We start from the raw sequence: 56,533 nt of genomic DNA on the forward strand, positions 1-56,533 counted from the left end.
TTCTGTGGCGAACGGCTGGGCCCCTCGCGGGCGGCGTTTTGCGCTGGGTCTGGGGTGGGCCGGGGGCCGCCCGCCGCGTATGAAAAAGAGAAAAAGCGGTAGCGCCGACCCCTGGTCGGCGAGCGCAGCGGGCCGTTGGCGGGAACATTCCGCCGACCATGGGTCGGCGCTACCGAAGGTTCCCTCGCCGCCATGGACCTGTCGAAGGTGGGGCGGGGTGGGTTGGCGCGGGCGATCATCGAACTGACCGCGGGCACCACGCCGGTAGGCGATGCGCTGCACTATCCTGCTCCGCAGTCCTGACACCTCCCTCCACCGCCCACCGGGACTCCATCCATGCCCACGCCAGATACCAGCGAACGCCGCCGACAGTTCCGCGCGCTGCACCAGCACGGTTGCTTCGTACTTCCCAATCCGTGGGATGCCGGCAGCGCGCGCTACCTGCAGAGCGTCGGCTTCAAGGCACTGGCCTCGACCAGTTCCGGCCATGCCTGGAGCCAGGGCAAGGCCGATGGGGCTGAGGACCTGGAGCAGGTGCTGGCGCATCTGCGCGAGATGGTCGATGCCACGTCGCTGCCGTTGAATGCGGACTTCGGCGATGGCTTCGGCGCGACGCCGGCCGATGTCGAACGCGCCGTCCTGCGCGCGGCCGACACCGGCGTGGCAGGCCTGTCCATCGAAGATGCCAGCCCGGATGCCTTCCAGCCGCTGCGGCCCTTGGATGAAGCACTGGCCCGGTTGCGCGCCGCGCGCGTGGCGATCGACCGTTCGGGTGCGGACGTGATGTTGATCGGTCGTGCCGAGAATTTCTTCGTCGGCCAACCCGACATCGACGACACCGTGCTGCGCCTGCGTGCATACGCCGACGCGGGCGCGGACTGCCTGTATGCGCCGGGCATCGTGCAGCGCGCGCACATCGAGGCGGTGGTGGCCGCAGTGGCGCCGAAGCCGGTCAACCTGCTGGTCGGCGGCCCCAGTGCGTTCACCCTGCAGGACATCGCCGCGATGGGCGTGCGGCGGGTCAGCCTGGGCGGCGCTTTGGCACGCGCGGCCTGGGGTGGTTTCATGCAGGCCACCCAGCTGCTGCAGGAACAGGGGAGCTTCGCCGGACTGGAAGGTGCGACGTCCGGGGCTACGTTGAACGCATTGTTCGACCGGCCCACGCAGCGCGATGCCTGATGCAAGCCGCCGGGCATGGTTGGCGCTACCGGGTTTCCGGTCCCTGCAACCGTGACTGCCAGGATTCCACTTCGTTGCGCTGCAGCCGGTTGGACAGCAGCTTCTTCCACGATTCGGTCAGCGGCAGTTGGCTGGCTTCCTCCAGCACGCTGCGCTCCAGGGTACGGTCGAACAGCACATGGCCGAGCCGGCGCAACGACCAGTCCGGGCACACCCGCTCCACCACGGTCATCGTATCGCCCGGCGTCACCCGACCACCTTCCAGCACGCGGTAGTACCAGCCGGTGCGGCCGCTGGACTGCATGCTGCGCGCCATGTCCGGCAGGCCGAAGCGGTCGTTGAGCTTCCAGCAGGGCTGGCGGCCCTGCGACACCTGCAGGGTGGCCGTGCCGACCCGGATCACGTCGGCCAGGTGGATCGTATCTTCGGTCCAGCCCACACTGGAAAAGTTTTCGCCGAAGGCCCCGCTTCCGTCCAGCAAGGCGTGCGGGTGCGAGCTGCGCCAGAACGCGTAGTGGTCGAACGGATAATGATGGATCGCTTTCTCCGGCCCCCCATGCACGCGGCGGTCGCCCTGTTCATCACCTTCGATGCCTTCGGCATGGATGCGCACCGGCCCGGTGACCGGCACCTTGGCGATCGCGCTGCAGCTTCCCGGACGCGTGTACGGCACCGCGCGTCCGGTATGGATCGCGTCCAGCTGCACTTCGGCCGGCCTCGTGCTCATCGCGCTGCGCGCGCCTCGCTGCGCAGGTTGCTGCGGGAATCGGCGATCATCTCCAGCATCGCCTGCCGGGCCTGCTCGGGCTGCTGCGCCGCGATGGCCTCATGCACGCGGGCATGTCGTGGCAGCGAATACTTGAAGTCCGCGTCGGCCTTGCGCGCGGACAGCAGCAGGTAACTGCCCAGTGCGGTTTCGATCACGCTGAACAGCGGACGCAGCAGCGCATTGCCGGTCGCGTCCAGCACCGCATGGTGGAAGCGCAGGTCCGCCGCCGCCCAGGCCTCCATATCCTCTGCCGCCGCCATCGCGCCATACGCCTGGCCGATACGCGCCAACTGTGCATCGGTACGCCGCTGCGCGGCCAAGGCGGCCGCTGGCGGCTCGATCAGTTCGCGCATCTCGGCCAGTTGTTCGACGAATTCCAGCGTGGGCAGCGCCGCGCCGTGCCAGGACAGCACGTCCGGATCCAGCAGGTTCCAGTGTTCGGATTCCCGTACCCGCGTGCCGATCTTCTGGCGGGTTTCGATCAGCCCCTTGGAGCCCAGCACACGCAGTGATTCGCGAAGCGCGGTGCGGCTGACCTGCAGCTGCACCGCCAACCGTTCTTCGCGCGGCAGTATTTCGCCGGGCTTGTACTGGCCGGCCACGATCAGCTTGCCGAGCTCGTGCACGATCTGCCCATGCAGGCTACGACTGGACGTCGCCATCATGTCCGGACCTGGTCGGGAGCGCGTGGTGGTTGCATGGCGCAAGTATAGACCGGCCCCGTGCGCGCCCCCTGCAGGCCCCTGGTCACTGCAGGCTTGCGCCGGCCCAGGCCACCACCGGCGTGCGGGCTCCGTCTGCTGCTGCCGCTTCGGCCACCAGTTCCAGCACCTGCACGCCCTGCACTGCTACCTCGATCCGTGCCGGCGCCTGCCCGCGTCGCACCGGCGCGCTGGTGAACAACGGCTTGCCGTCCCCGTAGACCTTGAACACCACGCTGCCGGACGCAGCCGCCGCACTGTCATCCACACCCGCCAGCGCAGTGAAGCGCTTGAAATCGCGCGATGCCAGCACTTCAAGCCGCGAGTTGGCGTGGATGCCGATACCGCGCGCATAGGGCTTGCCCGCGATGCGCAACGGCCCGCCCTGCGGCGTGCGGTCGACCCGTGGAGTGCCCGACACCTCCGCCGGCCGGGCGCTGTAACCGGGCAGGCCGTCCACCGCCACATGGATGCGGCCGGTGATTTCGCCTAGTGGCGTGGCGTCGTTCGTATCGGGCGTCCCGCTGACCTTCAGCAGCACCGCACCATGGGCTGGCAGGGTGAAGGCCAGGCCGCCTCCGGTGGCTGGGACGTCGCGTTGTTCCCACAGATCACGCGCCCGGATCGGGGCGGCGTCGCTGAGCAGCATCTGCGCGGCGCTCACCCGTGCCTCCACCGTTGCTTCGCCCCGGTTGAACAACAGCACGCCGCGTTCGCCGCGGGTGGACAACGGCTTGACCAGCACCTGCAGCGGCCCCTCGCTTGCGACGATCCGGCCCTGGTTGCCGGCCGGATCCTGGTTCAGTGCGATCACCTCCGGATTGGACAGCAGCGCCACCTGCGCCGGGGTGGCATGGTTAAGGTCGAAGCCCACCAGCAGCGGCGCCGCCAGGATGGCCCACATCGAAAAATGCGTGCGCGCTTCGGTCATGTGGTCGGCACCGAATTCGCCCAGTCCCACCGCCAGCATGTCCGGATCATTCCAGCGCCCCGGGCCGGCATACAGTTCGCGGCGTGATGCGGTATCGAAGTTGTGCAGCATGCTTTCCCAGGTCATTTCGATGTCCGGGCTGGTACGCCACAGGTTGCCGTGGCGGCCGCCCCAGTTGCCCACGCCGGCTTCGCCCCATGGGCAGATCGACAGCACGAAGTCGTTGTCCGGGTTGACCTGTGCCAGCAGCCTGCCGACCCGCGCATACGCGCCTTCGACCTTGTCCGCATCGGTGGCCTGGGCATCGGCACGCACGATCAACGGACGCCCTTCGCGGTAGGTCGCGCTCGCCAACGCCTTGCTGCCCACGCCGAAATCGGCCAGCCCACAGGCGTCGACCTTGATGTAGTCGAACCCCCATTCCCCGAACATCGTGGCCAGGTCGCTGGCCTCGAAGCCTTCCAGGCCGATCTCGCGCTGCGCCGTCGTGCCCACCGGCAGGTTGGGGCTGTGCGCATCATGCGCCTGCGAGCAGGCGTTGCGCCCCACGTCGGTGTACAACCCGGCCTTGAAGCCCATCGCATGCAGGTGGTCGGTCCACGGCCGCAGGCTGGGCGGCCCGCTGCGGCTGGCCGCCATCGGGAACATGCGGGTGCGGATCTGGATGCCGCCGTCGGCGCGACGCTGCAGCCACCAGCCATCGTCGATGTTGATGTAGCGGTAGCCGGCCTGCTGCATGCCGTTGCGCTTGATGGTTTCCGCCACCGACAGGATCTTGTCCTGGGTGACTTCGGTACGGAATGCATTCCACGGGTTCCAGCCCATCGGCGGCGTTGCCGCCGCGCCGTGTCCGTACACGCTGAAGTGTCCGCTGGGTTGCAGGTCTTCGCGGGGCTCGGCGGCGATGCCGGACAACGGAGCCAACGCCAGGGCGACGGCAAGCAGGGTCTTGCGGGTCATGCTCTCTCTCCTCACCAGAACAGGGTGTACAGGGCGACCAGGATCGCGACGACCGCGATCGCCCCCACGTTGAAGGACGGGCGCGTTGCATACACCACGTCGTCGGTGCGCACCACGTCCTTGCCCGGCGCGGCGGGGGTGGCCAGCGAAACACCGACCGCCAGCAGCAGCGCCAGCAGGAACACCAGGCCGACACGATCGATGAACGGCAGCGACGGCCAGGCCAGCTTCAGCACCACCGACAGCACGAACGAACCCACCGCCGCCGCCAGCGCACCGGCTTCGTTGGCGCGCTTCCAGAACAGGCCCAGCAGGAAGATCACCACGATGCCCGGGGTGAAGAACCCGGTGTATTCCTGGATGTACTGGAACGCCTGGTCGAAGCTGCCCAGCAGCGGCTTGGCGGCCAGGATGCCCAGCAGCACCGTCACCGCCGCAGCGATGCGGCCCACCCGCACCAGCGTCGCCTCGGCATGCGGTCCTTTGCGCTGGGCGTAGAAATCCAGGGTGAAGATGGTCGCCACCGAATTGATCTTCGAGGCGAGCGAAGCCACGATCGCCGCCACCAGCGCGGCGAATACCAGGCCGAGGATGCCGGTGGGCAGCAGCCGCATCATGGTCGGGTACGCTTGGTCCGGTGCGTCCAGCCCGGGCGCCAGCATCACCGCGGCGATGCCCGGGACCACCACGATGACCGGCATCAGCAGCTTCAGGAAAGCAGCGAACAGCACGCCCTTCTGCGCCTCGCCGATGTCCTTGGCGGCCAGCGCGCGCTGGATGATGTACTGGTTGAAGCCCCAGTAGCTGATGTTCATGATCCACAGCCCACCCACCAGTACGCTGATGCCCGGCAGATCCTTGTAGAACGGATTGTCCTTGCTCAGGATCATCTCGAAGTGGCCCGGATGGGCTTCCCACAGGCGCTGGAACCCGGCCATGATGCCGGCGCCCTGGCCCAGCTGGCTTAGCGTCAGCCCGGTCACCAGCAGCCCGCCCAGCACCAGCAGCGAGACCTGCACGATGTCGGTCAGCGCCACCGCCTTCAGGCCGCCGTAGAGCTGGTACAGCAGCGCGAACACGCCGATCAGCACCACCGCCAGCATCTGGTCCATACCGGTGACCTGGCTGACCGCGATCGCGCCCAGCCACAGGATGGAGGTGACGTTGACGAACACATACAGGCCCAGCCAGAACACTGCCATCAGCGTGCGGATGCGGGTGCCATAACGCTGCTCAAGGAACTGCGGCATGGTGTAGATGCCATTGCGCAGGAATATCGGCAGGAACCACTTGCCAACGATAAGCAGGGTCAGCGCGGCCATCCACTCGTAGGAGGCGATGGCCAGGCCGATGGCATAGCCCGAACCGGACATGCCGATGATCTGCTCGGCGGAAATGTTCGCAGCGATCAGCGACGCGCCGACCGCCCACCACGGCAACGACTTGCTGGCCAGGAAGTAGTCCTTGGCATCCTTCGCGTGGCCGGCTTTCTCCCGCGAAACCCACTGCGCCAGCACGAATACAGCAGCCAGGTAGACCAGTACGATGGAGGTATCGAGCACCGAAAGTTGCATGTCCTGCTTCCTTGAGGCGAGTGCCGGGATCTGTCACCGGCGTTCGGAGTGGTAAGAAGTAACCGTTGCGCCTGGCTTCCGCTTACACCGGCAGCTCGCGCGCACGCGCGAGCAGGTACAAACCCTGCGCCACGCTGTCTTCGGCGTGCCGCGTTGCCGATCGCCCCAGCAGTGCCAGCGCGGAAATATAGGCATCGGCCAGGCCATCGGCGGCCATCACGTGCAGCGGGCCACCCTCTGCATCGATGTCCTGCACTTCCGTGCCGATCAGCAGGCCGGACAGGTAACTGGCCAGCTGCGCCGGCTGCAGCTGGTCGAACAGCGCGCGGGTGCGCACGCTGAACAGTCGATGCAGCAGGCTGCCTTCGCGCCCGGCCAGTGCGACGCCCTCGGCAAAGGCGGCCGCATCATGCGGCGCATCCACCATCATCCGGCCGAGCAGGCTGTGCTGGCGCAGTACCGCGAACAGCTCTCCGGTCATGAACGTGCTGAACCGCTTGATGCGCCCCTCCACCACGTGTGCGTGCTTGCTATGCGTACCCGGCAACAGCACAGGATGGCTGCCCGGCCCCAGCACCGGCAGCAGCGCGCACAGCTGCGTCTCTTCGCCACGCATGACGTCCGGCACTGCGTGCGCGTCCACGCAGCTGAGGCCGGGCACCAGCCACAGTTCGCGCGTGATGGCAGCGTCGTCCAATCGCCGCATTCCCGCCGCGATTTCAGGCAGCCCTGCCGGGGCCTGCACATAAGGCACCTCCATCCAGCCTTGGCGGCTGCCCACCATCCCCGCCATCACCACCAGCACATCGTCCCAGTCGTGGATCAGGGCCTCCAGCACCTCGGCAAACCGTCCGTTGGCGTTCAGCAGCCCCTGGTCGGAGCGACGGCTGTCCACTATCCGTCCGTCGCCGTCCAAGCGGAACGCGCGCAGGCTGGAGCTGCCCCAGTCGATGGCGATCATGCGTCTGCGAACCGAGGTTCAGGCAGGCCCCGCGCACCCTGCAGCACGGCCTGGAACACACCGCCGCTGCCAGGCTGCGCGTGCAGTGCGGCAGCGTCCAGCCCATCCCGCGCGGAGGTGACATACAACGTGCCCAGGTCGTCGCCGGCAAACGCCACGCAGGTCGGTTGCGATGCAGGCACCGGCACGCGCAGTTCGACCTCACCGGCGGCGGCGTAACGCACCACCTGCCCCGCCCCCCATTGCGCACCCCACACACGTCCATCGGCATCCACGACGGCACCGTCCGGCTCGGCCCCGCCTTCGATGACCGCGAACACGCGTGGCTCGCTGACCGTGGCCGTGGCTGCGTCGTAGCCGACGTGCATGATCCGTCCCTGCAGCGAGTCGCAGTAATACATGCCCCGCCCATCGGGATCGAAACAGATCCCGTTGGCGATGACCACCGGCTCCAGGGCAAGCGGACGCAGACCCTGCCCGAGCGAATACTGGTGAAAGCGCGCCGTCCGCGCATGCGCGGGATCTTCGTTGATGCAGCCGAAAACAAAGTTGCCGCTGCGATCCAGGCGGCCATCGTTGATGCGCATGGCCGCCCCCTCCATCGGCACATCCACCAGGTGGTCGCAGGACACACCGGTACCGGCAGCGTGGCGCGTGGGATCAACGAAATACAGTGCGTCTTCCATCCCCAGCAGCAACCGGCCTGACTCACACAGCGCCAGCGAACCTACCCGACCCGGCGTGCTCCACCATTGGGTGCTTCCCGCGTCAGGGCTGCCGCGCCAGATGCGCCGGCCCTTGATGTCAGTCCACCACAACACCCGTTCGCGCGCGCACCAGACAATGCTTTCGCCCAGCGTGCAGCGGCTGTCGAACGCCAATGCGGCGGTCGGCAGGGTGCGGCCCTCGCCCATGCTTACCATTCGGCCACGCTCCCGTCTTCGTGCCGCCACAATGGATTGCGCCAGTCACCGGCGCGTCGCGCGCGTTCGATCACCACCTCTTCGTCGATCTCCACGCCCAGCCCCGGCAGGGTAAAGGGCAGGATCGAACCCGTGTGCATAGTGAAGGCGTCCTTGTTCCTGACGTAATCCAGCAGCTCGCCATCGGCGTTGTAGTGGATGCCGATGCTCTGTTCCTGCAGTACTGCGTTCCAGCTGGCGAAATCCACGTGCAGGCAGGCCGCCAGTGCCACCGGGCCGAGCGGACAATGCGGGGCCAGCGCCACGTCATGGGCTTCGGCCATCGCGGCGATCTTCATGCATTCGGTGATGCCTCCGGCATGCGAAAGATCCGGTTGCACGATCGACAGACCGCCCCCCGCGAACACGCTCTTGAACTCGGTGCGCGAGAACATCCGCTCGCCGGCCGCCAGCGGAATGGCGGTGTGTTCGGCCAGGCGCGGGTAGTACTCGGCCTGTTCGGCCAGCACCGGTTCTTCGATGAACAACGGGCGGTACGGCTCCAGTTCGCGGATCAGCGTCTTGGCCATCGGCCAGCCCACGCGTCCGTGGAAATCCAGCCCGAACTCGATGCTCTGGCCGAATGCCTCACGTATTCCAGCCACCTTGGCCACGGCCGCGTCGATGGTGCGGCTGGGCGCCAGCAGCGGCATTTCCTCGCAGGCGTTGAGCTTGAAGGTGTCATAACCCAGCGCCACGCGTGCCCGGATCTGTTCGATGATGTCCGCTGGCCGGTCGCCGCCCACCCAGCAATAGGTCTTCATGCGGTCACGCACCAGCCCGCCCAGCAGCTGGTACACCGGCACGCCCAGCGTCTTGCCCTTGATGTCCCACAGTGCCTGGTCGATGCCGGCCAGCGCGCTCATGAACACCGCGCCACCGCGGTAGAACCCCCCGCGGTACATCACCTGCCAATGGTCGTTGATGCGCGCCGGATCCTTGCCGATCAACTGCTCGCCCAGCTCGTGCACGGCCGCTTCCACGGTCCGCGCGCGGCCTTCGATGACCGGCTCGCCCCAGCCGACCACGCCTTCATCGGTGTCGATCTTCAGGAACATCCAGCGCGGCGCCACGCGGTAGGTGCTCAGGCGGGTGATCTTCATGCGTTCGCACTCCGCAGGGCGGCAACGAAGGCGGCCGCATGGCGCGCGGTCGTCGCCGCATCCTGGCCCGGGCGATACAGCTCACCGCCCAGCCCGGCGCCGGCGCAGCCGGCCTGCAGGAACGCGCCCAGGTTGTCCGTCCCGATACCACCCACCGCATACAGCGGCACGTCTGCAGGCAGTACGGCTTTCAGCGCACGCACGTAGGCAGGACCAAACTGTGCCGCAGGAAAAAGCTTCAAACGCTGCGCACCGGCGGCCAACGCAGCGAAGGCCTCGCTGGCGGTGGCAAACCCGGCGGCGATGTCCAGTCCACGCGAACGTGCATGCGCGATCACCACCGGGTCGGTGTTCGGCGTCACCATCAGCCGCGCGCCGCTGTCCGCCAGGCGGTCCACATCGGCGATGTCCAGCACCGTGCCGGCGCCCACCTCGGCGTGGCCGTCGGCTTCCTGCAGGGCCAGCTGCACGCTGCCCAGCCAGTCCGGGGAGTTGGTGGGTATTTCAATCTGGGCGATGCCGGCATCGATCAACACGCGCACGTGCGCGCGCACCTCGGCCGGGGTGATGCCGCGCAGGATGGCGATCAGCGGAAGCGGGGAATGGGTCATGGCGGGCTCAGTAATAGAGTTGGCTGCGGCCGCCATCGATCAGGATGTCGGCGGCATTGATGAAACGGGCTTCGTCACTGGCCAGGAACAACGCGGTCTGCGCGACTTCCGACGCTTCGCCGATGCGTTTGGGTGGCAGCAGTGCTTCCTGGTCCAGGCGTGCCTGGGCGGGATCGGGCTGTGATTCGAACCAGCGTTCGATGCGGTCCACCAGGATCAGTCCGGGGGATATGGAGTTGAACCGGATGCCCTTGTCGGCGTACTCCAACCCGAGCGCCTTGGTCAGGCCGATCAAGGCGTGCTTGGCCACGTTGTACGGGAAGGCGCCCTGGATGATGCGATGGCCGTGCACCGAGGCGATGTTGACCACCGATCCACTGCCCTGCGCCAGCATGCAGGGCAGCACGGCGCGGGCGAAGTTCCAGTGGCCGCCAAGGTTCACATCCAGGTTGCGTTGCCAGGTCTGCGAAGACACCTCCAGTGGCGACGAAAACACATCCATGCCGGCATTGCTGACCAGCACGTCAACCCGGCCGTGGGCTGCCACCACGCGTTCAACGAAGGCCGCCACCGCGTCGCCATCACTGACATCGCCCTGCTGGAAGAGCGCACACACCGCGTCGTTGGCGCTGGGCGCGGCCTGGTCGTAGCCGGCCACGATGGCGCCGTGCGCCTGGAACAGTCCGGCGATGGCACGGCCGATGCCGTTGGCCGCGCCGGTGACGATGGCCACTTTGCCGGCCAGCCGCTGTGCGGGGTCAGTCACTGCACTCATGGGGTGTCCTTGCTGAAGCGATAACGGATGCGGTTACGGTAGACCGCGCCGGGCTGCAACGTGATGTCCGGGAAGCCGGGCTGGTTCATCGCATCGGGATAGGCCTGCGGTTCAATGCAGAGGGCCGCGCGTGCGCGGTACGGCCTGCCCGATGCACCCTGCAGGCTGCCATCGAGGAAGTTTCCCGAATACACCTGCACGCCGGGCTGGTCGCTCAGCACGTCCAGCACGCGCCCGGAATGCGGATCATGCAGGCGCGCCGCCGGGCGCACGCCGGCGTCTGCCGGGGCATCGAGAATCCAGTAATGATCCAGGCCCCCGGCGACCTGCAACTGGGCATCGCCAGTGACCGAGAGCGCTTCGCCGATCGCGCGTGCGTGGCGGAAATCGAATGCGCTGGCGGCCACCTCCGGCCGTTGTCCGGTGGGCGTGAGTGCTTCGCCCAGCGCCACCATGCGCGATGCGTGCAGCGTCAGAAGATGCGCGTCCACCGCGCCCGCCCCTTCGCCGGCCAGGTTCCAGAACGGATGATGGGTCAGGTTGACCACCGTGGGACGATCGCTGGTGGCGGCGTAGTCCACGTGCAAGGTGTTGGTGTCATCCAGCCGATAGTCCACGGTGACCGTCAGCGCGCCCGGGAAGCCCTGGTCGCCATGCGGACTGACCAGCTGCAGCCGCGCCCTGTCAGCGCGCACGCCCAGCCATTCCCAGTCGCGTGAGTCGAATCCTCCGGGCCCGCCGTGGTGGGTGGTCCGGCCATCGACCGAATCGAGCGGATGATGCTGGCCGTCGAGCAGGAAGCCGGCCGTGCTGATGCGTCCAGCTACCCGCCCGATGCTGGCACCAAAGAATGACCGACCCGACGTCCGCTGGCTCTGCTCGGGATGTCCGAGCACCACGTCTGCGAACTGCCCGCCACGGTCCGGCACCCACATGCCCGCCAGGGCGGCGCCGCGCTGCACGATCTCTGCCCGTAGCCCGTGGGCGTTTTCCAGCATCACCATGCAATCCACGCTCCACGCCAGGGAACTCCAAGGGCACCACGATTCCACAGGTCCGGACGTGGTGCGACGCGGCCAACGGCCTGGTTCGCAATAAATCAAATAATACTACAATTGAAAAGTTGCACCGCAACATGGGTTGCGCCGTGCATGCCTGTCTTTCCTGCCCTCCCCAATACCCAGCAGGACACCCGGATCTGCTGTCCCACGGGTCAGGCATTCAAGTACACGAGGATAAGGAAAAACGAGAATCACGCCGGGCTCGGAGGCCGATCCCTCCTGTCACAGGCCGGCGCAGGCCCGGCCGTCGCATCCGCCGCCATTGCTGCGGTGCCCGACCCGCACCACGGTGTCCTCGCCGGCGGTATCTCCCCTGAAAGCCCGAACTTCCTGCAGGGCTACCGCTCCGGCACCCATCCAGCGAGGAGTGCCACCCGTGACCTACCTGCCATCCTGCAGCCTGCTTTCCCTCACCGTGCTTTCCGCCGCGATGCTCTCCGTACCTGCGGCGGCCGCCGAGCGCATTCCCCTGCATCGACTCGACCGCGCCGCAACCGCGGCGTTGACCAACGGCAGCGCCGACGCCTCTGGGCTGCCGTCGATGCTCGGGCTGGATGCCGGTTCCAGCCTGCAGCTGCTGTCCAGCCGCATCGACCGCAACGGCGTGCAGCATCAACGCTTCGAGCAGTTGCACCAGGGCATCCCGGTGTTTGGTGAACATGTGGTGGTCGCCACCACGACCACGGGCCAGGTGCGGAGCCTGTTCGGTACGGCGGTCGCCTCGTTGCAGGCCGAGGTTCCCGATGTGGCACCCCGCATCGACAGCGCGCGTGCTGCGGCCATCGCCAAGGCCAGTGCCCCCGGCATGCGCGCCGACGGCATGCAGATACAGAACCAGAACCAACGGCTGGTGATCCATCTCGATGCACACGCGGTGGCACGGCTGGCATGGGTGGTGGATTTCCTGGCCGAGGGCGAGGGCCAGGCCCCCAGCCGGCCTTTCACCATCGTGGATGCGATGGACGGCAACGTGCTGCAGCAGTGGGAGGGCCTGGCCACGGCGAAGATCGGCACCGGTCCGGGCGGCAACGAAAAGACCGGCCAGATCGCCTACGGCGCGAGCGTGCCCTACCTCGACGTGACGGTTGAAGGGACGAGCTGCACCCTGGAAAACGACAACGTGAAAACCATCAACCTGAACCACGGCGGATCCAGTTCAACAAGTGCAGCACACAGCTTCAGCTGCCCGCAGAACACAGTCAAAGCCATCAATGGTGCCTACTCCCCATTGAACGATGCGCACGCCGCTGGCGGCGCCGTATTCGACATGTACCGCGACTGGCTGGACACCGCACCGCTGCGGTTCCAGCTGGTGCTGCAGGTCCATTACGGAACGGGGGTCGAGAACGCAGTCTGGAATGGCCGCAACATGTGGTTCGGCGATGGGATGTTCAGGTTTCATCCACTGGTTGCACTGGACGTGGTCAGCCATGAGGTCTCCCATGGTTTCACCGAACAGAACTCCGGACTGATATACAACAGCCTGCATTCCGGCGGCATGAACGAGGCCTTCTCGGATATCGCCGGCGAGGCAGCCGAGTACTACCGGAAAGGCAGCACCGATTTCCTGTCTGGCGCGGAGGTCTTCAAAGGGCCAGGCGCGCTTCGCTACTTCGAAGACCCGACCCTCGACGGCAAGTCGATCGGGCACGCGCGCGATTTCCGTCCGGGCATGGACAACCATTACTCGTCCGGCGTCTACAACCGGGCCTTCTACCTGCTTTCGAACCGTGAGGGCTGGGACCCCCGAAAGGCGTTCATTGCGATGGCGACGGCCAACCAGAACTACTGGACTCCAAGCAGCACGTTTGAAAGCGGCGCCTGCGGCGTCATCGCCGCTGCGCTGGACCTGGACTACCCGATAGAAGACGTGGTGGTCGCATTCGATGAAGTCGGCGTGCGCTGCGATGCCTGAGCGCGCCGTGGCGTGATGCCGGCAACCGGATCCGGCAGGCATCGCGCCTGCCGGGCCATCGCCGCGCCATCAGCGCTTCCCTGGCCCGCCCGTCGAGCCGCGCAGCATCAGGCTGAAATCCAGCGTCTGCTGAAGCGGTACATCCCGACCTTCGATGATGGCCAGCAGCAGCTTGACCGCGCAGGCGCCGATCTCCCGCATCGGTTGCCTGACGGTGGTCAACGCCGGCGTCAGGTAACGCGACGAGGCCAGGTCGTCGAAGCCGACGATGGACAGTGCATCCGGCACGCGGATGCCCAGGTCCCGGCAGGCCGCCAGCGCGCCCAGTGCCATCTGGTCGCTGAAGCAGAAGATCGCGGTCGGCGCGGGCACGCGGGCCAACAGCGCCAGCGCCGCCGCGTGGCCGGATTCCACGGAAAAGTCGCCCGGCTCGACGATAAGTTGGCGCAGGCGGCCGCGCGCCCTGCAGGCGGCCCGGACGCCTTCCAGCCGTTGCTGGTGCAGCGGATTGTCGGTCGGCCCGCCGACCACCGCGATCCGCTCGTGGCCCAGCCCGTACAGATGTTCCATCACCGCGCGCGCGGCGGCCACGTTATCGATGTGGACGCTGGGGATGCCCAACGCGGGATCGAACTCGCAGCCATTGACCACCGGCGCCGTGCTGCCCAGCTGCTGCACGATCGCGCACGCGGTCGGTGGCAGGCGATGGCCCAGCACGATCAGCCCGTCGGCCTCGTTGCGCCGGAGCATCTGTGCGTAGCGCTCTTCGCGTTCGGGTTGATGCTGGGTGTCGCCCAGCAGCACGGCGTAGCCGACCGCCTGCGCGGCGTCCTCGGCGCCCTGCAGGATCTGCGCGAAGAACGGATTGGCGATGTCCGGCACGGTGACCAGGATCTTGCCGCTGCGCTGGGTCTTCAGCGTCCGGGCCACCGTGTTGGGGACATAGCCCAGCGCGGCGGCGGCGTGCTCGATGCGGCTGCGCGTGGCCGGCAGGACTTTGTCCGGCCGGGACAGCGCGCGCGACACCGTCCCGGCAGAGACGCCGACGTGTTTTGCGATGTCGTAGATGGTGGCCATGGTTTTCCGGTCTTCGGTTCCGCTGTGCACTGCACAACAGCTGTTGCAGAGGGCCCTGCTAGGATAATGCAATCGATTGCATCAAGGGCGAATCAGCTTGAAGACGCTCAAGGGTCCCGCGCTGTTCCTGGCGCAGTTCATCGGCGACACCCCTCCGTTCGATCAACTGGACACGTTGGCCGGATGGGCTGCAGGGCTGGGCTATTCCGGCCTGCAGGTACCGACCGGCGATCCCCGCCTGTTCGATCTGGCCGAGGCGGCGCGCAGCCAAGCGTACTGCGATGACATCGCCAGCATGCTGGCCGCCCGCGGCGTGCAGATCACCGAACTGTCCACCCACCTGCAAGGCCAGCTGGTCGCCGTCCATCCCGCCTATGACACCCTGTTCGACGGCTTCGCGCCGCCGGACAAACGCGGCGATCCGCCCGCGCGCCAGGCCTGGGCAGTGGAGCAGCTGCTGCTGGCCGCCAAAGCCAGCCAACGGCTGGGTCTGAAGGCGCACGCCACGTTCTCCGGCGCGCTGGCGTGGCCCTACTTCTATCCCTGGCCGCAACGTCCACCCGGGCTGGTGGAAGAAGCCTTCGCCGAACTCGGCCGTCGCTGGCGCCCCGTCCTGGATGCCTTCGATGCCTGCGGGGTGGACCTGTGCTTCGAAATCCACCCGGGCGAGGACCTGCACGATGGCGCGACCTTCGAGCGCTTCCTCGAGGTGGTGGACCACCATCCGCGCGCGAAGATCCTGTACGACCCCAGCCACCTGCTGCTGCAGCAGATCGACTACCTCGGCTTCATCGACCGTTATCACGCGCGCATCGGCATCTTCCACGTCAAGGATGCGGAGTTTCGCCCCAGCGCGCGCAGTGGCGTGTATGGCGGCTACCAGGACTGGATCGATCGCCCGGGGCGGTTCCGTTCGCTGGGTGACGGCCAGATCGACTTCAAGGCGATCTTCTCGAAGTTCGCCCAGTACGATTTCCCGGGCTGGGCGGTGCTGGAGTGGGAGTGCTGCCTGAAGCACCCGGAAGACGGCGCGCGGGAGGGCGCCGCCTTCATCCGCGACCACATCATCCGCGTGACCGAGCGTGCCTTCGACGACTTCGCCGACAGCGGCGCGGATACGCAATCACTGCATCGCATGCTGGGGATCTGAGCCACCACCGCCCTGGGAGGGGTAGCCATGACGTACGCCATGTCGCGCTTGGGCGCGATGATGTTCCTGCAGTTCTTCATCTGGGGCGCATGGTTCGTGACCCTGGGCACGTACCTGGTGCAAGGCCCGCTGCAGGCCAGCGCCAGCCAGGTGGCGACCGCTTTCCTCAGCCAGTCCATCGGTGCCATCGTGGCGCCGTTCCTGGTCGGCCTGGTCGCCGACCGCTATTTCGCCGCTCAGCGCATCCTCGCGGTGCTGCACCTGGCCGGCGCGGTGTTGATGTGGATGGCCTCCACGGCGACCGACTTCGGCACGTTCTCCGCCTGCGTCATGGGCTACATGCTGCTGTTCATGCCGACCCTGGCGCTGGCCAACAGCGTGGCGATGCGGCACATGCACTCGCCTGAAAAGCAGTTTCCGCTCGTGCGCGTCGCCGGCAGCGTCGGCTGGATCGTGGCGGGCGTGCTGATCGGCTGGCTGGGCTGGGAGCAGGCGCATCGTCTCGAACTGACCTTCCAGATGGCGGCCATCGCCTCGCTGGTGCTGGGCCTGTATGCCTTCACCCTGCCGCACACGCCGCCGCTGGCGCGGCAAGGCGACGCCGGGCTGGGGCAGATCCTGGGGCTGGATTCGCTGCGGCTGCTGAAGTCGCGTTCCTACCTGGTGTTCTTCCTGGCCTCCATCGCCATCTGCATCCCGCTGGCGTTCTACTACAACTTCACCAACCCCTACCTCAACGATCTCGGCGTGCGCGGCGCGGCCGGCCTGCAGTCGCTCGGCCAGGTGTCCGAAGTGCTGCTGATGCTGGCCATGCCGTTCCTGTTCGTGCGGCTGGGCGTCAAGACGATGCTGGCGGTGGGCATGGCCGCCTGGGTGGTGCGCTACGCCATGTTCGCCTTTGGCGATGCAGGCGCTGGCTTCTCCCTGCTGGTCATCGGCATCGTGCTGCACGGTATCTGCTACGACTTCTTCTTCGTCACCGGGCAGATCTACACCGACGCACATGCCGGCCCCGCCGCGCGCAGCAGCGCGCAGGGGTTCATCACGCTGGCCACGTACGGCGTGGGCATGTTGATCGGCACCTTCCTGTCCGGCGCGGTGGTGGAGCACTACACCAGCGCGGCCGGTCCGGACTGGCAGAAGATCTGGCTGTTCCCCGCAGGCGTCGCGCTGGTCGTGCTGGTCGCCTTCCTGCTGCTGTTCCGCGACCGGCCGGTGGTCGCGGCCGCCCCTTCCACGCCCTGAGGACCCCACTTGATGAGCACGCTTGGAATCGCCATTGTCGGCGCCGGCATGATCGGCGCGGTGCACCGTCGCGCGGCCCTGCTCGCCGGTGCCACGGTACGCGGCGTGGCCGCCTCATCGCCGCAGCGCGCCCGCGAGGTGGCGCAGTCATGGAATGTCCCGCGCGCCTACCGCGATATCGACGAAGTGCTCGCTGATCCGCAGGTCCAGGTAGTGCACGTCTGCACGCCCAACCACCTGCACCGCGGCATGGCGCAGGCGGCACTGGAAGCCGGCAAGCACGTGATCTGTGAAAAGCCACTGGCTGCCACGCGCGAAGACGCCGAGGCCCTGGCGGCATTGGCCGCTTCGACCGGGCTGGTCGCCACGGTGCCCTTCGTCTACCGCTACCACCCGGTGGTCCGCGAGGCCCGCGCGCGCATCGCGCAGGGCGAACTGGGCCCGCTGCACCTGATCCATGGCAGCTACCTGCAGGACTGGCTGCTCGACCCGGCCAGCAACAACTGGCGCGTGGACCCGGCGCTGGGCGGCACCTCGCGGGTGTTCGCCGATATCGGCTCGCACTGGTGCGACCTGGTGGAATGGGTCGGCGGCGAGCGCTTTGCCGAGGTCAGCGCGGCGTTCGCCACGGTGATCGGCGAGCGCGGCGCCCTGGCCGGGCAGAGCTTCAGCACGCCGGCGGCAGGTGGCGCGATGCAGCCGGTCACGAGCGAAGACGTAGCCGCCGCGATGTTCAGGACCAGTGCGGGCACCCTCGCCTCGCTGACGGTCAGCCAGGTATCGGCGGGCCGCCACAATCGCCTCTGGTTCGAGATCGACGGTGCCAGGGCGAGCGTGGCATTCAACCAGGAAGACGCCGAGCGGCTGTGGATCGGCCGGCCCGACCAGCGCGAGGAAATCTTCGTACGCGGTCCGGGCGCCGGCAGTGCCGAACAACGCCGACTGGCGGTGCTGCCGGCCGGGCATGCGCAGGGCTACGGCGCGTGTTTCGAGGCGTTTGTCGCCGACACCTATCACGCCATCGAAGGCGAGCGGGAGCACGGCCTGCCGACCTTCGAAGACGGCGTGCGCTCGGCACGGATCGTCGACCGCGTCATCGCATCGGCCAGGTCCCGCGCCTGGACCCCCATCGAATGAATCCCGGAGAACCGCTGATGAAACGACCTGCACGCCGGACCACGACGCTCGCCCTGCTGTTGTTGGCTGCCCTGCCCGCCTTCGCAGGCCAGGCGGCCGCCGCACAGAAGCCGATCGCAGTGCAGATGTATACGCTGCGCGACGCCGGCTCGCTGGACCAGCAGTTGAAGATCGTGCATGACGCGGGCGTGCAGGCGGTGGAAACGGTCGGCACGCAGAACGTCAGCGCCGTGGAACTCAAGCGGTTGCTGGACCGCCATTCGATCAAGGCGGTGTCCTCGCACGTGCAGTTGGCAGAGCTGCGCACCGACCTGGACAGCGTGATCGCCTTCAACCGCTCGATCGGCAACACGACGCTGGTGGTTCCGTACCTGGACGAGCAGGACCGCCCGACGGACGCCGTCGGCTGGACCGCGCTCGGCCAGGAACTGGGCCGCATCGCCAAGCGGGCGCGCGCCAACGGCATGCGCATGGCCTACCACAACCACGACTTCGAACTGGTCGAGTTCGACGGCATGACCGGCCTGGAACTGCTGTTCGCAGCGGCCGGCCCCGACCTGCAGACCGAGCTGGACCTGGCCTGGGTCGCGCGTGCAGGCCATGACCCGGCGGTGATGCTCGGGAAATTCCGCGGCCGGGTGTTCGCGGTGCACGCCAAGGACAATGCGCCCAAAGGCCAGGCCGACGACGAAGGCGGTTTCGCGGCGGTCGGCCAGGGCGTGCTGGACTGGAACACGATCCTGCCCGCTGCGGCGGCCGCCGGAGTGCAGTGGTACATCGTCGAACACGACCATCCGCATGATCCGGCCACCGTCATCCAGACCGGCGCGGACTATCTGCGCGACCATTTGCCCGCCACCCTGCCCGCCCGCGCACCGCGCTAGCACGCGAAGGAGCCCCGTTTGAGCAAGATCCTGACAATCGCCGCCCTTCTATCGACGTCGATGCTTGCGTCCGCAGCATGGGCCAAGGACGACCCTGCCGCCGGCGAGAAACTCTACGCAACCCACTGCACGGCCTGCCATGGCGCCGATCGCGCGGGCATGCCCGGCGCGTTCCCTGCGCTCACCGACGTCGGCAAGCGGCTGCAACCGGCGCAGATCAAGGAGAAGATCAGCAAGGGCGGCGGCCTGATGCCGCCCTTCTCGCAGCTTTCCCAACAGGAAATCGACGACATCACCAGCTTCCTGGCGAAGTAGGATCGTGGCGCCGCGATGGCGCCGTGCGCTTACAGTTCGCGCACCCAGATGTTGCGGTAGCTGACCGCGGAATCGTGTTCCTGCAGGGAGATCGGCGCGCAGTCATGCGGCGCATACGAAGGCGCCCCGATGTACTCGGTCTTCCCCGCCAGCACCGTGTCATCCTGCACCAGCACGCCGTTGTGCAGCACGGTGATGCGCGCGGGTGAAACCAGTCCGCCACCCGGCGAGAAGCGCGGCGCCTTCCAGATGATGTCGTAGGCCTGCCACTGGCCCGGCGCACGCGAGGCGTTCACCAGCGGCATCGCCTGCTTGTAGATCGAGCCAGCCTGGCCGTTGGCGTAGGTCGGGTTGTCGTGACTGTCGAGCACCTGCAGTTCGTACAGCTCCTGCAGGAAGATGCCACTGTTGCCGCGGTCCTGGCCGTCGAAACCCGCGGTCGTGGTGGGCGCGCGCCATTCAACGTGCAGCTGGATATCGCAGAAGCGCTGGCGGGTGCGGATGCCCTTGCTGCCCGGCACCACCGTCAGCGCGCCGTCGGCGACGCGCCATGGCACGCGTCCGCCCTGCTCGGACGCCCAGGCGGAAACATCCGTGCCGTCGAACAGCACGATCGCATCGGAGGGTGCGCCGCCGATGGGGGTGGCCACGCGCGCAGGCACCGGTTTCCAGACCTCGGTCCGGGTCGGATCGCGTGCGGGGTCGCCGCTGGCCTGCGCGAAAACAGGCGCGGTGACCAGCAGGCAGGCAGCCGCCAGCAGGGGGCGGATCATCGTGTTCTTCATCAGCTGGTCCCCCACGCGGGCGTGCCGGGAACATAGGCGAGATCGCCCTCGTAACGGCCGGGGACGGCGACGTACTTCAGGACTTCGGTCGCGCCGACCTTCGAGGTGAAAAAGCCGAAGATGGTCAGTTGCTTGAGCATCGTGAAGTAGTGCGGCACCGCGTCGGCGGCTTCTGCGGTGCCCGTGTCGTCCACGTCGACGATGCGTTTCCTGGCTTCCGCATCCAGCGTGCGCAGCAGTTCGGTGCGGTCCTGCGCGGTGAGCGACACGAACGGGCCGCCGGCGCGCTTGTCGATGTCGGCCAGGCCGGCACGGAATGCCGACTGCTGCTCGGCGGTGTAGCAGTCGGTGACGAACGTCGCCATGAAGGCCCCTGCGCCGGTGTCCTTCGCCCCGGGGGTGGCGGTACGCGGCAGGATGGTCTCGGCGATCTCGTCCAGCGTGGCGACATCGGCGGCGGAAAAGGCAGTCTTCGACCCCGCCGCAGGCGCCTGTCCGTTGACCAGCGCAGGCAGGCCGACCATCGCCGCACCGGTGGCGGCAACGATCATCTTCAACAGTTCGCGGCGGTCCATCAGAGCGTCCCCGCTTTCAGTTCACGCACCGCGTGGTCGGCCGCCCGCGCGGTCAGCGCCATGTAGGTCAGCGAAGGATTCACGCAGGCGCTGGAGGTCATGCAGGCGCCGTCGGTCACATAGACATTGGGCGCATCCCAGACCTGGTTGTGCTGGTTCAGCACGGAATTCCTGCGCTCACGGCCCATGCGCGCGGTCCCCATTTCGTGGATGCCCTTGCCCGGGGCGTAGTCGTTGTCGTGCATCTTCACGTCCTTGACCCCGGCGGCCTCCAGCATCTCGGCGGCGTCTGCGGCCATGTCCTTGCGCATTGCCGTTTCATTCGCGCGCAGGGACACGTCCATCGCCAGCACCGGCAGCCCCCACTTGTCTTTCCTGTCGCTGTCCAGGCGGATCGTATTGTCATGGTGCGGCAGCATTTCCCCGAACCCGGTCATGCCGATGCGCCAGTCGCCCGGCACGGTCAGCGCGTCCTTCAGATCGGCGCCGATGTTCATTTCGGCGATCTCGCGCGACCAGCCGTTGCGGCTGGCGCCACCCTGGTAACCAAAGCCGCGGGAATAGCCACGTTTGTCATCGGTGCTCACGTTGCGGAAACGCGGAACGTAGAAGCCGCAGGGACGACGGCCGAAGTAGTACTTGTCATCGTAGCCCTCGACCCGGCCGGAGGCGCCAGCACCGAAATGATGGTCCATCACGTTGTGGCCCAACTCGCCGGACGACGACCCCAGCCCACCTTCCCAGACATCGGTGGCCGAGTTCATCAGCAGCCAGGTCGAGTTGAACGAGGAGGCATTGAGGAAGATGACGTTGGCGGTGTACTGGTAGGTCTGTCCGTTTTCCGCGTCGATGATCTCCACGCCGCGCGCGCGTTTTCGATCCCTGTCATACAGCACTTCCTTGACGATCGAGAACGGCCGCAAGGTCAGGTTGCCGGTCTTCATCGCTGCCGGCAGCGTCGCCGACTGCGTCGAAAAATACGCGCCGAAGGGGCAGCCCAGGATGCACTTGTTGCGGTACTGGCAGTTCACCCGGCCCTGTTCGACCTTCGGCTGGGTGATGTTCGCAGTGCGCGAGTGGATCATGTGGCGTGTGCCGCCGAAGGCCTTCTTGATCCGCGCCGCTACGTCCTTCTCGACGATGTTCAGCGGGATCGGCGGCAGGAACTCGCCATCCGGCAATACGTCCAGCCCCTCGCGCGTGCCGGCGATGCCGGCGAACCTTTCCACGTGGTCATACCAGGGCGCGATGTCGGCGTAACGGATCGGCCAATCGGTGGCGATGCCGTCCTTCAGGTTCGCCTCGAAATCCAGGTCCGACAGCCGATAGCTCTGCCGCCCCCACATCAGCGAGCGACCGCCGACGTGATAGCCGCGGAACCAGTCGAAGCGCTTGGTCTCGATATAAGGGGACTCTTTCTCGTTGGCCCACATGCCCTCGAGATTCTCGGCGAGGCCGTAATCGCGCATCAGCACCGGGAAGTCCGCCTTCATCGCCTGCGTGGGCCGGTTGCGATGCGGGAAATCCCATGCCTCCTTCATCGCGTTGACATAGCCCTTGACGTGCTCGATGTTGCGTCCGCGTTCGAGCATCAGCACCTTGAGGCCTTTTTCGGTCAGTTCCTTTGCCGCCCAACCGCCACTGATTCCGGAGCCGACGACGATCGCGTCGTAATGATTGTCTGCCATGGGTCCTGCTTCACCTTGGTGGATATCGTTTCAGACGTCGCAGAGGCGTATCGCCTCGCGCAGCGAGCCAACGGGATCGGGCGCCGCAGGCATGAACTCCTGCGCCAGATACCCATCGAAGCCGGTGTCGCGGATCGCGCGACAGATGGCCGGGTAATGCAGTTCCTGCTGGTCTCCAATCTCGTGCCGGCCAGGCACGCCTGCGGTGTGGTAATGCTTGAAACACGCGTGATGCCTGCCGATGGTGGCGATGATGTCGCCCTCCATGATCTGCATGTGGTAAATGTCGTAGAGCAGGCCGAAATGCGCCGAACCGATCCGCTGGCACAGCTCCACGCCCCAGGCGGAGTGGTCGCAAAGATAATCCGGATGATCGACCCTGGAGTTGAGCAGCTCCATCACCAGCACCACGCCGCGCTTTTCGGCATGGCCGAGGATGCGCTTGAGGCCAGCCTCGGCATGCGCCATGCCCTGCTGGGGGTCCATGCCGTTGCGGTTGCCGGAAAAACAGATCAAGTTGCGATAACCGGCATCGGCCACAAGATCGATGTGCCGCGTGTAACGCGCCACCAGTTCATCGTGGAACCGGCGATCAGCGAAGCCCTTTTCCAGGCTGATCTCCGCGCCGTTGCACATGGAGCTGTCTACGCCATGGGCCTTCAGCGTGGGCCAGTCGTCCGGGCCGACCAGGTCGATGGCGGCAAAGCCGAGGTCCTTGACCGTCTGGCAGAGCTGGGCGACCGACTGCCGTGGGAAGGTCCAGCGGGCGACGGAGTGCTTCAGGTTGCCTTTGAGCGGCGAGCTGGCGGTGTCTGCGGCGCGCGCGGGCAGGACGGTTGCAGCGCCCAGGCCGACGCTGCCGGCGACGGCCATGCGCAGCGCGTCACGTCGCGTCAGCACTCGGCCTTGGATCGATCCAGTCGGATGGCTGGGCATCTGCTTTCCGGCCTCCCAACCGGTATCAAACGCAACGATTCATCGAAATGCAATCGATTGCACCATAGGACACGCCATCGTTTTTTTGCAAGACGCAGTGCACGAAAATGCGTGTTGCGGGGCACAATACGTGGTGTGTCGTGCCCCTTTGGCACGCCCGTCGGCCACAAAAAAGCCCCGTCAAAACGGGGCTCTTTCAAACGTCTCGAAAGCTGGCAGCAGACGCTCCGTCAGAACGGAATATCGTCGTCAGCGAAGTCGTCCATCGGCGGCGCCTGCTGCGGCTGCTGCTGGGGACGCTGCTGGCCGTAGCCGCCGCCCTGACCACCCTGGCCGCCTTGGCGCTGACCGCCGCCGCCACCGCCACCGCCGTATTCCTGGCGCGGGGCCTGCTGGCGCTGCGGACGATCGCCGCCGTAGTTGCCGCCACCTGCTCCGCCACCGCCGCCGCCTTCACCGCGGCCGCCGAGCATCTGCATTTCATCGGCAATGATGTCGGTGGAATACTTTTCCACGCCGTCCTGGCCGGTGTACTTGTCGTAACGCAGGCTGCCTTCGACGTACACCGAGCTGCCCTTGCGCAGGTATTCACCGGCGATCTCGCCGAGCTTGCCGAAGAACACCACGCGGTGCCATTCGGTCCGCTCCTGCTGGTTGCCATCCTTGTCCTTGCGGACGCTGGTGGTGGCCAGGCTGATACGGGTGATGGCCATGCCGCCCTGGGTGTACTTCACGTCCGGGTCGTTGCCGAGGTTGCCGACCAGGATGACTTTGTTGATGCCACGCGCCATAGGAGTGTTCTTCCGTTGTCCGGGGACGGTCCGGGCGGGCCTTGGGGGCGCCGGCGCGGGACCGCCCCAGTGAATTGGGGGGATTGCAGAACGCCCCATGTTACCACCGGACGGGCGCTGGACTCGGGCGGGATTGGGTCGCGCGGGGTCGGGTTCTGCCTGCGTTGCCCCCCGCAGAGCGGGGGTCGGCGGCATGGGGTTTCCGGGGGTCGGCGGGGATGTTGGGCTGCGGGGGGATTCCGCCGAGCGTGGCCCGGCGCTACCGGTTCATGAGGGCGGCAGGGTCATGGGGGCGGCGGGGTCGCGCGGGTGGCTGGGGTCGGTAGCGCCGAGCCGTGCTCGGCGGCGCGCACCTGCAGATTGCAGCTTTGCCCATAGCCGCCCGGGGTCGTTCCGCGCAGGATGACGGGGCTGGTCCAGCGAGGCCAGCCAGGATCACAGTCCTGCGTAAGACGCTTCACCCCGCACTTTGCCCATGCTTGGCGTCCGGGCAGAGAATGCATCGTCCCGTCGGTTCCATGGCGGGCGGTGCGCGGGGATCTTCGGATCCACCGGGAAAATAGCGGGGTAGCGTCCCCGGTACTGTGACCCGCACCGTCCGCCACCTCGTGCCTCGGCGCAGGTGGCCTTCCGGCGTGGCGCAAACCAGCGACCCACGACTGCCCGTGGCATCATGAAGGCCGTCACCCCAGCGCCGCGTTCATGACCATCAAAGGCAAAGCCACGTCCCTGGACATCGCCCACCTGGCCGGAGTTTCCCAGCCCACGGTGTCGCGCGCCCTGCGTGGCAGCCCGATGGTCAATGCCGAGACCCGCCAGCGCATCATCGCGATCGCCCGCGAACTGAACTACAAGGTCGACAAGAACGCCTCCAGCCTGCGCCTGCGCAATGCCGGCACGCTGGCGCTGCTGTTCTTCGAAGACCCCACCACCGACGATTCGCTGATCAATCCGTTCTTCCACGCGATGCTGGGTTCGATCACCCGCGCCTGCGCGCTGCACGGCCGCGACCTGCTGGTGTCGTTCCAGCAGCTGTCCACCGACTGGCATACCGATTACGAAGACAGCAACAAGGCCGACGGCATCATCCTGCTGGGCTATGGGGATTACCACGAATCGCTGACCCGCCTGCAGCGACTGGTCGAGCAGGGCACGCATTTCGTGCGCTGGGGTGCCGCCCTGCCCGGCCAGCCCGGCGTTTCGATCGGCAGCGACAACTATCAGGGCGGCTTCGACATCACCGCCCATCTGCTGGACCAGGGTTGTACGCGCATCGCCTTCCTCGGCCATGCCTCGAGTCATTACCCGGAGTTCCAGGAGCGTTACCGCGGGCACGTGGCGGCGTTGGAAGCGCGTGGCCTTGCGGCCGACCCGCAGCTGCAGGTGGACGCCATCACCACCGAAGAATACGGGCAGACCGCCTGCGAACTGCTGCTGACACGCGGCGTGCCCTTCGATGCCGTCTGCGCGGCCAGTGACCTGATCGCCATCGGTGCACTGCGCGCCCTGCGCGAACACGGCCTGCGCGTGCCGCAGGATGTGCGCGTCACCGGCTTTGATGACATCCCGCTGGCGGCGTCGGTATCACCGCCGCTGACCACCGTGGCGCAGGACACCAAGCAGGCCGGCCAGCTGCTGGTGGAGAAACTACTGGCGCTGGTGGCCGGCCAAACCGCCGAAGGGATGAGCATTCCGGTGAAACTGGTGCTGCGCGAATCATCGCAGCAACGCTGAAAGGACCCGCATGGCGGCTGAAGAAACACCGCGCAGGGTGGTAATGATCTACGGATTCTCCGGCGGGTATTCCGGCACGGCGGAGTTCGACTGGAAGGCGCCGGAAGTCGGCGAGCGGCATAACTGCATGCTGTTCCTCAGCCAGCCGCGCGAGGAGGACGCGTTCGACGACGCGCTGGCCGAGTGCGCGCGCTTCGGCATGGGGGATATCCAGGATCTGCGCTGCGGCAGGCTGCGGGTGGAAGTATTGAACACGGATCTCTACCGCGGCTTTGCCTGCTTCTACGAAGAAGCACTGAACAACGGCAGTTCACTGCTGTGGTATCCGCACAAGAAGCCGGACGCCGGGTAACGCGCGTGGGTGCGTCAACGCTGGTCCATCGTGCGCGCCCACGCAGCCGAATACAGGAAGATGCAGACCGCGATCGCGGCGGGGGGCAGGCCGGCGGCCAGCGTGTACAGCCAGCGGTTGCGCCCCAGTGCCTGTGCGGCCTTGCCAAGGCGGTAGGCCACGACGAGGTTGCACAGCAACAGCGGCAACAGGGCCAGCTCGCTCATGAAACCGAGTGCATCCAGTGCCAAACCGAGCACCAGCACGCCCACGAACTGGAAAAGCAGAAGGGTTCCGCCCGACGAGACGTACTTCATTGCCAAGGCGCCGGATGGTGGGGTGGCTGCCATTACGCGAAATCCTTCAGGATCTCGCCCACGCCAGCCGGCGAGATCTCAAAGCCCAGCGTGGTGCCAGGGTTGATCACCACGCCGTAGCCGCCCGGTACGCGGCGCAGCACGTCCAGCATCAGCCAGCGGATCTGGTGCGGGGCCTGTTCGGAATGGAAGCCGACGCGCGCCGGATCAGTGAACACGGCGACGTGCAGCACGCCCTGTTTGTCGAACAACAGCGGATCGAAACCGCTGCCGTCGGGGATGACCAGGCTGCCGGTGAGCAGCACCACCTCGGAGGCGACGAAGGCCTGCATGAAGGCTTTGATCGGCAGTTGGCCGGCCATGGCGGTCTGCAGCAGGGTCTCGATCGGGGTCTGGGGCGGAAGGTCGGTCATGGCGGGTGGAGCGCGGCGAGCGGAAGCCCAATTGTACCCAGCGCCGCGACGCAGATGCCGGGTAGTGACGGCCGCTGGCCGTCAGAACGGGGTGCCGGGGGTGCTGTGGTGGGAGCGGCAGCATGACGGCCAGCGGCCGTCACTACCGGAGCAGGGCATGCTGGCGCGCTGGGGTGGGTGACGACCGTTGGTCGTCACGCTCCTGATTCAAGGGCAACAGCGTGACGACCAACGGTCGTCGCCCACCGAATCAGGGGCAGATGCATGACGGCCAGCGGCCGTCACTACCGAAGCGTAGGCACCCACCGACGGCGGTGCGGGGGTCAGGGAGCGGCGAGTCTGCGGGTGCGGGCGTGCTGGTCGGACATGGCGCGGTCCAGTTCGGCGCGCAGGGCGTCCTGCTGCACGGGGGCATCCAGTACGAATACCCTGATGCCGTGCGCGGGGACATCGGCCTGGAGGGTGCCGGAGACTTCCACGCTGCCGCCGTCCAGGGCGTCGCGCCAGGTACCGGGCTGCACGTAACGCGTCACTTCGATGCGCGTTGCTGCATCGCCCTTGTTCAGCAACACCAGCGCGGTCTGGCTGACCCCGCCATGCTGCAGCACGCGGAAGAATACGGCTTCGTCGCCTTGCAGGCGCTCGTTGACCTGCAGGCCGCGCTGCAATGCCGGGGTCGCCTCACGCAGTTTCGCCACGCGCTGCAGCGGGGCGAAGATCGGGCTCCGTGGAGCCGCGTCCACGCGCTGCTGGCCGAAATACGCACGGTTGCCGGCGTGCTCGGCACGGCCGCGCATGAAGCCGGTTTCCGATCCGTAGTACAGCACCGGGATACCGCGCGCAGTGAACAGCCAGTTGTTGGCGTCGATGAAGCCGGCATCGCTGGCATCCAGCCGCGGCATGTCATGGTTGTCGTAGAAACTCATCAACTCGTACGGGTTGGCATACGGCCCGCCGAGCAAGTGCAGCGGCTCGGCCAGCGTCTCGAAACCCTTCTGCTTCAGCCCGAAGGTTTCTTCCATTGCCCCGCGCGAGGGAAAATCCAGCACGCTGACGTTCGCATTCGCCGGCCAGGTGTGCTCGGCGATCTTCGCAGCGTCGTAGTCGAACGCTTCGCCGAACATGAACATGCCCGGATGCTCGGCCCGCACGCGGCGCACGAACGCGTTCCACCACGGGTGCGGCAGCCAACCGATGGTATCGATGCGCAGCGCGTCCACACCCTGCGCGGTCCACTGCAGGTAGGCGCCCACCAGGTAATCCATCACCGCCGGGTTGTGTTCGTTGAAGTCGCCGAGCTCGGCCAGGTTGCCATCGAAAATCGAGCCCGTGGACGAGTCCACCGGGCCGATGGTGTTGTAGAAGGCGTGCAGCGGGTTGTGCTTCGGATCCAGCTGCTGCGGCGCCAGGTTCTCGTGGTCGGCGATCAGCCTGCCGTCCTTGTCGAAGATCTGCCCGAACTGCGGCTGGCGCACCGGCATGGTCCATGAAGGCGAGCCGTGGTTGCCGACGATGTCCAGCACTACTTTCAGCTTGGCTGCATGCAGGCCCTTGGTGAAGTCGGCGAACTGCAGGCCGGCGCTGGGCAGGTGTTCGTCCACCTTGTAGAAATTGGTGCCCCAGTACCCGTGGTAACCGGTCTTGCCGCGGTCGGTGAGGGTGCTGGTGCAGCTGATTTCCTTGCTGCCGGTGAACGCCTGGTCCGGGTTGTCGATGATGGGGGTGATCCACACCGCTCCGAAGCCGAGGTTGCGGATGTAGTCCGCGTTGTCCAGCACGCCCTTGAAGTCACCGCCGAGGTAGCCGATGTTGCCGTCCACCTTGTCCGGGCAGGGCACCGGGATGTCGAACGTGCGGTGCTTTCCACCCTGGTCTCGGTGATCGTTGGACGGGTCGCCGTTGACGAAGCGGTCGGTGACCACGAAGTACACCGCGTCACTGGCGAACGGTTCGGTGGTGCCTACGTACTCCGGGCGCGGCGCGGCGAGCGCCTGGCCAGCGAACAGGGCAAAACCTACAGCAACAGACAGACGCACACGCATCACACCACCTCCGGACGGGACGGAACACGCAGCACGCACAGGCCGGCCACGAGCAGGCTGCAGCCCCCCAGCACCAGCACCTGCATCGGCTGGCCACCCAGCCATGCGCGCAGGGCGAAGCCAAGCGCGCTGGCGGCCACCAGCTGCGGGATCACGATGAAGAAATTGAAGATGCCCATGTACACGCCCATCTTCGCCGCCGGCACGCTGTCCGACAGCAGGGCATAAGGCAGGGACAGGATGGACGCCCAGGCAAAGCCCACGCCCACCATCGACAGCAGCAGCCAGTGCGGATCGTCGATGAACATCATCGACACCAGCCCTCCCCCGCCCAGCCACAGGTTGACCAGGTGGCTCCAGCGCAGCCCGATGGCGCGCACCATCAGCGGGATCAGCAATGCAGCCAGCGCGGCGAAACCGTTGTACGCACCGAACAGCACGCCGACCCAGTTGGCGCCTTCGTTGTAGGCAGCCGACTGTGGATCGGTGGAACCGAAGTGGGTGCCGGCTACCGCGGCGGTGGTGTAGATCCACATCGCGAACAGCGCGAACCAGGAAAAGAACTGCACCCACGCCAGCCGGCGCATGGTGCCCGGCATGTTGCGCAGGTCATCGACGATGGTCGCCAGCATGTGCGTGCCGGGCAGTACACGGGCCACGCCCAGCAGGATGCCGTAGGCCGCACACAGGCCGGCCAGTACGTACAGCATCTTGTCCCCGCCCTGCCAGGCGATCAGTGCCGCCAGCACGACACCCACCAGCAGCCACAGCACGATCTGCGCCCACGGCGGCACGCCGCGCGCGGCCACCGCGTGGGCGTGTGGCGGCTCGGCATCGGCGAAGCCGGCCAGCTCGGTCGGTGAGTATTCGCGCGTGCTCAACACGGTCCAGGTGATCGCCGCCAGCAGCACCACCGCGCCGAAGTAGAACGCATAGCGCACGGTGTCCGGCACTTCACCCGGCGCTGCGGTATTGGCCACGCCGAAGTGGGCCAGGATGAAGGGCAGGAAGCTGGCCACGATGGCGCCCACGCCGATGAAGAAGCTCTGCATGGCAAAGCCGGTCGGCCGTTGGCGCGGCGCCAGCTGGTCGCCAACGAAGGCACGGAACGGCTCCATCGACACGTTGATGGACGCATCCAGCACCCACAGCGTGCCCGCCGCGATCCACAGCGTGGGCGAGTTCGGCATCACCAGCAGGGCCAGCGTGGTCAGCACCGCGCCGATCATGAAGAACGGGCGGCGACGGCCCCAGCGGGTCCAGGTGCGGTCTGACAGATAGCCGACGATCGGCTGCACCAGCAGGCCGGTCAGCGGTGCGGCGATCCACAGCCCGGGCACCGCGTCCATCGACGCGCCCAGGGTTTCGAAGATGCGGCTGGCGTTGGCGTTCTGCAGCGCGAAACCGAACTGGATGCCGAGGAAACCGAAGCACATGTTCCAGATCTGCCAGAACGACAGCTGCGGTTTGTCGGGCCGGCTGGTGACGGGACGGCTCATGGGCGATCCCCTGCGAGTGGGGCGATCGGTGCCAGCAGCAGCGCCTTGACGTCCGCCTCGTTGAGCACGCCCGCGCGGCCGCCCTTGCCGCCGGTGTAGTGCGAGAAGTGCTGCAGCGCGCTCATGTTGAAGCCGTCCTGCAGCTGGAACGTGCAGCTGCCCGCAGGCAGGTCGAACTCGGCCGCAGTGGATTCCTGCACCGCCACGCTGTGCGGCATCACCACGGTGCGTGACGGGGCAGTCTGGCCGGCGCAGGTGACCGCAAGTTGCTTCACTGCGGCAGTGACTCCGGTGTTGATCGGTCCGTTGGGATTGTTGAACTGAAGGCGCACGCGCACACGGCCGGCCGCGGGCTGCGTCCACGACCAGCGCTGCGCGCCGGGCAGGCGCTGCTGCGGGCCGATGCAGGTGGTCGGGCTGTGCAACGACTCCAGCGCGTCATCGCGGCGGGTCAGGCTGAGGCAGTGCTGCAGGCCGTCGTCGGCGATACGGGCGACGCCGCCGTGCACTTCAACGGCGGCACCATCGCGCCACAGCACGTGCTGTGCTGGAACCGCGATGGTCCAGCCGCTGCGCTCCTGCGTGGCCGATGGCGCGACTGGCGTGGCCGGTGCATAGGCAGCCGCATCAACGGAAGAACGTGCGCTCTGGGCACGAACTCCACGCTGCGGAGAGGTCGCCGCGGGCACCAGCTGCACCACCGTGGCATCACCGTCGCGCTGCATCTTTCCAGCCACCAGCAGCTCACCCTGCAGCACGTCAGGCTTCAGCAGCACATAGCGCTTGCCATCCATCTGCAGGCTGATGCGGTCACGCGTACCGAACAGCTGCGGCACCAGCGCGACCGGCAGTTTCGGCTGAACCCGGCCATCGGCTTCCACGCCGAACACGCCCTGCAGCACCATGTCCAGGTAGCCGGCGACCGACCACAGTTGGCGCTCGGAGTTCACCACCGGGCCACTCAGCGCGCCTTCGTCGACATGGATCTTCTGGGTCAGCAGCTCGTAGTTTTCCATGTTGGACCCGGCCAGCGCGGCACCGCGCATCAGCGACCGCACTTCGCCGGTGATGCGCGGCGCATCGTCCAGCAGCCGCGCGGCACGCAGCGAATACGCACTGACGAACGGCCAGATCGCGCGGTTGTGGTACACCGGCTGGTTGCCTTCCTGCGGCCACACCACCGGGCTGCCGGCCGCGCTGGCCGGGTACGCATCCAATGCACGCCGCGCGCGTCCGGTCGGCAACACGCCGGCCAGCACCCCCAGCGACGTCGCCAGCAGGTCGTACTTGGCGTAGGGCACGGGGTGGGCGGCTTCGCCGATGTAGCTCATGTACTGGCCGGCATCTTCGCGCCAGAAGCGCGCATCGATCCGCGGGCCCAGCGCATCGGCCCACGCCTTGTACTGCGCAGCGCGCGTGGCATCGCCGTGCTGGTCCGCCAACTGCTCGCCAAGCCGCAGGGCCTGGTAATGCAGCACGTTGGTGGAGAGCGCGAAGGAGTCACCGATGAAGCGTACGTCCTCGCGGGTCCAGTCCGGATAGGTCTGCTCACGCCAGTCCAGGAACGAGGTCTCGCCGCGGTACAGGCCGGTCGCCGCGTCGAACACCATCGCCCGGTCCTGGGCCAGCGTGCCCTGCAGCGCCTGCCAGACCTGTTCGGCGAAGGCGGTGTCATCCAGCAGGTGGCGCGCGGCCAGGAACCACACGATGCGATCACTGCTGATCGGCCAGCTGCCACCGGAACCGGTGTCCTGCGCCACGAACAGGCCGGAAGTATGGCCATCGCGTGCTTCGGACAGCTTGAACTGCAGCGACTGGCGGGTGCGCTGCGGATCCAGCCGCGCCAGCGCCAGGTCGGCGGCGAAGCTGACATCGCGCGTCCAGACATAGGGCCAGTTGGCGCCGGTCTTGAAGCACTCGCATGGCACCGGCCGGCCTTCGTCGAAGGACGGATCGCGGATCGCGTCCACGCGGTCCTGATCCATTTCCTGCTGCGCAAGCGCGAACAGGGCATCGAACATCGGGCTGGCGGTATCGCTGCGCATCGGCTGCGCGGCAATGCGCAGCTGCCGATCCGGCGTGTGCAGCACGAAGCCGCCGCCGGCCACGGATTCGGCGCGTGCCGTGCGGCCGGCGAATTCCAGGTCGGCGGCATGCGCGGCCGAACCCAGCGTCGTCGCGATGGCGACGGTCAGGCAGATCATCTTCAGCATCGAAGCGGACGACCGGCTTGCGCCCGTCACCCTCCCTCCCTCTTTGCATGTTGTAGGTCCCTGCCTGCCGAGCGGCCGACGGGGGCGCAACGCCTCCCTCAAGGCATCGTGCGGACATGGTAGACGGCAGGCGCCGGGGGCGGTCTGCCTGCATACGTATTCATGGCCTGTCGGGTCAGGCGGCCGTACCGGCTGGGCTATGGTCGGCGCAGTTCCTGCATCACCCTGGGAGGGGAAATGTCGCTGTTTTCGTTGTTGCTGCGTGGGCGCAGCAGGCCGTGGCTGGGCCTGGCCCTGCTGTTCGCCAGCCCGGTCCTGATGGCTGCCACCACCCCGTCGGCCAGTGTCGAATCGCCGGGAAAGATCCTGAAAGTGACGCTGCAGGTGGACGGCGGCACGGCCCGCTACCAGGTGCAGCGACTCGGCGATGCGGTAGTGGACGCATCGAAGCTCGGCTTCGAACTGCGTGATGGCCGGCTGGACCGCGACTTTGAAATCACCGGCAGCAGCACCCGCGCCTTCGATGAGACCTGGGAGCAGCCGTGGGGCGAGCGTCGACTGACCCGCAACCACTACAACGAACTGACCGTTTCCCTGCGCCAGACCACCGGCGACAAGCGCCGGCTGGACGTGGTGTTCCGGGTATTCGATGACGGCGTGGGCTTGCGCTACGTGTTTCCGCAGCAGCCGGGACTGGCCGAGGCGATCATCGATGAGGAGCTGACCGAGTTCGCCATCACCCAGCCGTCCACGGCCTGGTGGATCCCGGCCGGCGAGCCGATCCATTATGAATACCTGTATGCGCGCACGCCGCTGCAGGAGGTGGCGCTGGCGCATACCCCGATCACCCTGCGCAGCACCTCCGGCCTGCACGTGGCCATCCACGAAGCCGCGCTGGTCGACTATGCCGGCATGTGGTTGCGCCGCACCGACGGCCAGCGCCTGCGCGCGCAGCTTTCGCCGTCGGCTGATGGCTGGAAGGTCCGCCGCGCCCTGCCCTTCAGCACGCCGTGGCGCACCCTGCAGATCGCCGACCGCGCGGGTGGACTGGTCGAATCGGACCTGATCCTCAACCTCAACGAACCCAATGCGCTGGGCGATGTCAGCTGGGTCAAGCCGTCCAAATATCTGGGCGTGTGGTGGTCGATGCACCTGGACGAGGAGAGCTGGGCAACCGGCCCGCGCCATGCCGCCACCACCGCCAAGACCAAGAAGATGATTGATTTCGCCGCCGCCAACGGTTTCCGAGGCGTGCTGGTGGAAGGCTGGAATCCCGGCTGGGACGGTAACTGGGTGGGCAACGGGTATGACTTCGACTTCACCCGCGCGACCGCGGATTTCGATATCGAGGCGCTGTCCGCCTACGGAGCGAAAAAGGGCGTGCACCTGGTGGGCCACCACGAAACCGGCTGCGCCATCGACCATTACGAGGACCAGCTGGGCGCGGCGCTCGATCTGTATGCGCGCCTGGGCGTGGATTCGTTCAAGACCGGCTACGTCTGCGATGACGGCCAGGTGGACCGGCGCAACCCGGGCGGTGGGCCACTGCTGCGCGAATGGCATGACGGCCAGTTCATGGCCCGCCACCACCTGAAGGTGGTGCAGGAAGCGGCCGCACGCAGGCTGGCGGTCAATCCGCACGAACCGATCAAGGACACCGGCCTGCGCCGCACCTATCCGAACTGGTTATCACGCGAGGGCGCGCGTGGCATGGAGTACAACGCCTGGGGCCAGCCGCCGAATCCGCCCGAACACGAGGTCAACCTGGTGTTCACCCGGATGCTGTCCGGGCCGATGGATTACACCCCCGGGGTGCTGTCATTGAAGGGCCGCCATGGGCAGGCGATTCCCAGCACGCTGGCCCGCCAGCTGGCGCTGTACGTGGTGCTGTACAGCCCGATCCAGATGGCCGCCGACCTGCCCGAGCATTATCAGCAGCACCTGGACGCGTTCCAGTTCATCAAGGACGTGGCGGTGGACTGGGAACAGACCCGGGTGCTGGACGCCGAGGTCGGCGACTTCGTCACCATCGTCCGCCGCGACCGCAACAGCAGCGACTGGTTCCTGGGCAGCATCACCGACGAACACGGCCGTGTGCTGCCGATATCACTGGGCTTCCTGGAACCTGGCGTGCGCTACCGCGCGGAGATCTACCGCGACGGCGACGGTGCGGATTTCCGCAGCAATCCGTTCGCGTTCGTGCGCGAAACCCGCGAGGTGACCAGCGCTGACCAGCTGACCCTGGTGCTGGGGCCCGGCGGCGGCCAGGCGATCCGCTTCAAAAAGGGGACGGAGGGAATTAATTCAGATTAATTCCCTCCGTCCCCTTTTTGTAATCGCTTACACCGCATGTCGCTGCATTGAATACGTATGCAGGCTGATTCCAGCACGCGGCGCGCTGCATACCATAGCGTCGCAGTCAGCGGCCACCGTGCCGCGACCCGTATCGGCGGTGCCGGCGCGGACCACAACTAGATTCGGCAACATTGCCTGGGAGGGGAAATGTCGAACCACAAGCGCAACGCGCTGTCATTGGCGCTGGCCGTCGCACTGTCACCGGTACTCGCTTTCGCGCAGTCCACCACGTCCACCACCGCCACCGGCCAGACCGGTTCCGCGGCGACCAACCTGGATGCGGTGCAGGTCACCGGCATCCGCCGCGGCATCGAGAACGCCATCGCGGTGAAGCAGGACGCCACCTCGGTGGTGGAAGTCATTTCCGCCGAAGACATCGGCAAACTGCCCGACGTCAGCATCGCCGAATCGCTCGCGCGCCTGCCCGGCCTGGCCGCCCAGCGCGTGGCCGGCCGCGCCCAGGTGATCAGCGTGCGCGGCCTGTCGCCGGACTTCGCCACCACCCTGCTCAATGGCCGCGAAGTGGTCAGCACCGGTGACAACCGCAGCGTCGAGTTCGACCAGTATCCGTCCGAACTGGTCAACGGCGTGACCGTGTACAAGACCCCCGATGCGGCCCTGGTCGGCCAGGGTCTGTCGGGCACCATCGACATGCAGACGGCCCGTCCGCTGAGCTTCCCGGACCGCGTTATCGCGGTCAGCGGCCGCTACCAGAAGAGCTCGCTGGGCGAAGCCGCTGGCGTGGACGAGTTCGGCAACCGTTTCAGCGCCAGCTATATCGACCAGTTCCTGGACAAGACGCTGGGCATTGCCATCGGTTACGCGCACAGCGACAACCCGATCCAGGAAAACCAGGTCGGTCTGTACGAGCCATGGACCACCGAACACACCGACAACGGCAACCGGCCGGGGCTGGCCCCGGGCGTTGCCTTCAGCGATGGCATCAAGGCGCTGCGCCGCACCGGCAACAACAAGCGCGACGGCGTGATGGCCACCGTGCAGTTCCGCCCGTCCAACAGCTGGACCAGCACCCTGGATGCCTTCCACACCGAAGCCGAACAGATCGACACCGCCAACCAGTTCGAGGTCAACCTCAGCAACTTCAACGGTGGCTACACGCCGGGCCTGCTGATCAGCAATCCGCAGGTAAATGCCGATGGCACCTTCGCCGGCGGCACCGCCAGCGGTGTCTACCCGCTGGTGCGTGGCATGTACAACAAGCGCGAAGACAAGATCGATGCGTTCGGCTGGAACAACGAGTTCACCTTCGGCAACGGCGTCAAGCTGGTGGCCGACGTGAACTACTCCAAGGCCACCCGCGATGAGCTGAACCTGGAAAACAACCTGCAGCTGACCCCGATGCCGCAGCTGGATACCATCGGCCTGGTGGTCAACCCGAACGGTTTCTCGCAGATCACCCCGGGTCTGGACTATTCCAATCCCGATGCGCTGTTCCTGACCAACACCATCTACGGCTCCGGCTACGGCAAGGTGCCCACGGTGGAAGATCGCCTGAAGGGCGCGCGCGTGGCACTCACCCTGCCGGCGCCGGAAGGCCTTTCCCCGGTGTTCGCCGACTTCGACATCGGCGTCAACTACGCCGACCGCCAGAAGGACAAGACCCAGGCCGAGGGCAACATCCTGCTCGGTGCACAGGGCGATGCGAACATTGCCGCCGACCTGCAGCGTGACCGGGTCAACCTGGGCTTCGCCGGCATCGGCTACATCCCGGCCTGGAATGTGCCGGCCGCGGTCGGGCGCTACATGGAGTTCAACCCGGTCACCGATCTCGACTACCTGATCCCCAAGTCGTGGACGGTGCAGGAGAAGATCACCACCGCGTGGCTGCGCGCCAACATCAACACCGACATCGGCGTGGTCGGCGTGCGCGGCAATATCGGCGTGCAGATGCAGCACGCCGACCAGAGTTCGCAGTCGAACTACTTCGACCGCTCGCGTCCGGACGGCCAGAACGTGCTGCCGATCGACGCCGGCAAGACCTACAACGACTGGCTGCCGAGCTTGAACCTGGCCTTCATGTTCCCGCACCAACAGACCCTGCGCTTCGCCGCGGCCAAGCAGGTGGCACGCCCGCGCGTGGACCAGATGCGTGCCGGCCTGGAGTTCGGCGTGGACACCGCCACCGGACGTCCGGGTGGCAGTGGCGGCAACCCGCTGCTGGATCCGTGGCGTGCCACCGCGCTCGACCTGTCCTACGAAAAGTACTTCGGTGAACGCGCCTACGTGGCGGCCGCGGTGTTCTACAAGGACCTTAAGAGCTACGTGTACACCCAGTCGGTGGACGACTACGACTTCTCCGACCTGCTGGCCAGCTACGTGCCGCCGCCGGGCATGGTGGCGCCGGTGCTGCAGACCGGTACGTTCTCGTCGCCGCAGAACGGCAAGGGCGGCACCCTGCGCGGCCTGGAACTGACCGCTTCGCTGCCGCTGGACATGTTCACCGACGCCCTGCGCGGCTTCGGCGTGCAGGCCAGCGCCACCTTCAACGACAGCGACATCGAGATCCTGGATCCTGAAAGCGCCTCCAGCGTGGGCAGCGACCCGATCGCCCTGCCCGGCCTGTCCGACCGCGTGTACAACTTCACTGCCTACTTCGAACGCAATGGATTTGAAGCACGCGTGAGCCAGCGTCGTCGGTCGGACTTCATCGGTGAGATCGGCAACTTCAACGGCAACCGCACGCTGCGTTACGTGGTGGGCGAGAACGTGACCGACGCGCAGGTGAGCTACACCTTCAGCGACAGCAGTTCGATGGCGGGGCTGACCCTGCTGCTGCAGGGCACCAACCTGACCAACGAGCCGTACCGCACCTATGCGGGCACCACGGATCGCCCGCTGGAATATGTGGAATGGGGCCGCACCTACATGCTGGGGCTGAACTACAAGTTCTGAGGCCTCCACGCGTTGAATCCGGAAGGCCCGCTGCCAACGCAGCGGGCTTTCTGCTTTCAATCAGCCCGGGCAGCCCGCGACCAGCTTGCCGTCATTGTTGCAGACGCGGTACACCCTGTCGGCACGGAAGACATTGAAGGTGTCCGAAAAACTGCCGTCATTGCGCCGGCAGCTTGCCCACAGCTGGCAGGAGCCGCCACTGCCCGGCATGTAGCTTGCCTTGGTGAGTTGACAGGTCGCGGCGGCAGGCGCGCTACGGAACTGATCCACACATAACTGGTCCTCTGCCGGGCCACGCGTGGATTGACCGCTTGCGGCCTGCGACGTGAGCGCAACCGCTGTCAGCAGCACGCTCGCTGCGAAGTACATCGTGCGATGGATCTTCATGTCACCCTCGTTGTCTGCGAATGAGCTTGCATTCTGCTCATCAAGGCGGTGGCCGTCTCTCAGGAATCGCGTCATCCGCACGTGGGAGTAACTCGCGGGCGATCAAAAAAGGGACGCCCCCGCGGGGGCGTCCCTCAACAACCACCAACGGAGAAAACAATCAGCCGATGCGGCGACCGCAATACACGGCGTGCGCAGGCAACATCAGTTCGGTGCCATCCAGCGAACCGGCATCCGGTCCCGGCACCTCCACGGGCTGCCAGGCGCCCGCCGGCAGCAGCTGCCGCGCCGGCTGCGTGGACAAGTTGAAGGCCAGCACCATCACCTCATCCCCCAAGGTCCGTTCGAACACCAGGACCGGCTCGGCACTGTCCAGGAAACGGATGGCGCCGTGCATCAACACCGGCTGCGTACGCCGCCAGGCCAGGAAGCGGCGGAACGCCGACAGCACCGAATCGGGCTGGGCTTCCTGCACGGCCACCGCGCGCGACTGATGGTCGGCCGGGATCGGCAGCCATGGCGCGCCGGTGGTGAAACCGGCCAACGGCGCATCGATCCACGGCAACGGCGTGCGGCAGCCGTCGCGGCCCTTGAAGTTCGGCCAGAAGGTGATGCCGTAGGGATCCTGCAGCGCCTCGAACGGGACATCGGCCTCGCCCAGTCCCAGCTCTTCGCCCTGGTACAGGCAGATCGATCCCCGCAGCGAACACAGCATCGCCACCAGCATCCGTGCCAGCCGCGGGTCGGCCGGGTGCCCGCCCCATCGGGTCACCGCGCGCTCCACATCGTGGTTGGAAATGGCCCAGCACGGCCAGCCCTCGGTCATCGCGGTTTCCAGGCGCGACACCGTATCGCGGATGTACGCCGCGCTGAAGTCGTCCACCAGCAGCTCGAAGCTGTAGCCCATGTGCAGGCGCTTGGCGGTGGTGTACTCGGCGGTGGTGGCCAGCGAATCCTCCGAAGAGATTTCGCCCAGGCTGACCGCCCCCGGAAACTGGTCCAGCAACGCGCGCAGTTCTTCGAGGAACGGCAGGTTTTCCGGCTGGGTATTGTTGAAGTAGTGGTACTGGTAGGCGTATGGATTGTCCGGACTGAAACCCCGCCCGACGCGCTTGTCCGCCGGCTTCGGCGGATTGTCACGCAGCTGCAGGTCATGGAAGCAGAAATTGATCGCATCCAGGCGGAATCCATCCACCCCGCGATCCAGCCAGAACCGCACGTTGTCCAGCGTGGCTTTCTGCACCGCCGGATTATGGAAGTTCAGGTCCGGCTGGTCGGCCAGGAAGTTGTGCAGGAAGTACTGCTCGCGCCGCGGCTCCCACTGCCAGGCCACGCCACCGAACAGTGACATCCAGTTGTTCGGCGCGGTGCCGTCTTCGCGCGGGTCGGCCCACACATACCAGTCCGCCTTCGGATTGGTGCGGTCCTGGCGGCTCTCGCGGAACCAGTCGTGCTCGATCGAGGTATGGCTCAGCACCTGGTCGATCATCACCTTCAGGCCCAGCGCATGCGCCTTGGCCAGCAGCCGGTCGAAATCGTCCAGGGTGCCGAACAGCGGATCCACGTCGCGGTAGTCGGCGATGTCATAGCCGAAGTCGGCCATCGGCGATCTGAAGAACGGCGAGATCCAGATCGCGTCCACGCCGAGCGCGGCGATGTAGTCCAGGCGGTCGATGATGCCGGGCAGGTCGCCGACTCCATCGCCGTCGGCATCGAGGAAACTGCGCGGGTAGATCTGGTAGATGACGGCGCCGCGCCACCATGGCGTATTGGACATCAGGCCCCCCTCCGGGCTCTGTTGGCCCCTGCGGAAACACGGGCCGGAATGCAGCGATGGAAGCTTAGCCTCGGGCCCTGCGACGTGGTGCTGCCTGCATACGTATTCACGGCAACCGCTGCCTTCGACGGTCCATCCGGCGGCCACCCGCGCCGTGTCCGGGCCGGCATGCGCCCGAATTCACGGCCAGCGCCTATAATTGGCGGCGAGCCTTGAAGCCAGACCGCATGACCATCATCGAAGACACCCGTGCCGCCCTGGGCCTGCCCCAGATCCAGACGCTTGCCGCCGACGACATGGCAGCCGTCGATGCCCTGATCCGGCGCCGGCTTGCTTCGGACGTGGTGCTGATCAACCAGATCGCCGACCACATCATTTCCGCCGGCGGCAAGCGCCTGCGCCCGATGCTGGTGATGCTGGCCGGCCGCGCGGTCGGCGGCGCCGGCCCGGAACACCACCAGCTGGCGGCGATCATCGAGTTCATCCACACCTCCACGCTGCTGCACGATGACGTGGTGGACGAATCCAGCCTGCGCCGTGGTCGCAGCACCGCCAACGCGCTGTGGGGCAACGCGCCCAGCGTACTGGTGGGTGATTTCCTGTATTCGCGCAGCTTCCAGCTGATGGTGGAACTGGACCGCATGCCGGTGATGCGGATCCTGGCCGACACCACCAACCGCATCGCCGAAGGTGAAGTGCTGCAGCTGCTGCACGTACACAACCCCGACACCGACGAGGCCGCCTACCTGCGCGTGATCGAGCGCAAGACCGCGGTGCTGTTCGCCGCCGGCACCCGCCTGGGCGCGCTGGCCAGCGGCGTGGACGAGGCCACCCAGCAGGCGCTGTACGACTACGGCATGGCGCTGGGTTATGCGTTCCAGATTGCCGATGATGTGCTGGATTACTCGGCCAACGCCGAAGAACTGGGCAAGAACCTGGGCGATGACCTGGCCGAAGGCAAGGCCACCCTGCCGCTGATCCACGCCATGGCCCATTCGGACGAGGCGACCCGCCAGCGCCTGCGCAGCATCGTGCAGGACGGTGATGCCAGCGCGATGCCCGAGGTGCTGGCCGCGATCCACGCCACCGGCGGGCTGGACTACAGCCGCAACCGTGCCGAGGAATACGCCGCAGCCGCCGAGCGGGCACTGGACGGCCTGGCCGACAACGATGCGGTAGCCGCCCTGCGCGGCCTGGCCCGCTACGCCGTCAGCCGCAGCCATTAAGCGGTAGCGCCGCACACGGGCCGAACCCGGTAGCGCCGACCCATGGTCGGCGAGCGCAGCGGAGGGCGTGTGCCCTTACAGGCCAATCCCGGGAATGGCGCTGATCAGCTCGGGGTCGAAACCCGCCAGTTCGGCGAAGTGGCGGCCGCGGGCAACGTAATCGCGGTACACGCCATAACTGGGCGCCCCGGGTGACAGCAATACCACGCCACCTGCATCACCCAGCGCGGCGCGCGCCAGCGACATCGCCTCTGCCAGGTCCTGCGCGGCGTGCAGCCCGAAGCGTCCGGCATCGGCCAGCGGCTGCAGCAACGCGTTGATCCGCGGCCCGTTGGCGCCCATGGTGATGATCTCCAGCGGCGGCTGGTCACCTGCCATGTGCTGGGCGAAGTCAGTCCAGTCCAGCCCGCGGTCGTGCCCGCCTACCAGCAGCGCGATGCGTTGCCCGGCAAAACAGTCCAGCGCGGCCAGGCTGGCGTGCGGGGTGGTGCTGATCGAATCGTTGACGTAGACCACGCCCTCGCGCGCACCGATGCGCTGCAGCCGGTTGGGCAGCGGCCGGAACGACTGCACCGCCGGCGCCAGCGCGACCGCGTCCAGCCCCAGCGCCTCGATGGCCGCCAGCACCGCGCACAGGTTGCCGCGGTTGTGCCGGCCCGGCAGCGGCGTATCGCGGCTGTCGAAGACCGGCTGTTCGCCGCGGTGCACGATGTCGCCGCGCATGTGCCAGCCATGCGGCTGGTTGAACCAGATCACTTCGCTGCCCGGCAGCGTCAATGCCGCAAGATGCGGATCAGCCGCGTTGAGCACCGCGATGCGTGGCGCGCCTTCGGTGACCAGCGCCAGCTTGTCCTGGATATAGCGCTGTTCGCTGCCGTGCCAGTCCAGGTGCTCCGGGAAGAGGTTCAGCACCACCGCGACCTGCGGGTGCGCCCCGCTGCGGGCGACCTCGCGAGTCTGGTAACTGGACAGTTCCACGGCCCAGTAATCCGGTGCCGGCTGCGGATCCAGCACCTCCAGCAGCGGCAGCCCGATGTTGCCCACCAGCCCGGTGCGATGCCCCGCAGCGCGCAACAGGTGCGCCAGCAGCGAAGTGGTCGTGCTCTTGCCCTTGGTGCCGGTCACGCACACCGTGCCCTGCACCGTGCCATCGGCTGCGGCATGTTCTGCGAACCACAGCGCGGTGCCGCCGACGAACTGCGTGCCCTGCTCCAGGGCCGCCTGCGCAACAGGCAGGTAGGGGCTGATGCCCGGCGACTTGATCACCACGTCGAAGTCCGCCAGCAGCGCCGGGGAGGGCTCCCCGCGGACATCCAGCGTGCCGCCGGCCTCCTCCCGCGCCGCGTCTGCTTCGGCGGCCGGGCAGAACAGGGTCAGCGGCAGCGCCGGCAGGCGCGCGCGCAGCACGGCGTAGGCCGCGCGCCCCTCACGGCCCCAGCCCCACAACGCAACCCGCCTGCCTTCAAGCTGCGAAATCTTCACGCACCCGCTCCCACAGCGCGGCCGGGATGCGATGCTCGCCCTGCAGCTCCAGCATCGGTTCCACTGCCAGTTCGGTGGGATCCAGCTGCGGCAGGATCTCGTTGCAGAAACGCTTCACCAGCGCGTCTTCCTTCCAGTCCGGACGGGTGGCCAGGGTGGCCATTGCCGCGCGCGACTCCTTGCCCTCGCCCACGCATTCAAACGGTTTGTGGTCCTGGAATTCCAGCAGCGCGTCGAAGCCACCGGCCTGGTCCAGGTCATCCAGCAGGTTGCGGCCGAAGATGCGCACCAGCCGCGCCTTGGACATGAATGGTGCGAGCGCCAGGAACACGAAGTGGCACTTCGGGCACACGCCACACCAGCGGTTCACCGGGCGCTCGCCGAGGATGTGGAAGTTGCGGTTGCAGCTGGAGAAATGCGCGTCGTAGAAATCGGTCTTGGCGAACTGGCGTGCAACCGCCAGCTCGGACATCGGCCGCAGCAGCGAGTAATACTGCAGGTCAGCGGCGACGTAGCGCTGCACGTGGCGGCCGAAGGCCTGCTCGAATGCCCAGCCCTTGGACCACTGGTGGTTGACCTCGCCGGTGCCCGGGATCTGGCTGCCATAGCTGGCCGAACGTTCATTGGAGAACACCACCTGGTCCACGCCCTGCAGCAGCGCGGCCAGCACCATGATCGCCGAGTTCACCGCGGTCACCGGGATGTGTCCGTTCCAGGCCCCCTGGCGGTTGAGTTCGAACAGTTCCGGTGCCAGCGCGCGGCCCAGGTTGAGCGTCGGCAGGCCGGTACGCTCGGCGCAGGCGCGGATCAACTGCGAGCCGCCGATCCAGGTCACCGTCTCGTCCACGCCGGCACGGCGCAATGCTTCGATGCTGACCAGCGAGTCCTTGCCGCCACCGATGGCCACCAGCGCGTGGGGCTGCAGGCCCAGGGTCGGCGCTGCCGCCACCTCGCCGGCCACCGGCAGGCGGAAGCGCCCGCGCAGGTTCAGGCCGTTGCGGTAGGCGAACTCGCCGAGTCCATGCAGGTAGATGCTTTCCACCAGCGCGGCGGTTTCTGCGTCGATCGCATACCCTTCGATGGCCACCGTGTCCGGCACGCCCGCCTTGTAGTAGCTCACGCCGGCGACCAGGTGCAGCAGCTGCAGCGCGCGCTGCACGGCGGCGGCGCGTTCCGGCGCAAGATCGAACGGGGCGCCGGGCACGGTGATGGTTTCCACCATCTCCGGGCCCTGGTCGAAGGCGTAGACCAGCCGCGCCACGCCGGTGTCCGCAGCGAAATCGCAGCGCACGAAGCGGAAGCAGGCAACCTGGTGTTTATCAAAAGCAGTCATGGGGTATCCGGATCAGGCACGTTTGCGTGCAGGCACGCAGGCGGTGTTGGCAGGCGGGTGGTGCACGGCGACGTGGGCCGGCGCGGAGAAAACAGTCCTCATTCCAGGATGTCCTCGCGCGGCATCGCACGCTGGTTGTAGGTACTGGCCATCACGTAGCCGTAGGCACCGGCGTCGGCCACCAGCATCACATCGTCCGGCGCGGTGGTCGCCGGCAGCTTGCGGCGCTTGCCGAACACATCGCTGGACTCGCAGATCGGCCCGACCACGTCGAACGCGGCTTCGGCGTAGCCGCCCTGCCGGCTAAGGTTGTCGATGTCGTGCCAGGCGTCGTACAGCGCCGGACGGATCAGCGTGTTCATGCCGGCATCCAGGCCGACACGGCGCACGCCGTCCTTCTCCACCACCTGGGTGCAGCGGGTCAGCAGCACGCCCGATTCGGCCACAAGGTAACGGCCCGGTTCGATCGCCAGGCGGAACGCCGGATGTACCGCCTTGACCTCGGCCAGGCCTTCGGCCCACGCCTCCAGGTCGAACGGTTCGTCTTCTTCGCTGTACGGGATCGGCATGCCGCCGCCGATGTCGATGGTCTGCACGGTGCCGATGCGGCGGGCGAAGCCGGCCAGTTCATCGCACATCAGGCGCCAGTGCTGCGCCGTTTCCACGCCGCTGCCCAGGTGCGCGTGCAGGCCCACGATGGTGGTGCCCAGCTCGGTGGCCACGCGCACGAACTCATCCACGCGTCCCATCGGCAGGCCGAACTTGGATTCCTTGCCGCCAGTGCGCACCTTGGCATGGTGGCCTTCGCCGCGACCCAGGTCCACGCGCAGCCACAGTTCACGGTTGCGGAACAGGTCCGGCCAGCGCTGCAGGGCTTCCACGTTGTCCACGGTGACGGTGACGCCGAGCGCGAACGCTGCTTCGAATTCCTCGCGCGGGCAGAAGCTGGGAGTGAACAGCACGCGCCGGGGCGACAGTGCCGGCAGCACGTTGAACACATGCTTCAGTTCGCCGTGGGATACGCACTCCAGGCCGAAGCCTTCGGCCTCCAGCGTCTCCAGGATCGCCGGATGGCTGTTGGCCTTGATGGCGTAATAACGCTGGTCGATCGGGGTGATCGCGGCCAGTGCGCGGGCGCGGGCGCGCACCGTGGGCAGATGGTAGATATAGCGCGGCGTGCCGGCTTCGGCGAGCTGCAGCAGGTGCGCACGCTGGCCCCGCCACCACGGCGTGCCGCGCGGGCGCACGGTGCCGGCGATCTCGCGCCAGCGCGGACCGAACACCGCGGTTTCTTCCACCGGCATCGCACCGCTGTCGATCAGCTCGGCGTGCAGGATCGGCAGCAGCCCGTCGGCGTCGGCCTCATCGATGACGAAGGTCAGGTTGAGGTCGTTGGACGACTGCGAAATCATGTGCACGCGCTCGCGGCCGAAGGTCGCCCAGACATCGGACAGCTTATGCAGCAGCGAGCGCATGCCGCGGCCGACCAGGGTGATCGCCGCGCAGGGCACGATGATCTTGACCTTGCAGATCTGCGACAGGTCGGCCGACAGCGCTGACAACACATCGGTATTGACCAGGTTCTCGGAGGGGTCCAGCGATACGGTGACGTTGGTTTCGGCCGAACCGATCAGGTCCACCGACAGCCCATGCTTCTTGAACAGGCCGAATACATCGGCCAGGAAGCCGACCTGCTGCCACATGCCGATGCCTTCCATCGACACCAGCACGATGCCGTTGCGGCGGCTGATCGCCTTCACCCCCGGCACCGGCGCGGCGCTGCCGTCGATGCTGGTGCCTGGCAGTTCGGGGCGCTCGGTATCCAGGATGGCCATCGGCACGCCGGCATCGCGGCACGGCTTGATCGAGCGCGGATGCAGCACCTTGGCGCCGGTGGTGGCGATTTCCTGCGCTTCGTAATAGTCCAGCCGGGTCAGCAGGCGGGCGTCGGGCACGTCCTTCGGATTGGCGCTGAACATGCCCGGAACGTCGGTCCAGATCTCCACGCGGCTGGCACCGAGCAGCGCACCGAAGTACGCCGCCGAGGTATCCGAACCGCCCCGGCCGAGGATCGCGGTGCCGCCGTCGGCGTGGCGCGCGATGAAGCCCTGGGTGATCAGCAGGCGGGTCGGCTGCGCACGGAAGCGCTGCGCCCACGCGTCATCGGATTTCCACTGGCAGTTCACCGAAAGACGCTGCGACCACGGGCTCTGGTTGGGCAGCGGCGGCAGCGCATCCAGCCACTGCCGCGCATCCATCCAGCCCATGTCCAGGCCGTTCTGGTGCAGGTAGGCGGCACCGATGCTGGACGACAGCAGTTCGCCCTGGCCCAGCACTTCGGCCTGCCAGTCCAGCGTACGTGCAGCGCAGCGCGCATCGTCAAGCAGCGCCTGCAGCGCCGCCAGGCGCTCGGCCAGCACCGCGCGCGGCAGCTCCAGTTCGTCCAGGAAGGCCTGGTGGCGTTCGACCAGCGCGGCCACGCGCTCACGACTGTCGGCCGCGCCATCGGCGATGGCGGTCAGTTCGTTGGTCACCCCGGACAGCGCCGACACCACCACCAGCACGCGCGAGCCGGTCTCTTCCGCACGTTTTTTCGCCAGTTTCCCGATCGTGTCCCAGCGATGGCGACGCGACACCGAAGTGCCGCCGAACTTGAGGACGATCCAGCGATCGACAGGGGAAGAAACTGGCATGTAAGTATTCTGGTTATGGTGGGGAGGCCGCCCGCAAGGAGCGGAACCCCCGATTCTAAGCCCAAGACGCCGCCCATGACCGCTCACCGCTACCTTCAGCTTGATGTCTTCGCCCCCCGCCCCGGCAGCGGCAACCCGCTGGGGGTGGTGTTCGACGCCGACAATCTGTCCCCCGGGGCCATGCAGGCCCTCGCCGCGTGGCTGAACCTGTCCGAGACGGTGTTCTTCGTGGCCCCCACCGCGCCGGGTGCGGATTACCACATCCGCATCTTCACCCCCGGCAGCGAGCTGCCCTTCGCCGGCCACCCCAGCGTCGGCGCGGCCTGGGCGGCAGTGACCAGCGGCCTGGCGACGCCGCGCGATGGCGCGCTGCTGCAGCAGTGCGCGGCCGGCCTGCTGCCGGTGCGGGTGGAGGGCCCACACACGGCGCCGACCATCCACCTGGCCAGCCCCAGCGCCCGCCGCTGCGAGGTGGCGCCCGGCGAGCTGCCGGCCAGCCTGCACGCCCTGGGCGGGCCCGCGCAGGTGCCGGAGCTGTGGGACAACGGTCCGCGCTGGTGGTTGCTGGCCGCGCGCGATCCCGCTGCCGTGCGTGGCCTGCGCCCGGACATGGCCGCCCTGCGCGACTGGACCAACGCTACCGAGGCCACCGGCGTGGCGATATACGCGCCGGAGCAAGCTGACGGCCACGACCTGGTGGTGCGCGCGTTCTGTCCTGGCGATGCGGTGAACGTGCCCGAAGACCCGGTGACCGGCAGCGCCAATGCGCTGATTGCCGGCGTGCTGGCCCAGCGCAACCAGTTGCCCGGCCACGATGGCCGCTACATCGCCAGCCAGGGCCGCGAAGTCGGCCGCGATGGCCGCGTGCACCTGCAGGTGGACGACGCCGGGGTGGCCTGGATCGGCGGGCAGGTGCAGCCGGTCATCGACGGCACGGTGCACTGGTAAGCTGCGCGACCCCGTTACGGAGCCCGCCGATGACCACCCGCCGTTTCCTGCAGCTGGACGTATTCTCGCCTTCGCCGGGTGCCGGCAATCCGCTTGCGGTGGTGCTGGATGCACAGGGCCTGGACGATGCCAGCATGCAGGCCATCGCCCGCTGGACCCGGCTGCCGGAGACCACCTTCGTGTTCCCACCGCAGGATGCATCAAGCAGCTATCGCCTGCGGATGTTCAGCCCGCAGAAGGAAGTCCCGTTCGCCGGCCACCCCAGCATCGGCACCGCGCATGCGGTCCTTGAAGCCGCACTGGCCGCGCCGGTGGACGGCCTGCTGGTCCAGCAGGGCATCGCCGGGATGCTCCCGCTGCGGGTGGAAGGGGATGGCGCGCAGCGCCGCATCGCCATCCGCACCCCGCGCGCGTCGGTCGCCGAGGTCGTCGCGCCCACCGATCCGCGGCTGGCCCGCGTCCTGCGTGGCTGGTCGCTGGGTGCCCTGCCGCCGGCCCGCATGCAGGGCGGGCGCAGCTGGTGGGTGGTCGAACTGGGGGACGAAGCCGCACTGCGCGCCCTGCAACCCGACTGGGACGCGGTGGCGACGCTGGCGGAGTCCACCGACAGCATGGGTGTGTTCGCATATGCGCGCTGCAGCGACCAGCCATGGGACCTGGCCGTGCGCGCCTTCGTCGGCAACGGCAGGCGCTTCGAGGATGCCGCCTCCGGAGCCGCCAACGCGGTGCTGGCGGCCTGGCTGGACGAGCGCAGTGCGCTGCCCGGCGGACGTCGTGACTATGTGGTCAGCCAGGGCCGCGAGGTCGGCCACGATGCGCGCCTGCACCTGCATGTGGATGCAGAAGGCGAAGTGTGGTCCGGTGGCCAGGTGCAGACGGTCATCCGCGGCACGATCGATTGGTAGCGGGTAACGGGACGGCCAGCGGCCGTCCCTACCGGGTCTGCGGCGTCAGAGCAGCGTCGCTTCCAGTGTCACCGGAACCGCGCTGAGTGCCTTGGACACCGGGCAGTTCTGCTTGGCGTCATCGGCGATGGCGCGGAACTTTTCCGCCTCGATTCCCGGCACCTTGGCCTTGACCTTCAGCGTGATCTGCGAAAGCTGCGGACCGCCTTCCATCGACAGGTCCACCTGCGCTTCGGTGTCCAGCGCCTCGGGTGGGAAGCCGGCTTCGGTCAACTTGGCCGACAGGGCCATGGTGAAGCAGCCGGCATGCGCGGCGGCGATCAGTTCTTCCGGATTGGTGCCTTTCTCATCACCGAAGCGGCTGCTGAAGGCGTAGCGGGTGTTGTCCAGCAGGCCGCTCTGCGGCGTGCTCAACTGGCCCTTGCCGGTCTTCAGGTCACCTTCCCAGTGCGCGGTGGCGCGGCGCGAAATACCCATTGTGCAGCTCCTTCGGTTGAGTTCGGGACCCACCGTACGCAGAGCCGCGTTAGCATCGCGTCGCTCTGCTGCGACGCGACGACGCACGCCGTTCCGACGAACGGCCAGCAGCCCGCGGCCTGGCCTCCGAGCGCCTGTAAAAAACCGGTTTTTCCCTTCCAATTCCACGGCTTCAGTGCAACGACCCGGGCCAGGCGGGCAACCGCGCCCCCCGACAAAGGTCGAGTGGCAGCGAAAAAAGCGGGCTTTTCCGCGTATAACCTATTGGCGGCGCCGTGTAGTTGCCCTACATTGCGCTTGCCGACGGGGTCGGCATGACCACACAACCAACCGTTCACGGAACAGGAAACCATGGCAAAGACCGCTAAGAAGGCTGCCCCGAAGAAGGCAGTAAAGAAAGTCGCTACCAAGGCAGCCGCCAAGCCGGCCGCGCCGAAGCCGATCAAGGACGTGCTGACCAAGTCCGGCCTGGTTGCACACATCGCCGAAGCGTCCGGTGTGATCGCCAAGGACGTGCGCGCGGTGCTGGCCTCGCTGGAAACCGCGGTTGCCGCTTCGGTGCACAAGAAGGGCGCTGGCAGCTTCACCCTGCCGGGCCTGCTGAAGATCACCACCGTCAGCGTCGCCGCCAAGCCGAAGCGCAAGGGCATCAACCCCTTCACCAAGGAAGAGCAGTGGTTCGCCGCCAAGCCGGCCACCACCAAGCTCAAGGTGCGTCCGCTGAAGAAGCTCAAGGACGCCGCGCTCTGATCGCGTAGGCATACCGGGTTTCCCTGGCGAACGGGACGGCTCACCAGCCGTCCCGTTCGTTTTTCGGGATGTGCGGGCAAGGCGCAACACAGTGTGCCGTTGCCCGCCGTTTCCGCGTGCTTTCGGGCCAGGCGTTGCCGTGCAACGTGTTGCGCCGGGATCCGGCCGCCCCTGTCCGGGACAATGGAACACTGCGTGCAGCCGGCCTGGTCGCGGCGCCCGCGCAGCAGCCCTATGGTGGAACCATCCCCCTGATGGACGCCCGCCATGGCCAGCCCCTCCACCCGCTACCGCCTCACCGTCACGCCGATCGAAAAGGACGGCCTGCCGTGCAGCGGCCGCTGCACCATCGAAATGGAACATCGCGCGCAGCGCGACTGGATGCGCCTGCTGGAATGCGCTCCGCGGCTGGCCGGTTTCAGTGGCGACGAACGCGCGGCGGTGTTGATCGCCGCACAGATACTGCGTGACGTCGTGCAGCGCCACGTCGACGAACCCAACCATCCGCTGGCCGCCCACGCGGCGACGCTGAACACGGCGCTGGACGCCCTGGACAGCCTGCACGGCCCTGCGTGAGGTGTCTGGGCAACGGCGACTGCGACGTCAGAAGCTGCAGACCGCTTGTTGGCGGGGCGGGGGGGGGGGGGGGGGGGGGGGGGGGGGCCCCCCCCACCCCGCCGGCCGGGAGACCCCCCCAACCACCGCCACCCCCCCCCCCCGCCCCCCCCGCCGCCCCCCCCCCCCCCCCCCCGCCCCCCCCCCCCCCCCCCCCCCCCGCCCCCCCCCCCACCCCCCCCCCCGCCCCACCCCCCCCCCCCCCCCCCCCCCCCCCCCCCCCCCCCCCCCCCCCGCCCCACCTCCGACAGGTCCATGGTGGCCATCTGGTAGCGCCGACCCATGGTCGGCGGCTTTTGTTTGGCATGGAGCTTGATGGTGTCTCCCTCCATGCCTTGGCTACACTCCCCGCTTCTGTCCTGACGAGTGCGACCGATGCGCGGTGCCGGTTGGCTGTTCCCGATGCTGATGCTGCTGGGTGCATGCCAGCGCGCGCCGGATGCCGCGCCCGCGGCAGACGGTGCGGTCGCCGGGCAACCCGCAGCCGCAGCGCCGGCCGCCACCTCCGCCGTTGAGCGCGCCGATGCGCTGCCGCTGCTGGCGGCAGTCGCCGCTGATGCGCCGGATCCGGGCGCGGTGGTGCGTGCGTACGCCGGCCACCTGCTGCGACGTGAGTTCGACAAGGCCGATGCCAACTGGATGATCGCCCCGCCGCCGGGCCGTGCCGACGATGCCGCATTGCGCGGACTGCGCGGGGTGCGCGATCTGAAAATCAACACCGACGCGCCCGTGCCGCATGACCGGCAGCAGCCGACCCATCTCATCGAAGTGCCTGTGCGGATACGCGTCACTACCGCCACCACCACCCTGCGCTACAACGGTTGGTACCGGCTGGTACCCGATCCGCAACGCAGTGCCTGGCTGATCCAGTCAGCCAACCTGCAGCCGGTGCTGGACTGACCGGTCCACCACCATGCACGCGCGGTTCAGTGCGACCGGCTATCTTCTGCATGTCTCTACTTCAGATGGTCACGACCATGCGTCTTCGTCCGTTCTTCACCCGCCTGGCCACCGCCACGGTGCTGGTGGCCGCCGCCATCGGCGCACAGGCCGCGCCGTCCATCGAGGGTCGCCAGTTGTCGGTGGGTGCCGGCGACGTGCAGCAGTACCTGGAAGGCAGTTTCCCACGTACGCAGGACGCGCTCGGCGGCCTGATCGCCCTGACCATGAGCCACCCTCAGCTCACGCTGCCCGCGGGCGAACGGCTGAACCTGGGCATGGACATCGCGCTGGCGACCGCCGGTGGCGCGCCGGCCAAACTGGGCACGGTAAAGCTGAGCAGTGGCCTGCGCTACGACCAGCAGACCCAGGGCTTCCACCTGCAACAGCCGACGATGGAAGACTTCGTGCCGGCGCAGCAGGGGGCACGCCTGGATTCGCGTACCAGGTCGCTGCTCAATGCATGGTTGGGCGACTACGCGCAGCGCGAGCCGATCTACCGCATCGACCCGGCCGTAGCGGGTTTGCTGGGTACGCTTCAGGTGCAGTCGGCGCAGGTGAACAACGGCCGCCTGCAGGTCACCTTCAACCAGGATCTCGGCACGATGGTGCCGCCGGGCCTGCTGGGTAACTGACGGGGCAGACGGGCATCCGGCTGCGGCGGGGGTGACGCCGAGCATTGCTCGGCGCTACCGGGCAGACGGGCATCCCGCTGCCGAGGGGGTGACGCCGAGCATGGCTCAGCGCTACCGGGCGGCCAGGTATCCGGCCGCGGAGGGTGATGGGTGTCAGGCTTCCAGGGCCTTGGCCAGTGCTTCGCTGAAGGCCGGGATGTCGTCGGGCTTGCGACTGGTGATGAGGGTGCCGTCAACCACCGCTTCCTCATCGCGCCACTGCGCACCGGCGTTTTCAAGATCCCGGCGCACCGACGGCCAGGACGTCACCTGCCTGCCCTTGGCCAGGCCCGTATCGATCAGCAGCCACGGGCCGTGGCAGATCGCCGCGACCGGCTTGCCGGCCTTGCCGAAGGCTTCGATGAAGGCCAGCGCCGATGCATCGATGCGCAGGGTGTCGGGGTTCATCTGTCCGCCGGGCAGCAACAGCGCATCGAAATCATCCGCCTTGGCGTCCGCCAGCGGCTGGTCGACAGTTACTTCGTCGCCCCAGTCTTTCTCCTTCCAGCCCTTGATGCTGCCTTCCTTCGCCGGGGAGACCACGCGGGTGGTCGCGCCCCAGCCTTCGAGCAGTTTCTTCGGATCGGTCAATTCGGACTGCTCGAAACCGTGGGTGGCGAGGATGGCGATCTTCTTGCCTTCAAGACGCTGTGCCATGGGGATGCTCCGATTGCTAAAGGAACACCCAGCATCACCGCTTGTCCATGTTCCGGCGGTGATACCGATGTGGACAGCGCGTGCAACTCAGCGCTTGGGCTGCAGCATGGTCCCGGTGCATTTCTTCGAACCGCAGCGGCACTCCCACACCTTCTTCAGACGGGCGGTGTGGCGCTCGGCCAGGGTGATGCCGTAGTTGTAGACCAGCTCTTCGCCGGGCGCGATATCGCGCAGCGTTTCAATGAACACTTTGTCCTCGCGCGGATTGCCGTCCTCGCTTTCTTCGATCAGCGCCTCGCAGTTGGGCTCGCAACTGTGGTTCATCCAGCGCGCTTCGTTGCCCTTGTAGTTGGCATCGATCACGTAGTCGTCGTTCAGGGTGAACAGGAAGGTGTGGCCACTTTCCACGTCGCCGCTGTCATCGGCGTCGACGTCGGCATGGCTGCGCAGCAGGCCCTTGTACTGGATCACCCGTTCACCCTTCTTGAGCGGCGCGATGGCGAACACGCCGTTGCCATGGATGGCGGATTTGCGGGCTTTGATCTTCTTCGGCATGGGCGCTGGGGCGTTCGGGAGAGAGGAGCGTTGATTCTCCCTTAATCTTCGTGATTGCCAAAATCATGGCCAGGCCGCACCATTGCGCCGCCGCCGCGGTGGCATGGGTCCAGCGGCCCCGGAACGTCCGGCTTGGACGCGGGCGCATAAAAGCGTACAATTTCGGTCCGCTTTGCAATCCAGCTGTAGACCCCCATGCTCCGCGTCACCAAGCTCACCGATTACGCCACCGTGGTGCTGACCGTGCTCGCCGCTCGTCCGGCCGAGGTACTCAGTGCCACCGAGCTGGCCGAGTTCACCGGCCTGGAACCGCCCACCGTCAGCAAGGTGCTCAAGCCGCTGGCCCAGGCCGGCCTGGTCGAAGGCCTGCGCGGGGTCCGCGGCGGCTACCGGCTGACCCGCGCGCCCGGCGAAATCTCGCTGTTCGAGGTGGTCGAAGCCATGGAAGGTCCACTGGCGCTGACCGAATGCAGCCATGACAACCACCAGTGCAACATGGCGCCCAAGTGCGGTGCACGCAGCAGCTGGCGGCTGATCAACGACGTGGTGTCCGAGGCGCTGCGTGCGGTCACGCTGGCCCAGATCCTCTCCCCCCTTCCCCTTGTTGACGACTCCCAGCGCCGCGCCATCGCGGCCGCTGTCGTCTCCTGATCCACAGGCAGCCCCCATGGCCACCGACATCATCGATACCGTCGTCACCGACGACACCCCCAACCGCGAGATCCACGAGCAGCTTGGCCGCAAGTATTCGGCCGGCTTCATCACGGACATCGAATCGGACTCCCTGCCGCCGGGCCTGGACGAGGACACCATCCGCGCCCTGTCGGCGAAGAAGGAAGAGCCCGAGTGGATGACCGAGTGGCGCCTGCAGGCATACCGCCATTTCCTCACCATGGCGATGCCGGACTGGGCCAAGCTGAAGATCGCACCGATCGACCTGCAGGGGCTGAGCTACTACTCCGCGCCGAAGGGCCCGAAGTACGCCTCGCTGGACGACGTGCCCAAGGAACTGCTGGATACCTACGACAAGCTGGGCGTGCCGCTGCACGAGCGCGCCAAGCTGGCTGGCGTGGCCGTGGATGCGGTGTTCGATTCGGTCTCCGTCGGTACTACCTTCCGCAAGGAACTGGCCGAGAAGGGCGTGATCTTCTGCTCCATGTCCGAAGCGATCAAGGAGCACCCGGACCTGGTCAGGCAGTACCTGGGTACCGTGGTGCCGGTGGGTGACAACTACTTCGCCGCGCTCAATTCGGCGGTGTTCTCCGATGGCAGCTTCGTGTTCATCCCCAAGGGCGTGCGCTGCCCGATGGAGCTGAGCACCTATTTCCGCATCAACGCCGGCCATACCGGGCAGTTCGAACGCACGCTGATCATCTGCGAAGACAAGGCGTACGTGTCCTACCTGGAAGGCTGTACCGCGCCGATGCGCGATGAGAACCAGCTGCATGCCGCCGTGGTGGAACTGGTCACGCTGGAAGATGCAGAAATCAAGTATTCCACGGTGCAGAACTGGTACCCGGGCGATGAGAACGGCGTCGGTGGCATCTACAACTTCGTCACCAAGCGGGCCGAATGCCGTGGTGCGCGCAGCAAGGTCACCTGGACCCAGGTGGAAACCGGTTCGGCGATCACCTGGAAGTACCCGTCCTGCGTCCTGCTGGGCGACGACTCGGTGGGCGAGTTCCATTCAGTGGCGTTGACCCATCACCGCCAGCAGGCCGACACCGGCACCAAGATGATCCACGTCGGCAAGCGCACCAAGAGCAAGATCATCAGCAAGGGCATCAGCGCCGGCCGCGGCCAGAACACCTACCGTGGCCTGGTGAAGATCGAACGCGGCGCCGAAGGCGCGCGCAACTACACCCAGTGCGATTCGCTGCTGATCGGCAAGAAGTGCGGTGCGCACACCTTCCCGTATATCGAGGTCAAGAACCCGGGCGCGACGGTGGAGCACGAGGCGACCACCTCGAAGATCTCCGAGGACCAGCTGTTCTACTGCCGCGCGCGTGGCATCAGCCAGGAAGACGCGGTGTCGTTGATCGTGGACGGCTTCTGCAAGCAGGTCTTCCGCGAACTGCCGATGGAATTCGCGGTGGAAGCCAAGAAGCTGCTCGACGTCTCGCTGGAAGGCTCGGTGGGCTGACGCCCGTCCTGCCCCCGCGTACTGCATTCGAACCAAAACATCATTGGCGGGCCCCGGGCCCGCACCACGGAAACCCCCACCATGCTGAAGATCGACAACCTCCACGCGCGCATCGGCGACAAGGAAATCCTCAAGGGCCTGTCGCTGGACGTGAAGCCCGGCCAGGTGCACGCCATCATGGGCCCCAACGGTGCCGGCAAGTCCACGCTGGGCAACGTGCTGTCCGGCCGTGAAGGCTATGACGTCAGCGAAGGCAGCGTGCAGTTCGAAGACGCCGACCTGCTGCAGTTGTCGCCGGAAGAGCGCGCAGCGGCCGGCCTGTTCCTGGCCTTCCAGTACCCGGTGGAGATCCCCGGCGTCAACAACACCTATTTCCTGCGCGCCGCGCTGAACGCCCAGCGCAAGGCGCGCGGCCAGGAGGAACTCGATTCGATGCAGTTCCTGAAGCTGGTGCGGCAGAAGCTGGCCGTGCTGCACCTGAAGGACGAACTGCTGCATCGTGGCGTCAACGAAGGGTTCTCCGGCGGTGAGAAGAAGCGCAACGAGATCTTCCAGCTGGCCGTGCTGGAGCCGAAGCTGGCGATCCTGGACGAGACCGATTCCGGCCTGGACATCGATGCGCTGAAGAGCGTGGCCGACGGCGTCAACGCGCTGCGCAGCCCGGAGCGTTCGTTCCTGGTCATCACCCATTACCAGCGCCTGCTGGACTACATCAAGCCGGATTTCGTGCACGTGCTGGCCGACGGCCGCATCGTGCAGTCCGGTGGACCGGAGCTGGCGCTGCAGCTGGAACAGCACGGGTATGACTTCCTGAAGAACCGCGTGGTGCCGGAGGCAGCGGTCTGATGAGCGCATTGCTGGATTCATTGGCCGCCACGTTCTGCGGCAGCGGCACGCGCCGCGACGTGCTCGACGCCGCGCTGCGCGATGGCCTGCCGGGCCCACGCAGCGAAGCGTGGAAATACACCTCGCTGCGCCAGCTGGAACGCCGCAGTTTCGCCGCCGCCCCGCTGGCCCCGCCGGCGCTGGATGTCGCCCTGCTCGATGACATCCCCTCCCCGCGCCTGGTG

At 67.0% G+C, this 56,533-nt stretch carries 51 protein-coding genes (1 of these 51 cut by a window edge); 22 read left to right on the forward strand and 29 right to left on the reverse strand.

The window, feature by feature from the left end; genetic code table 11:
- Window positions 1-336 precede the first annotated feature (336 nt).
- Window positions 337-1,179, forward strand: a complete 843-nt coding sequence (locus tag ABE522_RS06855; RefSeq protein ID WP_346591035.1) for an isocitrate lyase/PEP mutase family protein — start codon at window positions 337-339, stop codon at window positions 1,177-1,179.
- 25 nt (window positions 1,180-1,204) lie between these two features.
- Here ABE522_RS06855 and ABE522_RS06860 read toward each other — a convergent pair whose 3' ends face one another.
- The 10 genes from ABE522_RS06860 to ABE522_RS06905 all read right to left on the reverse strand — a co-directional run bounded on the left by ABE522_RS06860 (window position 1,205) and on the right by ABE522_RS06905 (window position 11,530).
- Window positions 1,205-1,906: an MOSC domain-containing protein gene (locus ABE522_RS06860; RefSeq protein WP_346591036.1), complete on the reverse strand. Its 702-nt coding sequence runs from the start codon at window positions 1,904-1,906 to the stop codon at window positions 1,205-1,207.
- Window positions 1,903-2,613, reverse strand: coding sequence for a FadR/GntR family transcriptional regulator (locus ABE522_RS06865; RefSeq protein WP_346591037.1), 711 nt, complete (start codon window positions 2,611-2,613; stop codon window positions 1,903-1,905). The genes ABE522_RS06860 and ABE522_RS06865 overlap by 4 nt, the downstream gene beginning before the upstream one ends.
- Window positions 2,614-2,695: 82 nt before the next feature.
- On the reverse strand, window positions 2,696-4,540 hold the full coding sequence (locus ABE522_RS06870) for an NPCBM/NEW2 domain-containing protein (RefSeq protein WP_346591038.1): 1,845 nt from the start codon (window positions 4,538-4,540) through the stop codon (window positions 2,696-2,698).
- Window positions 4,541-4,551: 11 nt separating this feature from the next.
- Entirely contained in the window at window positions 4,552-6,114 is a 1,563-nt protein-coding gene (locus tag ABE522_RS06875; protein WP_346591039.1) for a sodium/sugar symporter, read from the reverse strand.
- A gap of 82 nt (window positions 6,115-6,196) precedes the next feature.
- Window positions 6,197-7,075 carry a 2-dehydro-3-deoxygalactonokinase gene (locus ABE522_RS06880; RefSeq protein WP_346591040.1) on the reverse strand — a complete coding sequence of 293 codons (879 nt, stop codon included), beginning with the start codon at window positions 7,073-7,075 and terminating at the stop codon, window positions 6,197-6,199.
- Window positions 7,072-7,989: an SMP-30/gluconolactonase/LRE family protein gene (locus ABE522_RS06885; RefSeq protein WP_346591041.1), complete on the reverse strand. Its 918-nt coding sequence runs from the start codon at window positions 7,987-7,989 to the stop codon at window positions 7,072-7,074. Before ABE522_RS06885 ends, ABE522_RS06880 begins: the two co-directional genes overlap by 4 nt.
- Before the next feature lie 2 nt (window positions 7,990-7,991).
- Window positions 7,992-9,140 (reverse strand): galactonate dehydratase, encoded by a 1,149-nt coding sequence (gene dgoD / locus ABE522_RS06890; RefSeq protein ID WP_346591042.1) that lies wholly within the window; start codon window positions 9,138-9,140, stop codon window positions 7,992-7,994.
- Window positions 9,137-9,751 (reverse strand): 2-dehydro-3-deoxy-6-phosphogalactonate aldolase, encoded by a 615-nt coding sequence (locus ABE522_RS06895; protein WP_346591043.1) that lies wholly within the window; start codon window positions 9,749-9,751, stop codon window positions 9,137-9,139. The genes dgoD and ABE522_RS06895 overlap by 4 nt, the downstream gene beginning before the upstream one ends.
- 7 nt (window positions 9,752-9,758) lie before the next feature.
- Window positions 9,759-10,526 carry an SDR family oxidoreductase gene (locus tag ABE522_RS06900; protein ID WP_346591044.1) on the reverse strand — a complete coding sequence of 256 codons (768 nt, stop codon included), beginning with the start codon at window positions 10,524-10,526 and terminating at the stop codon, window positions 9,759-9,761.
- Complete coding sequence (locus ABE522_RS06905) at window positions 10,523-11,530, reverse strand: aldose epimerase family protein (protein WP_346591045.1); 1,008 nt, start codon at window positions 11,528-11,530, stop codon at window positions 10,523-10,525. Before ABE522_RS06905 ends, ABE522_RS06900 begins: the two co-directional genes overlap by 4 nt.
- A gap of 433 nt (window positions 11,531-11,963) precedes the next feature.
- Here ABE522_RS06905 and ABE522_RS06910 point away from each other — a divergent pair, with 433 nt between their 5' ends.
- The gene (locus tag ABE522_RS06910; protein ID WP_346591046.1) at window positions 11,964-13,502 is read left to right on the forward strand and encodes a M4 family metallopeptidase; all 1,539 of its coding nucleotides are present in this window, start codon (window positions 11,964-11,966) and stop codon (window positions 13,500-13,502) included.
- 69 nt (window positions 13,503-13,571) lie between these two features.
- On the opposite strand, the gene ABE522_RS06915 is transcribed toward ABE522_RS06910, so the two are convergent.
- Entirely contained in the window at window positions 13,572-14,579 is a 1,008-nt protein-coding gene (locus tag ABE522_RS06915) for a LacI family DNA-binding transcriptional regulator (RefSeq protein ID WP_346591047.1), read from the reverse strand.
- Between the two features lie 97 nt (window positions 14,580-14,676).
- Between ABE522_RS06915 and ABE522_RS06920 the strand changes: the two genes are divergently transcribed.
- The 5 genes from ABE522_RS06920 to ABE522_RS06940 are packed head-to-tail and all read left to right on the forward strand — an operon-like array spanning window position 14,677 to window position 19,310.
- Entirely contained in the window at window positions 14,677-15,729 is a 1,053-nt protein-coding gene (locus ABE522_RS06920; protein WP_346591048.1) for a sugar phosphate isomerase/epimerase family protein, read from the forward strand.
- 27 nt (window positions 15,730-15,756) lie between these two features.
- Window positions 15,757-16,974 carry a nucleoside permease gene (locus ABE522_RS06925; protein WP_346591049.1) on the forward strand — a complete coding sequence of 406 codons (1,218 nt, stop codon included), beginning with the start codon at window positions 15,757-15,759 and terminating at the stop codon, window positions 16,972-16,974.
- Window positions 16,975-16,986: 12 nt separating this feature from the next.
- Entirely contained in the window at window positions 16,987-18,111 is a 1,125-nt protein-coding gene (locus ABE522_RS06930; RefSeq protein WP_346591050.1) for a Gfo/Idh/MocA family protein, read from the forward strand.
- 17 nt (window positions 18,112-18,128) lie between these two features.
- A complete protein-coding gene (locus ABE522_RS06935) occupies window positions 18,129-18,995 on the forward strand; it encodes a sugar phosphate isomerase/epimerase family protein (RefSeq protein WP_346591051.1) in 867 nt (288 codons plus the stop codon).
- 60 nt (window positions 18,996-19,055) lie between these two features.
- Window positions 19,056-19,310 carry a c-type cytochrome gene (locus ABE522_RS06940; protein WP_346591101.1) on the forward strand — a complete coding sequence of 85 codons (255 nt, stop codon included), beginning with the start codon at window positions 19,056-19,058 and terminating at the stop codon, window positions 19,308-19,310.
- Window positions 19,311-19,339: 29 nt separating this feature from the next.
- Here the strand turns inward: ABE522_RS06940 and ABE522_RS06945 are convergent, their stop codons facing one another.
- The 5 genes from ABE522_RS06945 to ABE522_RS06965 form a co-directional block, all read right to left on the reverse strand.
- On the reverse strand, window positions 19,340-20,083 hold the full coding sequence (locus tag ABE522_RS06945) for a 3-keto-disaccharide hydrolase (protein ID WP_346591052.1): 744 nt from the start codon (window positions 20,081-20,083) through the stop codon (window positions 19,340-19,342).
- 11 nt (window positions 20,084-20,094) lie between these two features.
- Entirely contained in the window at window positions 20,095-20,670 is a 576-nt protein-coding gene (locus tag ABE522_RS06950; RefSeq protein WP_346591053.1) for a gluconate 2-dehydrogenase subunit 3 family protein, read from the reverse strand.
- Window positions 20,670-22,358: a GMC family oxidoreductase gene (locus tag ABE522_RS06955; RefSeq protein WP_346591054.1), complete on the reverse strand. Its 1,689-nt coding sequence runs from the start codon at window positions 22,356-22,358 to the stop codon at window positions 20,670-20,672. Before ABE522_RS06955 ends, ABE522_RS06950 begins: the two co-directional genes overlap by 1 nt.
- Window positions 22,359-22,388: 30 nt before the next feature.
- On the reverse strand, window positions 22,389-23,231 hold the full coding sequence (locus ABE522_RS06960; RefSeq protein WP_346591055.1) for a hydroxypyruvate isomerase family protein: 843 nt from the start codon (window positions 23,229-23,231) through the stop codon (window positions 22,389-22,391).
- Between the two features lie 293 nt (window positions 23,232-23,524).
- Window positions 23,525-24,085: a single-stranded DNA-binding protein gene (locus tag ABE522_RS06965; protein ID WP_101098231.1), complete on the reverse strand. Its 561-nt coding sequence runs from the start codon at window positions 24,083-24,085 to the stop codon at window positions 23,525-23,527.
- 702 nt (window positions 24,086-24,787) lie between these two features.
- Here ABE522_RS06965 and ABE522_RS06970 point away from each other — a divergent pair.
- On the forward strand, window positions 24,788-25,819 hold the full coding sequence (locus ABE522_RS06970) for a LacI family DNA-binding transcriptional regulator (RefSeq protein ID WP_346591056.1): 1,032 nt from the start codon (window positions 24,788-24,790) through the stop codon (window positions 25,817-25,819).
- Window positions 25,820-25,829: 10 nt separating this feature from the next.
- Window positions 25,830-26,171, forward strand: a complete 342-nt coding sequence (locus ABE522_RS06975; protein ID WP_346591057.1) for a hypothetical protein — start codon at window positions 25,830-25,832, stop codon at window positions 26,169-26,171.
- 14 nt (window positions 26,172-26,185) lie between these two features.
- Here the strand turns inward: ABE522_RS06975 and ABE522_RS06980 are convergent, their stop codons facing one another.
- From ABE522_RS06980 to ABE522_RS07000, 5 genes are all read right to left on the reverse strand, one after another.
- Window positions 26,186-26,500, reverse strand: a complete 315-nt coding sequence (locus ABE522_RS06980) for a hypothetical protein (RefSeq protein ID WP_346591058.1) — start codon at window positions 26,498-26,500, stop codon at window positions 26,186-26,188.
- Window positions 26,500-26,880 (reverse strand): SseB family protein, encoded by a 381-nt coding sequence (locus ABE522_RS06985; protein WP_346591059.1) that lies wholly within the window; start codon window positions 26,878-26,880, stop codon window positions 26,500-26,502. Before ABE522_RS06985 ends, ABE522_RS06980 begins: the two co-directional genes overlap by 1 nt.
- 323 nt (window positions 26,881-27,203) lie before the next feature.
- Window positions 27,204-28,922: an alpha-amylase family glycosyl hydrolase gene (locus ABE522_RS06990; protein ID WP_346591060.1), complete on the reverse strand. Its 1,719-nt coding sequence runs from the start codon at window positions 28,920-28,922 to the stop codon at window positions 27,204-27,206.
- A complete protein-coding gene (locus ABE522_RS06995) occupies window positions 28,922-30,421 on the reverse strand; it encodes an MFS transporter (protein WP_346591061.1) in 1,500 nt (499 codons plus the stop codon). Before ABE522_RS06995 ends, ABE522_RS06990 begins: the two co-directional genes overlap by 1 nt.
- Window positions 30,418-32,634, reverse strand: coding sequence for a glucosidase family protein (locus ABE522_RS07000; protein ID WP_346591062.1), 2,217 nt, complete (start codon window positions 32,632-32,634; stop codon window positions 30,418-30,420). The genes ABE522_RS06995 and ABE522_RS07000 overlap by 4 nt, the downstream gene beginning before the upstream one ends.
- Before the next feature lie 237 nt (window positions 32,635-32,871).
- Between ABE522_RS07000 and ABE522_RS07005 the strand changes: the two genes are divergently transcribed.
- A complete protein-coding gene (locus ABE522_RS07005) occupies window positions 32,872-34,947 on the forward strand; it encodes a glycoside hydrolase family 97 protein (protein ID WP_406846320.1) in 2,076 nt (691 codons plus the stop codon).
- Window positions 34,948-35,136: 189 nt separating this feature from the next.
- On the forward strand, window positions 35,137-37,902 hold the full coding sequence (locus ABE522_RS07010) for a TonB-dependent receptor (RefSeq protein WP_346591063.1): 2,766 nt from the start codon (window positions 35,137-35,139) through the stop codon (window positions 37,900-37,902).
- A 60-nt stretch (window positions 37,903-37,962) separates the two neighbouring features.
- Here the strand turns inward: ABE522_RS07010 and ABE522_RS07015 are convergent, their stop codons facing one another.
- Together ABE522_RS07015 and ABE522_RS07020 are read right to left on the reverse strand one after the other, a co-directional pair.
- A complete protein-coding gene (locus ABE522_RS07015) occupies window positions 37,963-38,289 on the reverse strand; it encodes a hypothetical protein (protein WP_346591064.1) in 327 nt (108 codons plus the stop codon).
- 160 nt (window positions 38,290-38,449) lie between these two features.
- Window positions 38,450-40,066: an alpha-glucosidase family protein gene (locus ABE522_RS07020; protein ID WP_346591065.1), complete on the reverse strand. Its 1,617-nt coding sequence runs from the start codon at window positions 40,064-40,066 to the stop codon at window positions 38,450-38,452.
- 227 nt (window positions 40,067-40,293) lie between these two features.
- Here ABE522_RS07020 and ABE522_RS07025 point away from each other — a divergent pair, with 227 nt between their 5' ends.
- Window positions 40,294-41,292 (forward strand): polyprenyl synthetase family protein, encoded by a 999-nt coding sequence (locus ABE522_RS07025; protein ID WP_057507036.1) that lies wholly within the window; start codon window positions 40,294-40,296, stop codon window positions 41,290-41,292.
- A gap of 75 nt (window positions 41,293-41,367) precedes the next feature.
- Here the strand turns inward: ABE522_RS07025 and murD are convergent, their stop codons facing one another.
- From murD to ABE522_RS07040, 3 genes are all read right to left on the reverse strand, one after another.
- Window positions 41,368-42,774: a UDP-N-acetylmuramoyl-L-alanine--D-glutamate ligase gene (gene murD, locus ABE522_RS07030; protein ID WP_346591066.1), complete on the reverse strand. Its 1,407-nt coding sequence runs from the start codon at window positions 42,772-42,774 to the stop codon at window positions 41,368-41,370.
- The gene (gene murL, locus ABE522_RS07035; protein ID WP_346591067.1) at window positions 42,755-44,107 is read right to left on the reverse strand and encodes a UDP-N-acetyl-alpha-D-muramoyl-L-alanyl-L-glutamate epimerase; all 1,353 of its coding nucleotides are present in this window, start codon (window positions 44,105-44,107) and stop codon (window positions 42,755-42,757) included. The genes murD and murL overlap by 20 nt, the downstream gene beginning before the upstream one ends.
- Before the next feature lie 98 nt (window positions 44,108-44,205).
- Complete coding sequence (locus ABE522_RS07040; RefSeq protein WP_346591068.1) at window positions 44,206-46,800, reverse strand: bifunctional aspartate kinase/diaminopimelate decarboxylase; 2,595 nt, start codon at window positions 46,798-46,800, stop codon at window positions 44,206-44,208.
- 75 nt (window positions 46,801-46,875) lie between these two features.
- Here ABE522_RS07040 and ABE522_RS07045 point away from each other — a divergent pair, with 75 nt between their 5' ends.
- Window positions 46,876-47,748: a PhzF family phenazine biosynthesis protein gene (locus ABE522_RS07045; RefSeq protein WP_346591069.1), complete on the forward strand. Its 873-nt coding sequence runs from the start codon at window positions 46,876-46,878 to the stop codon at window positions 47,746-47,748.
- 29 nt (window positions 47,749-47,777) lie between these two features.
- Window positions 47,778-48,653, forward strand: coding sequence for a PhzF family phenazine biosynthesis protein (locus tag ABE522_RS07050; RefSeq protein ID WP_346591070.1), 876 nt, complete (start codon window positions 47,778-47,780; stop codon window positions 48,651-48,653).
- Window positions 48,654-48,698: 45 nt separating this feature from the next.
- On the opposite strand, the gene ABE522_RS07055 is transcribed toward ABE522_RS07050, so the two are convergent.
- A complete protein-coding gene (locus ABE522_RS07055) occupies window positions 48,699-49,130 on the reverse strand; it encodes an OsmC family protein (protein ID WP_042612715.1) in 432 nt (143 codons plus the stop codon).
- A 351-nt stretch (window positions 49,131-49,481) separates the two neighbouring features.
- Here ABE522_RS07055 and ABE522_RS07060 point away from each other — a divergent pair, with 351 nt between their 5' ends.
- From ABE522_RS07060 to ABE522_RS07075, 4 genes are all read left to right on the forward strand, one after another.
- Window positions 49,482-49,880, forward strand: a complete 399-nt coding sequence (locus ABE522_RS07060) for an HU family DNA-binding protein (protein ID WP_346591071.1) — start codon at window positions 49,482-49,484, stop codon at window positions 49,878-49,880.
- 267 nt (window positions 49,881-50,147) lie between these two features.
- Window positions 50,148-50,456, forward strand: coding sequence for a DUF3861 family protein (locus tag ABE522_RS07065; protein ID WP_346591072.1), 309 nt, complete (start codon window positions 50,148-50,150; stop codon window positions 50,454-50,456).
- Between the two features lie 414 nt (window positions 50,457-50,870).
- On the forward strand, window positions 50,871-51,395 hold the full coding sequence (locus ABE522_RS07070) for a hypothetical protein (RefSeq protein ID WP_346591073.1): 525 nt from the start codon (window positions 50,871-50,873) through the stop codon (window positions 51,393-51,395).
- A 77-nt stretch (window positions 51,396-51,472) separates the two neighbouring features.
- Window positions 51,473-52,069 carry a DUF1439 domain-containing protein gene (locus tag ABE522_RS07075; RefSeq protein WP_346591074.1) on the forward strand — a complete coding sequence of 199 codons (597 nt, stop codon included), beginning with the start codon at window positions 51,473-51,475 and terminating at the stop codon, window positions 52,067-52,069.
- Between the two features lie 153 nt (window positions 52,070-52,222).
- On the opposite strand, the gene ABE522_RS07080 is transcribed toward ABE522_RS07075, so the two are convergent.
- Window positions 52,223-52,765: a type 1 glutamine amidotransferase domain-containing protein gene (locus tag ABE522_RS07080; RefSeq protein ID WP_346591075.1), complete on the reverse strand. Its 543-nt coding sequence runs from the start codon at window positions 52,763-52,765 to the stop codon at window positions 52,223-52,225.
- A gap of 87 nt (window positions 52,766-52,852) precedes the next feature.
- A complete protein-coding gene (locus ABE522_RS07085) occupies window positions 52,853-53,320 on the reverse strand; it encodes an SET domain-containing protein (RefSeq protein ID WP_346591076.1) in 468 nt (155 codons plus the stop codon).
- Window positions 53,321-53,515: 195 nt separating this feature from the next.
- Between ABE522_RS07085 and ABE522_RS07090 the strand changes: the two genes are divergently transcribed.
- The 4 genes from ABE522_RS07090 to sufD all read left to right on the forward strand — a co-directional run.
- Window positions 53,516-53,971 carry an SUF system Fe-S cluster assembly regulator gene (locus ABE522_RS07090; RefSeq protein WP_042615235.1) on the forward strand — a complete coding sequence of 152 codons (456 nt, stop codon included), beginning with the start codon at window positions 53,516-53,518 and terminating at the stop codon, window positions 53,969-53,971.
- A gap of 16 nt (window positions 53,972-53,987) precedes the next feature.
- Window positions 53,988-55,463 carry a Fe-S cluster assembly protein SufB gene (sufB, locus tag ABE522_RS07095; RefSeq protein ID WP_346591077.1) on the forward strand — a complete coding sequence of 492 codons (1,476 nt, stop codon included), beginning with the start codon at window positions 53,988-53,990 and terminating at the stop codon, window positions 55,461-55,463.
- Window positions 55,464-55,544: 81 nt separating this feature from the next.
- Window positions 55,545-56,309: a Fe-S cluster assembly ATPase SufC gene (sufC, locus tag ABE522_RS07100; protein ID WP_346591078.1), complete on the forward strand. Its 765-nt coding sequence runs from the start codon at window positions 55,545-55,547 to the stop codon at window positions 56,307-56,309.
- Window positions 56,309-56,533: the 5' portion of a Fe-S cluster assembly protein SufD gene (gene sufD, locus ABE522_RS07105; RefSeq protein WP_346591079.1), read on the forward strand. 1,038 nt of this gene lie beyond the right edge of the window; the window shows 225 of its 1,263 coding nt (coding positions 1-225); its start codon is at window positions 56,309-56,311; the stop codon falls past the right edge of the window. Before sufC ends, sufD begins: the two co-directional genes overlap by 1 nt.

The sequence above is a fragment of the Stenotrophomonas lacuserhaii genome (assembly GCF_039674585.1).
Taxonomy (GTDB): domain Bacteria; phylum Pseudomonadota; class Gammaproteobacteria; order Xanthomonadales; family Xanthomonadaceae; genus Stenotrophomonas; species Stenotrophomonas pennii_A.

Excerpts from the sequence above, each read along its gene's own strand:
- ABE522_RS07005 (WP_406846320.1), top strand. The coding sequence starts at position 32,872 with ATGTCGCTGTTTTCGTTGTTGCTGCGTGGGCGCAGCAGGCCGTGGCTG.
- ABE522_RS07070 (WP_346591073.1), top strand. The coding sequence starts at position 50,871 with ATGCGCGGTGCCGGTTGGCTGTTCCCGATGCTGATGCTGCTGGGTGCA.
- ABE522_RS07065 (WP_346591072.1), top strand. The coding sequence starts at position 50,148 with ATGGCCAGCCCCTCCACCCGCTACCGCCTCACCGTCACGCCGATCGAA.
- ABE522_RS06855 (WP_346591035.1), top strand. The coding sequence starts at position 337 with ATGCCCACGCCAGATACCAGCGAACGCCGCCGACAGTTCCGCGCGCTG.
- ABE522_RS06980 (WP_346591058.1), bottom strand. The coding sequence starts at position 26,500 with ATGGCAGCCACCCCACCATCCGGCGCCTTGGCAATGAAGTACGTCTCG.
- ABE522_RS07040 (WP_346591068.1), bottom strand. The coding sequence starts at position 46,800 with ATGCCAGTTTCTTCCCCTGTCGATCGCTGGATCGTCCTCAAGTTCGGC.
- ABE522_RS06995 (WP_346591061.1), bottom strand. The coding sequence starts at position 30,421 with ATGAGCCGTCCCGTCACCAGCCGGCCCGACAAACCGCAGCTGTCGTTC.
- ABE522_RS06900 (WP_346591044.1), bottom strand. The coding sequence starts at position 10,526 with ATGAGTGCAGTGACTGACCCCGCACAGCGGCTGGCCGGCAAAGTGGCC.
- murL (WP_346591067.1), bottom strand. The coding sequence starts at position 44,107 with ATGACTGCTTTTGATAAACACCAGGTTGCCTGCTTCCGCTTCGTGCGC.
- ABE522_RS06965 (WP_101098231.1), bottom strand. The coding sequence starts at position 24,085 with ATGGCGCGTGGCATCAACAAAGTCATCCTGGTCGGCAACCTCGGCAAC.
- ABE522_RS06950 (WP_346591053.1), bottom strand. The coding sequence starts at position 20,670 with ATGGACCGCCGCGAACTGTTGAAGATGATCGTTGCCGCCACCGGTGCG.
- ABE522_RS06875 (WP_346591039.1), bottom strand. The coding sequence starts at position 6,114 with ATGCAACTTTCGGTGCTCGATACCTCCATCGTACTGGTCTACCTGGCT.
- dgoD (WP_346591042.1), bottom strand. The coding sequence starts at position 9,140 with ATGAAGATCACCCGCCTGAGCACCTACCGCGTGGCGCCGCGCTGGATG.
- ABE522_RS06895 (WP_346591043.1), bottom strand. The coding sequence starts at position 9,751 with ATGACCCATTCCCCGCTTCCGCTGATCGCCATCCTGCGCGGCATCACC.
- sufC (WP_346591078.1), top strand. The coding sequence starts at position 55,545 with ATGCTGAAGATCGACAACCTCCACGCGCGCATCGGCGACAAGGAAATC.
- ABE522_RS06960 (WP_346591055.1), bottom strand. The coding sequence starts at position 23,231 with ATGGCCGTCGCCGGCAGCGTCGGCCTGGGCGCTGCAACCGTCCTGCCC.
- ABE522_RS06985 (WP_346591059.1), bottom strand. The coding sequence starts at position 26,880 with ATGACCGACCTTCCGCCCCAGACCCCGATCGAGACCCTGCTGCAGACC.
- ABE522_RS07055 (WP_042612715.1), bottom strand. The coding sequence starts at position 49,130 with ATGGGTATTTCGCGCCGCGCCACCGCGCACTGGGAAGGTGACCTGAAG.
- ABE522_RS06940 (WP_346591101.1), top strand. The coding sequence starts at position 19,056 with ATGCTTGCGTCCGCAGCATGGGCCAAGGACGACCCTGCCGCCGGCGAG.
- ABE522_RS06925 (WP_346591049.1), top strand. The coding sequence starts at position 15,757 with ATGACGTACGCCATGTCGCGCTTGGGCGCGATGATGTTCCTGCAGTTC.
- ABE522_RS07075 (WP_346591074.1), top strand. The coding sequence starts at position 51,473 with ATGCGTCTTCGTCCGTTCTTCACCCGCCTGGCCACCGCCACGGTGCTG.
- ABE522_RS06880 (WP_346591040.1), bottom strand. The coding sequence starts at position 7,075 with ATGATCGCCATCGACTGGGGCAGCTCCAGCCTGCGCGCGTTCCGCTTG.
- ABE522_RS07000 (WP_346591062.1), bottom strand. The coding sequence starts at position 32,634 with ATGCTGAAGATGATCTGCCTGACCGTCGCCATCGCGACGACGCTGGGT.
- ABE522_RS06915 (WP_346591047.1), bottom strand. The coding sequence starts at position 14,579 with ATGGCCACCATCTACGACATCGCAAAACACGTCGGCGTCTCTGCCGGG.
- ABE522_RS07025 (WP_057507036.1), top strand. The coding sequence starts at position 40,294 with ATGACCATCATCGAAGACACCCGTGCCGCCCTGGGCCTGCCCCAGATC.
- ABE522_RS06865 (WP_346591037.1), bottom strand. The coding sequence starts at position 2,613 with ATGATGGCGACGTCCAGTCGTAGCCTGCATGGGCAGATCGTGCACGAG.
- ABE522_RS06860 (WP_346591036.1), bottom strand. The coding sequence starts at position 1,906 with ATGAGCACGAGGCCGGCCGAAGTGCAGCTGGACGCGATCCATACCGGA.
- ABE522_RS06885 (WP_346591041.1), bottom strand. The coding sequence starts at position 7,989 with ATGGGCGAGGGCCGCACCCTGCCGACCGCCGCATTGGCGTTCGACAGC.
- ABE522_RS06905 (WP_346591045.1), bottom strand. The coding sequence starts at position 11,530 with ATGGTGATGCTGGAAAACGCCCACGGGCTACGGGCAGAGATCGTGCAG.
- ABE522_RS06935 (WP_346591051.1), top strand. The coding sequence starts at position 18,129 with ATGAAACGACCTGCACGCCGGACCACGACGCTCGCCCTGCTGTTGTTG.
- ABE522_RS06945 (WP_346591052.1), bottom strand. The coding sequence starts at position 20,083 with ATGATCCGCCCCCTGCTGGCGGCTGCCTGCCTGCTGGTCACCGCGCCT.
- ABE522_RS07010 (WP_346591063.1), top strand. The coding sequence starts at position 35,137 with ATGTCGAACCACAAGCGCAACGCGCTGTCATTGGCGCTGGCCGTCGCA.
- ABE522_RS06955 (WP_346591054.1), bottom strand. The coding sequence starts at position 22,358 with ATGGCAGACAATCATTACGACGCGATCGTCGTCGGCTCCGGAATCAGT.
- ABE522_RS06870 (WP_346591038.1), bottom strand. The coding sequence starts at position 4,540 with ATGACCCGCAAGACCCTGCTTGCCGTCGCCCTGGCGTTGGCTCCGTTG.
- ABE522_RS07060 (WP_346591071.1), top strand. The coding sequence starts at position 49,482 with ATGGCAAAGACCGCTAAGAAGGCTGCCCCGAAGAAGGCAGTAAAGAAA.
- ABE522_RS06975 (WP_346591057.1), top strand. The coding sequence starts at position 25,830 with ATGGCGGCTGAAGAAACACCGCGCAGGGTGGTAATGATCTACGGATTC.
- sufB (WP_346591077.1), top strand. The coding sequence starts at position 53,988 with ATGGCCACCGACATCATCGATACCGTCGTCACCGACGACACCCCCAAC.
- ABE522_RS07045 (WP_346591069.1), top strand. The coding sequence starts at position 46,876 with ATGACCGCTCACCGCTACCTTCAGCTTGATGTCTTCGCCCCCCGCCCC.
- ABE522_RS07085 (WP_346591076.1), bottom strand. The coding sequence starts at position 53,320 with ATGCCGAAGAAGATCAAAGCCCGCAAATCCGCCATCCATGGCAACGGC.
- ABE522_RS07020 (WP_346591065.1), bottom strand. The coding sequence starts at position 40,066 with ATGTCCAATACGCCATGGTGGCGCGGCGCCGTCATCTACCAGATCTAC.
- ABE522_RS07090 (WP_042615235.1), top strand. The coding sequence starts at position 53,516 with ATGCTCCGCGTCACCAAGCTCACCGATTACGCCACCGTGGTGCTGACC.
- ABE522_RS07050 (WP_346591070.1), top strand. The coding sequence starts at position 47,778 with ATGACCACCCGCCGTTTCCTGCAGCTGGACGTATTCTCGCCTTCGCCG.
- ABE522_RS06990 (WP_346591060.1), bottom strand. The coding sequence starts at position 28,922 with ATGCGTGTGCGTCTGTCTGTTGCTGTAGGTTTTGCCCTGTTCGCTGGC.
- ABE522_RS07080 (WP_346591075.1), bottom strand. The coding sequence starts at position 52,765 with ATGGCACAGCGTCTTGAAGGCAAGAAGATCGCCATCCTCGCCACCCAC.
- ABE522_RS07015 (WP_346591064.1), bottom strand. The coding sequence starts at position 38,289 with ATGAAGATCCATCGCACGATGTACTTCGCAGCGAGCGTGCTGCTGACA.
- ABE522_RS06930 (WP_346591050.1), top strand. The coding sequence starts at position 16,987 with ATGAGCACGCTTGGAATCGCCATTGTCGGCGCCGGCATGATCGGCGCG.
- ABE522_RS06970 (WP_346591056.1), top strand. The coding sequence starts at position 24,788 with ATGACCATCAAAGGCAAAGCCACGTCCCTGGACATCGCCCACCTGGCC.